General features: G+C 65.3%; 52 protein-coding genes (1 of these 52 only partly in view). 32 read left to right on the top strand and 20 right to left on the bottom strand.

All coding sequences use genetic code 11. From position 1 onward, the window contains the following. Positions 1–48, top strand: the 3' portion of a protein-coding gene (locus tag FG93_RS15190; protein WP_081881567.1) for a GntR family transcriptional regulator. 717 nt of this gene lie to the left of the window's left edge; the window shows 48 of its 765 coding nt (coding positions 718–765); the start codon falls outside the window, past its left edge; it ends in the stop codon at positions 46–48. Positions 49–105: 57 nt separating this feature from the next. After that, the gene (locus FG93_RS15185) at positions 106–882 is read left to right on the top strand and encodes an SDR family oxidoreductase (RefSeq protein WP_043235735.1); all 777 of its coding nucleotides are present in this window, start codon (positions 106–108) and stop codon (positions 880–882) included. Positions 883–979: 97 nt separating this feature from the next. Here the strand turns inward: FG93_RS15185 and FG93_RS15180 are convergent, their stop codons facing one another. From FG93_RS15180 to FG93_RS15155, 6 genes are read right to left on the bottom strand one after another with little or no spacing between them, the layout of a single operon-like run. Next, positions 980–2,185: a mandelate racemase/muconate lactonizing enzyme family protein gene (locus FG93_RS15180; protein ID WP_043235733.1), complete on the bottom strand. Its 1,206-nt coding sequence runs from the start codon at positions 2,183–2,185 to the stop codon at positions 980–982. 8 nt (positions 2,186–2,193) lie between these two features. Then, positions 2,194–3,312: a mandelate racemase/muconate lactonizing enzyme family protein gene (locus FG93_RS15175; RefSeq protein WP_043235731.1), complete on the bottom strand. Its 1,119-nt coding sequence runs from the start codon at positions 3,310–3,312 to the stop codon at positions 2,194–2,196. 44 nt (positions 3,313–3,356) lie between these two features. Then, complete coding sequence (locus tag FG93_RS15170) at positions 3,357–4,370, bottom strand: TRAP transporter substrate-binding protein (protein ID WP_043235730.1); 1,014 nt, start codon at positions 4,368–4,370, stop codon at positions 3,357–3,359. 32 nt (positions 4,371–4,402) lie between these two features. Then, positions 4,403–5,686: a TRAP transporter large permease gene (locus FG93_RS15165; protein WP_043235728.1), complete on the bottom strand. Its 1,284-nt coding sequence runs from the start codon at positions 5,684–5,686 to the stop codon at positions 4,403–4,405. Then, the gene (locus FG93_RS15160; protein WP_043235727.1) at positions 5,683–6,228 is read right to left on the bottom strand and encodes a TRAP transporter small permease; all 546 of its coding nucleotides are present in this window, start codon (positions 6,226–6,228) and stop codon (positions 5,683–5,685) included. Before FG93_RS15160 ends, FG93_RS15165 begins: the two co-directional genes overlap by 4 nt. Continuing rightward, positions 6,188–6,976: a FadR/GntR family transcriptional regulator gene (locus FG93_RS15155; protein ID WP_052513804.1), complete on the bottom strand. Its 789-nt coding sequence runs from the start codon at positions 6,974–6,976 to the stop codon at positions 6,188–6,190. The genes FG93_RS15160 and FG93_RS15155 overlap by 41 nt, the downstream gene beginning before the upstream one ends. Before the next feature lie 203 nt (positions 6,977–7,179). On the opposite strand from FG93_RS15155, the gene FG93_RS15150 reads away from it, so the two are divergent. Next, positions 7,180–7,464 (top strand): acylphosphatase, encoded by a 285-nt coding sequence (locus FG93_RS15150; protein ID WP_043235725.1) that lies wholly within the window; start codon positions 7,180–7,182, stop codon positions 7,462–7,464. 120 nt (positions 7,465–7,584) lie between these two features. Here FG93_RS15150 and FG93_RS15145 read toward each other — a convergent pair whose 3' ends face one another. The 6 genes from FG93_RS15145 to FG93_RS15120 form a co-directional block, all read right to left on the bottom strand. Beyond that, the gene (locus FG93_RS15145; RefSeq protein WP_052513803.1) at positions 7,585–8,568 is read right to left on the bottom strand and encodes a MurR/RpiR family transcriptional regulator; all 984 of its coding nucleotides are present in this window, start codon (positions 8,566–8,568) and stop codon (positions 7,585–7,587) included. Next, positions 8,565–9,533: an ABC transporter ATP-binding protein gene (locus FG93_RS15140; RefSeq protein ID WP_043235722.1), complete on the bottom strand. Its 969-nt coding sequence runs from the start codon at positions 9,531–9,533 to the stop codon at positions 8,565–8,567. The genes FG93_RS15145 and FG93_RS15140 overlap by 4 nt, the downstream gene beginning before the upstream one ends. Beyond that, a complete protein-coding gene (locus tag FG93_RS15135; RefSeq protein ID WP_043235720.1) occupies positions 9,530–10,522 on the bottom strand; it encodes an ABC transporter ATP-binding protein in 993 nt (330 codons plus the stop codon). Before FG93_RS15135 ends, FG93_RS15140 begins: the two co-directional genes overlap by 4 nt. Before the next feature lies 1 nt (position 10,523). Continuing rightward, positions 10,524–11,372: an ABC transporter permease gene (locus tag FG93_RS15130; RefSeq protein ID WP_043235891.1), complete on the bottom strand. Its 849-nt coding sequence runs from the start codon at positions 11,370–11,372 to the stop codon at positions 10,524–10,526. Between the two features lie 8 nt (positions 11,373–11,380). Next, entirely contained in the window at positions 11,381–12,322 is a 942-nt protein-coding gene (locus FG93_RS15125; protein ID WP_043235718.1) for an ABC transporter permease, read from the bottom strand. 79 nt (positions 12,323–12,401) lie between these two features. Further along, a complete protein-coding gene (locus FG93_RS15120; protein ID WP_043235716.1) occupies positions 12,402–13,970 on the bottom strand; it encodes an ABC transporter substrate-binding protein in 1,569 nt (522 codons plus the stop codon). A 180-nt stretch (positions 13,971–14,150) separates the two neighbouring features. On the opposite strand from FG93_RS15120, the gene FG93_RS15115 reads away from it, so the two are divergent. Together FG93_RS15115 and FG93_RS15110 are read left to right on the top strand one after the other, a co-directional pair. Continuing rightward, entirely contained in the window at positions 14,151–15,302 is a 1,152-nt protein-coding gene (locus tag FG93_RS15115) for an amidohydrolase/deacetylase family metallohydrolase (RefSeq protein WP_043235714.1), read from the top strand. Between the two features lie 365 nt (positions 15,303–15,667). Beyond that, positions 15,668–15,976, top strand: a complete 309-nt coding sequence (locus FG93_RS15110; protein ID WP_152579448.1) for a hypothetical protein — start codon at positions 15,668–15,670, stop codon at positions 15,974–15,976. Between the two features lie 7 nt (positions 15,977–15,983). Here the strand turns inward: FG93_RS15110 and FG93_RS15105 are convergent, their stop codons facing one another. Together FG93_RS15105 and FG93_RS15100 are read right to left on the bottom strand one after the other, a co-directional pair. Next, positions 15,984–17,222 carry a glycosyltransferase gene (locus FG93_RS15105; protein WP_052513801.1) on the bottom strand — a complete coding sequence of 413 codons (1,239 nt, stop codon included), beginning with the start codon at positions 17,220–17,222 and terminating at the stop codon, positions 15,984–15,986. Beyond that, complete coding sequence (locus tag FG93_RS15100) at positions 17,171–17,791, bottom strand: MarR family winged helix-turn-helix transcriptional regulator (RefSeq protein ID WP_081881564.1); 621 nt, start codon at positions 17,789–17,791, stop codon at positions 17,171–17,173. The genes FG93_RS15105 and FG93_RS15100 overlap by 52 nt, the downstream gene beginning before the upstream one ends. A 339-nt stretch (positions 17,792–18,130) precedes the next feature. Between FG93_RS15100 and FG93_RS15095 the strand changes: the two genes are divergently transcribed. From FG93_RS15095 to FG93_RS31235, 13 genes are all read left to right on the top strand, one after another. Then, positions 18,131–19,879, top strand: coding sequence for a type I secretion system permease/ATPase (locus tag FG93_RS15095; protein WP_043235712.1), 1,749 nt, complete (start codon positions 18,131–18,133; stop codon positions 19,877–19,879). Continuing rightward, the gene (locus FG93_RS15090; RefSeq protein WP_152579447.1) at positions 19,876–21,231 is read left to right on the top strand and encodes an HlyD family type I secretion periplasmic adaptor subunit; all 1,356 of its coding nucleotides are present in this window, start codon (positions 19,876–19,878) and stop codon (positions 21,229–21,231) included. The genes FG93_RS15095 and FG93_RS15090 overlap by 4 nt, the downstream gene beginning before the upstream one ends. Positions 21,232–21,544: 313 nt before the next feature. Further along, positions 21,545–22,339, top strand: coding sequence for a calcium-binding protein (locus FG93_RS15085; RefSeq protein ID WP_043235711.1), 795 nt, complete (start codon positions 21,545–21,547; stop codon positions 22,337–22,339). Between the two features lie 60 nt (positions 22,340–22,399). Further along, the gene (locus tag FG93_RS15080) at positions 22,400–24,676 is read left to right on the top strand and encodes a glycosyltransferase (RefSeq protein ID WP_052513799.1); all 2,277 of its coding nucleotides are present in this window, start codon (positions 22,400–22,402) and stop codon (positions 24,674–24,676) included. Next, positions 24,673–25,506 (top strand): class I SAM-dependent methyltransferase, encoded by an 834-nt coding sequence (locus FG93_RS15075; protein WP_043235709.1) that lies wholly within the window; start codon positions 24,673–24,675, stop codon positions 25,504–25,506. Before FG93_RS15080 ends, FG93_RS15075 begins: the two co-directional genes overlap by 4 nt. Continuing rightward, on the top strand, positions 25,503–26,756 hold the full coding sequence (locus FG93_RS15070) for a glycosyltransferase family 4 protein (RefSeq protein ID WP_043235708.1): 1,254 nt from the start codon (positions 25,503–25,505) through the stop codon (positions 26,754–26,756). The genes FG93_RS15075 and FG93_RS15070 overlap by 4 nt, the downstream gene beginning before the upstream one ends. Beyond that, positions 26,753–27,502: a hypothetical protein gene (locus tag FG93_RS15065; protein ID WP_052513798.1), complete on the top strand. Its 750-nt coding sequence runs from the start codon at positions 26,753–26,755 to the stop codon at positions 27,500–27,502. Before FG93_RS15070 ends, FG93_RS15065 begins: the two co-directional genes overlap by 4 nt. A 4-nt stretch (positions 27,503–27,506) precedes the next feature. Continuing rightward, positions 27,507–29,690, top strand: a complete 2,184-nt coding sequence (locus tag FG93_RS15060; protein WP_052513797.1) for a glycosyltransferase family 2 protein — start codon at positions 27,507–27,509, stop codon at positions 29,688–29,690. 2 nt (positions 29,691–29,692) lie between these two features. Continuing rightward, positions 29,693–30,997 carry a glycosyltransferase family 4 protein gene (locus FG93_RS15055; RefSeq protein ID WP_244448625.1) on the top strand — a complete coding sequence of 435 codons (1,305 nt, stop codon included), beginning with the start codon at positions 29,693–29,695 and terminating at the stop codon, positions 30,995–30,997. Positions 30,998–31,038: 41 nt separating this feature from the next. Next, positions 31,039–32,244: a polysaccharide pyruvyl transferase family protein gene (locus FG93_RS15050; RefSeq protein ID WP_043235878.1), complete on the top strand. Its 1,206-nt coding sequence runs from the start codon at positions 31,039–31,041 to the stop codon at positions 32,242–32,244. Further along, positions 32,244–33,422 (top strand): hypothetical protein, encoded by a 1,179-nt coding sequence (locus tag FG93_RS15045; RefSeq protein ID WP_052513796.1) that lies wholly within the window; start codon positions 32,244–32,246, stop codon positions 33,420–33,422. Before FG93_RS15050 ends, FG93_RS15045 begins: the two co-directional genes overlap by 1 nt. Then, positions 33,419–34,828, top strand: coding sequence for a polysaccharide pyruvyl transferase family protein (locus FG93_RS15040; RefSeq protein WP_052513795.1), 1,410 nt, complete (start codon positions 33,419–33,421; stop codon positions 34,826–34,828). The genes FG93_RS15045 and FG93_RS15040 overlap by 4 nt, the downstream gene beginning before the upstream one ends. A 146-nt stretch (positions 34,829–34,974) precedes the next feature. After that, complete coding sequence (locus FG93_RS31235) at positions 34,975–36,021, top strand: GSCFA domain-containing protein (protein WP_052513794.1); 1,047 nt, start codon at positions 34,975–34,977, stop codon at positions 36,019–36,021. Between the two features lie 21 nt (positions 36,022–36,042). On the opposite strand, the gene FG93_RS15030 is transcribed toward FG93_RS31235, so the two are convergent. The 3 genes from FG93_RS15030 to FG93_RS15020 all read right to left on the bottom strand — a co-directional run bounded on the left by FG93_RS15030 (position 36,043) and on the right by FG93_RS15020 (position 37,412). Then, positions 36,043–36,672, bottom strand: coding sequence for a nitroreductase (locus FG93_RS15030; RefSeq protein ID WP_052513793.1), 630 nt, complete (start codon positions 36,670–36,672; stop codon positions 36,043–36,045). A 142-nt stretch (positions 36,673–36,814) separates the two neighbouring features. Beyond that, positions 36,815–37,132, bottom strand: coding sequence for a hypothetical protein (locus tag FG93_RS15025; protein WP_052513792.1), 318 nt, complete (start codon positions 37,130–37,132; stop codon positions 36,815–36,817). Further along, the gene (locus FG93_RS15020; protein WP_043235704.1) at positions 37,122–37,412 is read right to left on the bottom strand and encodes a hypothetical protein; all 291 of its coding nucleotides are present in this window, start codon (positions 37,410–37,412) and stop codon (positions 37,122–37,124) included. The genes FG93_RS15025 and FG93_RS15020 overlap by 11 nt, the downstream gene beginning before the upstream one ends. A 254-nt stretch (positions 37,413–37,666) precedes the next feature. On the opposite strand from FG93_RS15020, the gene FG93_RS15015 reads away from it, so the two are divergent. From FG93_RS15015 to FG93_RS15000, 4 genes are all read left to right on the top strand, one after another. Beyond that, positions 37,667–39,466 (top strand): ABC transporter ATP-binding protein/permease, encoded by a 1,800-nt coding sequence (locus FG93_RS15015; RefSeq protein WP_161783826.1) that lies wholly within the window; start codon positions 37,667–37,669, stop codon positions 39,464–39,466. Positions 39,467–39,575: 109 nt separating this feature from the next. Continuing rightward, entirely contained in the window at positions 39,576–40,139 is a 564-nt protein-coding gene (locus FG93_RS15010) for a hypothetical protein (protein WP_200878108.1), read from the top strand. Positions 40,140–40,612: 473 nt separating this feature from the next. Then, the gene (locus FG93_RS15005; protein WP_043235700.1) at positions 40,613–42,136 is read left to right on the top strand and encodes an ABC-F family ATP-binding cassette domain-containing protein; all 1,524 of its coding nucleotides are present in this window, start codon (positions 40,613–40,615) and stop codon (positions 42,134–42,136) included. A gap of 250 nt (positions 42,137–42,386) precedes the next feature. Next, positions 42,387–43,334, top strand: a complete 948-nt coding sequence (locus tag FG93_RS15000) for a lysylphosphatidylglycerol synthase domain-containing protein (protein ID WP_052513791.1) — start codon at positions 42,387–42,389, stop codon at positions 43,332–43,334. A 30-nt stretch (positions 43,335–43,364) separates the two neighbouring features. Here the strand turns inward: FG93_RS15000 and FG93_RS14995 are convergent, their stop codons facing one another. Then, positions 43,365–43,643: a DUF882 domain-containing protein gene (locus tag FG93_RS14995; RefSeq protein WP_043235698.1), complete on the bottom strand. Its 279-nt coding sequence runs from the start codon at positions 43,641–43,643 to the stop codon at positions 43,365–43,367. 614 nt (positions 43,644–44,257) lie between these two features. Between FG93_RS14995 and FG93_RS14990 the strand changes: the two genes are divergently transcribed. The 7 genes from FG93_RS14990 (at position 44,258) to phoB (ending at position 50,772) form a co-directional block, all read left to right on the top strand. Continuing rightward, positions 44,258–45,319, top strand: coding sequence for an ATP-binding protein (locus tag FG93_RS14990; RefSeq protein ID WP_052513790.1), 1,062 nt, complete (start codon positions 44,258–44,260; stop codon positions 45,317–45,319). A 112-nt stretch (positions 45,320–45,431) separates the two neighbouring features. After that, positions 45,432–46,457 carry a phosphate ABC transporter substrate-binding protein PstS gene (pstS, locus tag FG93_RS14985; RefSeq protein WP_043235696.1) on the top strand — a complete coding sequence of 342 codons (1,026 nt, stop codon included), beginning with the start codon at positions 45,432–45,434 and terminating at the stop codon, positions 46,455–46,457. Positions 46,458–46,554: 97 nt separating this feature from the next. After that, the gene (gene pstC, locus FG93_RS14980) at positions 46,555–47,526 is read left to right on the top strand and encodes a phosphate ABC transporter permease subunit PstC (RefSeq protein ID WP_043235695.1); all 972 of its coding nucleotides are present in this window, start codon (positions 46,555–46,557) and stop codon (positions 47,524–47,526) included. A gap of 13 nt (positions 47,527–47,539) precedes the next feature. Continuing rightward, a complete protein-coding gene (pstA, locus tag FG93_RS14975) occupies positions 47,540–48,427 on the top strand; it encodes a phosphate ABC transporter permease PstA (RefSeq protein WP_043235692.1) in 888 nt (295 codons plus the stop codon). A 44-nt stretch (positions 48,428–48,471) separates the two neighbouring features. After that, complete coding sequence (gene pstB, locus FG93_RS14970) at positions 48,472–49,272, top strand: phosphate ABC transporter ATP-binding protein PstB (protein ID WP_043235691.1); 801 nt, start codon at positions 48,472–48,474, stop codon at positions 49,270–49,272. A gap of 48 nt (positions 49,273–49,320) precedes the next feature. Further along, positions 49,321–50,040 (top strand): phosphate signaling complex protein PhoU, encoded by a 720-nt coding sequence (phoU, locus tag FG93_RS14965; RefSeq protein WP_043235689.1) that lies wholly within the window; start codon positions 49,321–49,323, stop codon positions 50,038–50,040. Positions 50,041–50,073: 33 nt separating this feature from the next. Then, positions 50,074–50,772 carry a phosphate regulon transcriptional regulator PhoB gene (phoB, locus tag FG93_RS14960; protein ID WP_043235687.1) on the top strand — a complete coding sequence of 233 codons (699 nt, stop codon included), beginning with the start codon at positions 50,074–50,076 and terminating at the stop codon, positions 50,770–50,772. Positions 50,773–50,875: 103 nt separating this feature from the next. On the opposite strand, the gene FG93_RS14955 is transcribed toward phoB, so the two are convergent. Next, positions 50,876–51,196: a YnfA family protein gene (locus FG93_RS14955; RefSeq protein ID WP_043235685.1), complete on the bottom strand. Its 321-nt coding sequence runs from the start codon at positions 51,194–51,196 to the stop codon at positions 50,876–50,878. A gap of 74 nt (positions 51,197–51,270) precedes the next feature. Here FG93_RS14955 and FG93_RS14950 point away from each other — a divergent pair, with 74 nt between their 5' ends. Then, a complete protein-coding gene (locus tag FG93_RS14950) occupies positions 51,271–52,488 on the top strand; it encodes a TIGR03862 family flavoprotein (RefSeq protein ID WP_043235683.1) in 1,218 nt (405 codons plus the stop codon). Positions 52,489–52,497: 9 nt separating this feature from the next. Here the strand turns inward: FG93_RS14950 and greA are convergent, their stop codons facing one another. Then, a complete protein-coding gene (gene greA / locus FG93_RS14945; RefSeq protein ID WP_043235680.1) occupies positions 52,498–52,965 on the bottom strand; it encodes a transcription elongation factor GreA in 468 nt (155 codons plus the stop codon). Positions 52,966–53,339: 374 nt separating this feature from the next. Between greA and FG93_RS14940 the strand changes: the two genes are divergently transcribed. Continuing rightward, a complete protein-coding gene (locus FG93_RS14940; protein WP_043235678.1) occupies positions 53,340–53,756 on the top strand; it encodes a DUF1801 domain-containing protein in 417 nt (138 codons plus the stop codon). A gap of 186 nt (positions 53,757–53,942) precedes the next feature. After that, a partial coding sequence (uvrB, locus tag FG93_RS14935) for an excinuclease ABC subunit UvrB (protein WP_280114141.1) occupies positions 53,943–56,586 on the top strand: 2,644 nt, incomplete at its 3' end.

Genomic DNA, 56,586 nt, shown 5'->3' with positions numbered 1-56,586 from the left:
ACTGCGGCTGCGGCCCATATCGAAAGCACCGGCGGCCTGGCGCCATAGTCCGGGTTCGCCGCAATCTGAGAGGCGCTACGGCGCGGGCATCGGGGGGAGACGACAATGGATTTACAGATCAAGGGTCTGCGCGTTCTGGTTACGGCTGGCGCCAACGGCATTGGCCGGGCGACGGCGCGCGCCTTCGCGGCAGAAGGCGCCAGGGTCCATATCTGCGACGTCGATCGCGAGGCCCTGGCGGCGATGGCGGCCAGCGATCCGGCGATCACGCAGTCGGTCTGCGACGTCTCGGACCGCGACGCGGTGGAGACCCTGTTCAAGGAGGCGCTGGCGGCGCTCGGCGGGCTCGATTGCCTCATCAACAATGCGGGCATCGCCGGGCCGACCGGCCGGGTCGACGAGATCGATCCCGCGGATTGGGATGCTTGCGTCGCAGTCGATCTGACCGGCCAGTTCAACTGCACCCGGCTCGCCGTGCAGCATCTCAAGCAATCCGCCAATGCCAGCATCGTTAATCTGTCGAGCCAGGCCGGCAAGCACGGTTTTCCGCTGCGCTCGCCCTATGGCGCTGCGAAATGGGGTGTCATCGGCTTCACCAAGGCGATCTCCGCGGAGCTCGGTGAGTTCGGGATCAGGGCCAATGCAATCTGCCCCGGCCTGGTCGACGGCGCCCGCATCCAGAGCGTGATCGCCAACAAGGCGCGCAGCTTCAACATCTCGCATGAAGAGATGACGCAGCGCCTGTTCGCAGGCGTCTCGATCAAGCAGTTCGTCGACCCGAACGATATCGCCAAGCAGATCGTCTTCCTGGCGTCCCCCTTTGCCAAGACGATCTCCGGTCAGGAAATCTCGGTCTGCGGCGACACGCGCATGCTCAGCTGAGCGGGAAGCAGAACAGGGCGGCGAGGCCTTCGCTGCGACCCAGCCTCGCTCGGAGGCTGGGCCGGATCATAGGAAGGCGGGGCGCCGATGCCGAGGTTCAGAGGTCGGAGAGGCGGCTGAAGCGGACGATAGCGTCGGCGCGCTTCTCCAGCCCTGGAAGCAGCTCGAGTCCGAGGCCTGGTGCGTCCGATACGGTGATCATGCCGTTTTCGGCCTTGGGCAGGTCGGTGACCAGCTCGGTGTACCAGCCGGTATAGAAGGCGCGGACCGATTCCTGGATCAGCGTGTTCCGGGCATGCATCGAGAAATGGCACGATGCCGCGTAGACGACCGGGCCGGTGCAGTCATGCGGGGCGACCGGCGTGTGCCAGGCCTCGGCCATGCCCGCGATCTTGCGGGCTTCCGAAAGGCCACCACACCATGACAGGTCGAGCATGACGACCCCGGCCGCACCGGTCTCGAGATAATCCCGGAAGGAATGGGTGTAGGCCAGCGTTTCCGAGGCGCAGACCCAGGCCTTGGAATGGCGGGCGTATTCGCCGAGGTCGTGGACATTGTCGAGCCGGAACGGGTCCTCGTGCCAGTAGGTGTCGAACTCGGCCAGGCGCTCCGCCAGCTTCTTCGCCATGGGCAGGCTCCAGAGCGAGTGGAACTCGACCATGATGTCCATCTTGTCGCCGACCGCTTTTCGGATCTTGCGGAAGGGCTCCAGCGCGGTGTTCAGCTCCTGAGGCGTGATGTCCCAGCCAGACGAGCGTTCGGCCGCGATGTCGAAGGGCCAGATCTTCATGCCGGTGATGCCCTGCTCGAGCAGGGAATGGGCGAGCTCGTCGGCGCGGTAGAGGAAGCCTTCGAGATCCTCATAGGGGCCGCCCTGCTCGCCGACATGCCAGTTGGCGACAGCCTGCGACCGCGCATCGCGAATATATTTGTAGCCGGCACAGGTGTTGTAGGTGCGGATCGTATCGCGCGTCTTGCCGCCGAGCGCGACGCTGACCGGCTGGCCGATCGCCTTGCCGTAGATGTCCCAGAGCGCGATGTCGACGGCCGAGTTGCCGCGCGTCTCGACGCCCGAGCCGCGCCAGCCGAGATAATTGTTCAGGCTGGCATTGCGCGCTTCGATCTGGAGCGGGTCCTTGCCGAGCAGTTTCGGCGCCACGGTCTCGTGCAGATAGGCTTCGACGGCGGCGGCGCCCATGAAGGTCTCGCCGAGGCCGACGGCGCCGGCATCGGTGTGGAGCCGAACCCAGATGATATTGCCGAACTCGGTCAGGCGGATGGTTTCAACAGCAGTGATTTTCATCGGATTTCTCAAGCAAGCGGCTTGGCGTAGCGGGTGAGGGCCTCAGAGGTCGGCGTCGTGCCGGCACCGGGCTGCTGGGGTCTTAGGAAATAGCCATCGGCGACATTGGCGGGCTCGACGAAAGCATCCTTGATCCATGGAATGTATTCGAGGAGCGGCGTCGCCTGATGCCAGTAGGCGAGATGGACATGGACCTGGCTCATCTCGCCAGCATGGGGCGCGACGGGCAGGCGGCTTGCGAGTGCAAGCTCCGCGACCTGAACGTACTCGGTGATGCCGCCGAGGCGGGTCACGTCGGGCTGGACGTAGTGGATGGCGTCGGCCGCGATGAAGGCGCGGAAGGCGTCGAGCGAATAAAGCTGCTCCCCGAGCGCAATCGGTATCGAAGTCGCTTTCGCCAGCGCGGCATGCGAGCCGACATCGTCATACCAGAGCGGTTCCTCGAACCAGAAAATGTCGAGCGCCTCGGCCCGCGCGCAGAAGCGCTTGCAGGTTGGCAGATCCCACTTGCCGTTGCCGTCAATGGCGAGTGCGATATGGTCGCCAATGGCACGGCGCACGGCTTCCAGCCGGGCGAGGTCGATGCCGGGGTCGGCATGGCCGACCTTGACCTTGAGGCGTCGGAAGCCGTCGCGTTCGACCGCCATACGGCAGCCTTCGACAAGCTCGTCCCGCGAAATCGAAAGCCAGCCGATATCGGTGTTGTAGGCTTCGAGCGTCGGCTTGGTCGCGCCGCCGAGCAGGTGCCAGAGCGGTACGCCGGCCGCCTTCGCCTTGAGGTCCCAGAGCGCGACATCGACCGCGGCGAGGGCGAGCTGGGTGATACCGGCGCGGCCGACCCATTGCAGGGCAGGGTGGCGGGCGAGCTTCAGCCAGAGCCGCGTGATCTCGGAAGCATCCTCGCCGATCAGCAACGGGGCGTAGCAGTCGCGGATGCAGGAGGTGATCAGCCGGTCGGAGGCGAGATCGGCATGGGTGCCGGTGAAGCCGAAGCCTTCGAGACCGTCCTCGGTGACAATCTTCGCGCCGACGACGCCCCAATGGCTGATGCGGTGGGTCGAGTCGGCAATCGAGCCGCCCGTCACCGGGATATGCAGGATGAAGGGTTCGATGCGGGTGATGCGCATGGCGATAGCCCCGGAGCCGTTGTGCAGCTCCGGGGCTCTCCTGATCAGTTGGTGCCGCGGATCTTGGCGAGATCGGCCTTGAGACGCTCGATCGTCTCCTTGCCGATCGTGGCCTCGTGGCGCTGGTAAACGGCCGCGGTCGCCTCGCGCATCTTGGTCAGTTCGTCGGCCGAGATGTCGGAAACCTGCATCCCCTGCTTCTTCAGGTTCGCCATCGACGTGTCGTTGAGCACGCGCGAGACGCGACGCTCCTCGTCGCGGCCGACAGTCGAGCACTCGCTCAGGATCGCCTGCTCATCTGAGGAGAGCTGGTCCCAGAGCTTCTTGGAATAGAGCACCAGGAACGGGGTATAGGCATGGCGAGTCATCGTCAGGTATTTCTGCACCTCGTAGAGCTTCGAGGTGTCGATCGTGACGAGCGGGTTCTCCTGGCCGTCGATCGCATGGGTTTCGAGCGCCGCGAAAACCTCGCCGAACGCCATCGGCGTAGCATTGGCGCCCATGCTCTTGAAGCTGTCGAGGAAGATGTTGTTCTGCATCACGCGGACCTTGAGGCCGGTGAGCTCTTCCGCCTTGGTGACGGCGCGCTTCGAGTTGGTCAGGTTGCGGAAGCCGTTCTCCCAGTAGGAGAGGTTGACGACGCCGAAGGCTGGCAGCTTGTCGGAGATGTACTTGCCGAAGGCACCGTCGAGGACTGCGTCGGCTTCCTTCTCATTGGTGAAGAGGAATGGCAGGTCGAAGACGCCGAGCGCGGGCATGATGCCGACCAGCGGCGAGGAGGAGGTGATGACCATCTCCTGCGTGCCGGCACGCAGCGCCTGCGTCGCCTGCAGGTCGCCACCGAGCGCGCCGCCCCAGAAGCCCTGGAGCTTCAGCTTGCCGCCGGACTTTTCAGTCATGCAGGCGCGCATCTTGGCGACGCCATTGCCGACCGGGTGGTCCTCGTTGATGCCGTTGGAAACGCGGATGTTGCGTTCCTTGACCTGCGCCTGGGCGGACCCTGCAAGCGCCGCAAGCGCGACGCCGGCGAGGATGGAAACGAGACGTGAACTCAGCATGGGCTTTCTCCCTGATTGCCTTGGTTCTTGGATCAGCGGCCGCTCAGCCAGGCAAGCGGAACGGTCACGAGTTGCGGGAACAGGATCAGCAGGAACATCGCGATGGTCTGGGCGACCAGGAATGGCCAGACGCCGCGGATCACCAGCGTCATCGGGATGCGGGCCACGCCACAGACCACGTTGAGCACGATGCCGACCGGCGGCGTGATCAGGCCGATGGCATTATTGATGATGAAGAGCACGCCGAAATAGATCGGGTCGATGCCCGCCTGCTTGATCACCGGCATCAAGACCGGCGTCAGGATCAGCACTGTCGGCGTAAAGTCGAGCGCGGTGCCGACCACCATGACCAGCAGCATGATGACGATCATCAGCACTGTCTTGTTGCCCATGAAGGGCTCAAGCACGCTCGACAGCTCGGCCGGGATATTGGCCTGGGTGATGAGCCAGGCCGAGACCACGGCGGCGGCGACCAGCAGCATGACGGCGCTCGTCGTCTTGGCTGCGGTCAGCGCCACCTTGTAGAGGTCGCGCGGCTTGAGCTCGCGATAGACGAACATGCCGACGACGAGCGCGTAGACGGTTGCGACCACGGCTGCCTCGGTCGGCGTGACGATGCCGAAGCGGATGCCGCCGAGGATTGCGAGCGGCATCAGCAGGGCAAGCGAACCGTCCCAGGTCGCTTTCAGGCGTTCGGCGCCGCTGCGCCGCGGCAGGACCGTGATCTTGTCGTGGCGGCAGACGATGAACCAGGCGATTACCAGCGACAGGCCGATGAGCAGCCCCGGAAAGACGCCAGCGAGAAAGAGCTTCGTGATCGAGAGATTGGCGGCGACGCCGAAGACGATGAAGCCGATCGAGGGCGGGATGATCGGGGCGATGATGCCGCCGGATGCGATCAGGCCGGCCGAGCGACCGGTGTCGTAGCCGGCCTGGCGCATCATCGGCAGCAGGATCGAGGCGAGTGCTGCGGTATCGGCCGCAGCCGAGCCTGAAAGCGAGGCCATGATGATGGAGGCGAAGATCGCGACGTAGCCCAGGCCGCCATGGAGATGGCCGACCAGCGAGAGCGCGAAATTGACGATGCGCTTCGACAGGCCGCCAGCATTCATCAGCTCGCCGGCGAGCAGAAAGAACGGGATCGCCAGGAGCTGGAACGAATCCGCGCCGATGATCATGTTCTGGGCGATGATCTGGGTGTCGAAGACGCCGAGCCAGAGCATCAACGCGACCGCGCAGACGATCAGCGCAAAGGCGATCGGCATGCCGAGCGCCATCGCCCCGCAGAGCGAGAGGAGGAAGATGGTGATCGTCATTCGAGATGGCCCTTCAGGTCATGCGAAGGGTTGCCGCTGTAGTCGCCCGCGAACTCGGCCAGTTCGAATTCGCCGAGCTTTCCCGTCACGGCGCGAAGCAGCCGGGCAAGCGTGATGAAACCGATGCCAAGACCGGCGAAATACAGCACACCATAGACATAGCCCATGCTCAGCCCGGTGACCGGCGCGACCGCCGTGGCGTTGATCTCGTGCTGTTTCCAGGTTCCGTCGAGCAGCATCACGCAGCAGGCCAGGATGAAGGCGTCGCTGATCATCATGCAGACCAGCCGGCCCTGGCGGCCGAGGGCACCAACCAGCGTGTCGACGCCGAGATGCCCGTTCTCGCGCATCACGATGACCGCGCCGATATAGGTCAGCCAGACGAAGAAATAGCGCGACAGCTCCTCGGACAGGTCGAGCCCGGAGTTGAAGGCGTAGCGCAGGACGACATTGCCGAAGACCATCACGACCATCCCGGCGAGCAGGATGACCAGGACAGCCTCAAGCCCTCGTAGGGTCCATCTTTCGGCTTTGGCGAGCATGGTGCGTTTCCCGTGAGTTTCTTGTGCTCTCGCCCCTTTCCCCGACGGGAGCCGTCCGTCCGGGGGCGAGGTCGATATCGGCCTGGGCGACTTTCAGAAGCGCGATCATGCTCTCGCGAGCTTGCTCGGGCCTGCGCGCGGTGATCGCTGATGCGACATGGCGGTGGATCGCAACCGACGCCTGGGCCCGCTCGTGGTCGTGCATCGAGAGCTGGAACGAGGCCTTCAGCACGGCGCGCAGGATCGGCTTGAGCTGAAGCAGCAGACTGTTTCCGGACGCCTCCAGAATGGCCTCATGAAAGCGAAAATCCGCCGCCTCGTGCTCCGCTTTGCCGGGAGCGCTCGCCATCCCCTCCAGCGCCGCCGTGACGGCCCCGATCTGAGCGGGGGTGCCGCGCTCGGCGGCGAAGGCTGCTGCCGCAGGTTCGATCATGCTGCGCAGCTCGAGAAGATCGCGTTCGAACCCGCTCGCCATGTCGGCATCGGTGATCCAGTCCATCACCTGGGGGTCGAGCAGCCGCCATGACGAGATCGGCTGGATGCGCGAGCCGACGCGGGGTCCCGTCGTGATCAGCCCGAGAGCCTGAAGGGTCTTCGTCGCTTCGCGGATCACCGTGCGGCTGACCGCGAATTGGGTGGCGAGCTCGTCTTCCCGCGGCAACGAACCGTCGTTGCCGATCTCGCCTCCGACGATCAGGCGGCCAAGGCGATCGACCAGATGCGAATGGAAATTGGAGGGGCGCGCCATCGTATGATCATATCATCATATGATTGACGCGCAAGCCACCGATCGCGAGCTCGCATCGGCATTGCGAGGATGCGCTGTCGAAGGGCGTCCGGTAATGTGAGGATGTCCGCTCGTCCGGCTGCGAGGGCCAGCCTGGGGAAGCGATTGTTGAGCGGCACGGTGTCCGTGCGGCTAGCGCGGGGGCGCAAGGCACAGGAGGGGGCATGAACCTTCACCTGATCATCTCGGGCCGCGTTCAGGGCGTTGGCTATCGACAATGGTTCTGTGAACGCGCCCGCGCTGCCGGGGCGGCCGGCTGGGTGAGAAACCGGGCCGACGGCACGGTGGAGGCCGTGCTCTCGGGGCCGACCGATATCATCGAGATGCTAGCCGTGGATGCCTTCGAAGGGCCGCCCGGAGCTGGCGTCGAAGACATCTATCGGAGCGAGGCTGATGCATCCCTGCTGGGCGCCCCGGGCCGAAGCTTCGTCATCGCGCCCAGTGTCTGAACGGGCGATGGGCAGGCTGCCGGAAGGAGATCAAGGTCGAGCCCGGCGGCGCTCCCGAGTGGGGGCGCTATCGAATTGCGCAGACAGGATCGAGGGCGGAGCCCGCCCCCGACGCCTCGTTCAGTCCTGCGGACCGGCGTTCGGGTCGGAGTCCAGCATCTGGCGCCAGCCGGCATGCAGCACCGAGGGGTCTTCACGGTCGACGCTGTAATGGCGCAGGACGTGCTGCACATCGTTCATGCGGCCGATCAACTGCGGGCCCTGACGCAGGCCGACAAGGATCATCAGCACTTCGATGGCGATGAGCTGGACCACATAGGCGTCCGTCCCCACCAGCATTGCGGTGTCGTGCGGAACATCCAGCGGCAGCGCGACGTCGGCGAGCTGAGCAAGCGGCGTTCCGCCTTGCGCGAGCGCGATGATCGTCGCGCCACGGGCCTTGCCGACCTCGACGGCGCGCAGCAGTGCCGGCATGCGACCGACGAAGGAGATCGCGACCAGCACATCCTCTGAGGTCAGCGTCGCCGCCGCGACAAGCTGGAAATGCGCGTCGGAGAAGGCATTGGCGTTCAACCCGAGGCGGAACAGCCGCGCCTGCAGATCCTGCGCCAGGAAATGCGATGTCGCGCCGGTGCCGAGACAATCGATCCGCCGTGCCTTGCTGATCGCGGCGGCGGCGCGGTCGAGATCGAGCGGGTCGATGCGGCGTTGCCATTCGGCGAGCACGGTCGTGATGCTGCCGGTGACGTTGCGCAGAACGTCGCTCGCGGTCTCTCCCATCCGCACGGAGCGGTGCAGGAACGGTGCGCCGAGCGCCACCGCGCCGGCGAGCTTCAGCTTGAGGTCCCTCAGGCCCTGACAGCCGACCAGCCGGGCAAAGCGCACGATTGTCGGCGCGCTCACCCCGGCGCGCGCCGCGATATCCTCGACATTCGCCTTCACCACCCATTCGACTTCGTCGAGAAACAGGCGCGCCACCCTCTGCTGGCTCTCGGACATCGCGCCGAGCCCCTGCCGGATGGAGCTCATGATGTCGGAGGCGCCAATCGAATCGTCGGGGCCGCTGGGGCGGCCGGCTGCGTCAGCAGGGACGATGTCTGTCATGCGCTCTGACTGTGGCTGATATCGAAATGACAGGCAAACTGATGTTCCGGTCCTGCGCCTCGCAAGACCGGGGCCTCCCTGGCGCAACGCTCCACCGCGTGCAGGCAGCGGGTGCGGAAGACACAGCCCGAGGGTGGTGCGAGCGGAGACGGGATGTCGCCGGTCAGCATGCGCTCGCGCGGCGGCGCGTCCGGGTCGGGCCTTGGCGAGGCGGCGATCAGCGCCCGCGTATAGGGATGACGCGGGCGGCGGGCGACCTGCTCCGTCGAGCCGATCTCCATGATGCGGCCGAGATAGAGCACGGCGATCCGGTCGCACATCAGCTCGACGACATCCAGATCATGCGAGATGAACAGCATCGCCAGCCCGAGCCGGCGCCGCAGGTCCTGCATCAGGTTCAGCACCTGCGCCTGGACCGAGACATCGAGAGCCGAGACCGGCTCGTCGGCGATGATCAGTCTCGGTTCGACGGCGAGCGCCCGTGCGATGCCGATGCGCTGCCGCTGCCCGCCGGAGAACTCGTGGGGATAGCGCTCCATATGCGCGGCGGGAAGGCCGACGAGTTCGAGCAGCTCGGCGATTCGCGCCTTGCGTGCGGTTCCGCGCGCAAGGCCGTGGGCATCGAGCGCCTCGCCGACGATGCTGCTGACGCGCAGTCGCGGATTGAGGCTGGCATAGGGGTCCTGGAACACCATCTGCGCCTGGCGGCGGAACAGTCTCAACCGGCGTTCCGGCGCTGCCGTAATGTCCTGTCCTTCGAAGTGGATCCGGCCTGCCGACGCATCGATCAGGCGCAACGCGAGCCGGCCAATCGTGCTCTTGCCCGATCCGGATTCGCCGACCAGCCCGAGCGCTTCGCCGCACGCCAGCGAGAAGCTGACATCGTTGACGGCGCGCACGAGGTGGGGAGCCTTGCCAAAACTCTTGGAAAGGCCTGCAATAGTGAGGAGCGGTTCCGTGCTCATGCGAGCTCCCTCCAGCGCAGGCAGCGTGTCTGCCGCCCTGCATCACTCTCCAGCATGGGTGCCTCGACGGAGCAGACAGGCTTTGCATCAGTACAGCGCGGCGCGAAGGCGCAACCGCGCTCGACGCGCGAAACCTGGCCCGGGATCGAGCGCACGACGCGCCGACCTGTTGCATCCTGGGTCGCGCGCGACGGCATGCATTCGAGCAGGGCGCGCGTATAGGGGTGGCGCGGGGCGTTGAAGAGGTCCCGCACCGGCGCGCTTTCGACCACCTCGCCCGCATACATCACCGTCACGCGGTCGGCGATCTCTGCGACGACGCCGAGATTATGCGTGATGAAGAGCACGCCCATTCCAAGCTCACGCCGCAAACGGTCGAGCAGCGTCAGCACCTGCGCCTGGATCGTGACGTCGAGCGCCGTGGTCGGCTCGTCGGCGATCAGCAGGGCTGGCCGGCACGAGAGCGCAAGCGCGATCATGACGCGCTGGCGCATGCCGCCCGACATATGGTGCGGATAGTCCGAGGCGCGGCGCGCGGCATCCGGGATCTCGACAAGGCCGAGCATCTCGACGGCGTGAGCCCAGGCCTTGCGCCGGTCATAGCCGAGATGCAGCCGTACCGCCTCGGCGATCTGTTCGCCGACCGTCAGCACGGGGTTCAGGCTGGTCATCGGCTCCTGGAAGATCATCGCGATCTCGGCGCCGCGCAGCGCCTGCATGGTCGCCCGAGGCGCGGTGGCGAGATCGATCGTATCGCCGGAGCGGCGGCGGAACAGGATGCGACCCTGCGAGACCCGCCCCGCCGGGCGCGGCAGCAGCCCCATGGTGGCGAAACTCGTCACGGATTTGCCGGAGCCGGACTCGCCGACCACCGCGACGGTTTCGTTTTCCGAGATCTGCAGCGAAACGCCGCGTACCGGCGTCACCTCGCCCTCCTCGGTGCGGAAGGAAACGGCAAGGTTCTCGATGGCGAGAAGGGGCGCGGTCATCTCACAGCGCCTTTCTGAGCTTGGGGTCGAGCATGTCGCGCAGGCCGTCGCCGACAATCTGCAGAGAGAGCGCGACCAGCACGATCGCGACACCGGGAAATCCGACGACCCAGAACGCGTCCTCGGCATATTGCTGGCCCGACGCGATCATCGTGCCCCAGGTCGGCGTCTCCGGCGGCACGCCGGCACCGAGGAAGGACAGCCCGGCTTCGGCGAGGACCGCATAGGCGAAGATGAAGGTCGCCTGCACCAGGAGGGGCGAGGCGACATTGAGCAGCACATGCACGAAGAGGATGCGCCAGATCGAGACGCCGAGCGCGCGCGCCGCCTCGACGAACGGCAGTTCCCGCACCACCAACGTCGAGGCGCGGATCACGCGAACGACGCGCGGCGTGTAGACGATGGCGAGCGCCAGCACGACATTTCCAGCCGAGGCACCGAGCACCGCGACGAGGAAGATGGCGAGCAGGATGTCGGGCAAGGACATCAGCGCATCGACCAGGCGCATGATCACGGCATCGGCACGCTTGAAATAGCCGGCGACGAGGCCGAGCGCCGCGCCGATCGAGATCGAGATCACGACAACCGCAAGCCCGATTCCCAGTGAGGCGCGGGCTCCCCAGGTCACGCGGGAGAAGACGTCGCGGCCGAGCTCGTCGGTGCCGAACCAGTTCACCTCGCTGGGCGGGCGCAAGCGCCTTGCCATGCGCATCGAGGCAGGATCGAACGGGGAGAGCCAGGGCGCCAGCAAGGCGAGCGCGAAGGCAAACACAAGGATCACGGCGGCAAGCAGCACCAGCTTGCGCCGGAAGAGCCGGCGCAAGAACAGAGGCGCGGGGGCAGAGGTCATGGCGGAGCTCATTGGCGCACCCGCGGGTCGACGAGGGTATAGATCACATCGATCGCCAGGTTGATCAGTGCGTAGATGGCCGCGACCGCCAGAAGGGCGCCCTGGATCACGGGATAATCGCGGCGCAGCACCGCCGACACGACAAGATTGCCGACGCCAGGCAGGCCGAACACGGTCTCGGTCACGATCGCGCCGCCGATCAGCAGGGCGAGCGTCAGGCCGAGCACGGTGATGATCGGGACGAGCGCATTGCCGAAGGCGTGGCGCAGCACCACGCGCAGTTCCGAAATGCCCTTCGCCCGTGCCGTCCGCACGAAATCAGCGTCGAGCACATCGAGCATGCTGGCGCGGGTGAAGCGCGTGATGAGAGCGGAGTTGACGACGCCCAGCACCGCGGATGGCAGAAACAGGTGCTGGAGCCGCTCGAAGAAGGAGGCGTCGGGCGCGCCGTAGCCGGCGACGGGGAACCAGCCGAAACGCACTGCAAAGAGCTGGATGAAGATCAGGCCGAGCCAGAAGCTCGGGATATTGGCGGCAAGCATGGCGAGCCCGCTGACCGCCTGGTCGACGGGGCGGCCGCGCCAGACCGCGGATGCGATGCCGGCCGGGATGCCGATCGCCGCGGCAATGGCGAGCGAGAACATCGCGAGGAAGAAGGTCGGCTCGGTGCGCTGCAGCAACGCCTGCGTCACGGGCTGCTGCAGGAAGATCGACTGGCCGAGATTGCCGGTCGCACATTCCTTCAGCCAGAGCGCGAATTGCAGCAGGAGCGGCTTGTCGAGCCCGTAAGCCTCGCGCAGGCGCGCCACATCCTCCGGCGTCGCCTGGTCGCCGAGCATCAGCGCCGCAGGGTCACCGGGCGCCAGCCGCGTCAGGAAAAAGACCAGCGCGGCAACGAGAAAGAGGACCAGCAGCAGGCCGCCGAGGCGACGTCCGATATGTGCGAGCACCGGATGCGCTCCTTTCGCGGGAAGCGGATAAGACTGTGGCGGAGTGCGCGAACGCACCCCGCCACACCAGCCTTGCGCATTACTTGGCGAGAGCAACGTTCCAGAAGGACGGCCACGGCATTGCCGCATAGCCGGACATCTTCGGCGAGGCGCCCGCCAGTGCGGCGAAGTTGCCGGCGCGGATATAGGGCACCTCGTCATAGACGACCTGCTGAACCTTGCCCCAGAGCGCGCCGCGCTTCGCCGGATCGGGCTCGTTGTTGAATGCGCCGAGCGCGGCCTCCTTGGCCGGGCTCGACCACCAGCCCGGAGCGCCTTCGCCGAGCTGCGGCGGAGACAGCATCGGCTCGGGCAGGAAGGCCGAGTGGGTGATGTAGATATCCCAAAGCGCCGGGTCGCCGCGGCGCTGGACCAGCGTGGCCCAGTCCACGACGTCGATCTGCACCTTGAAGCCGGCAGCCTTGAGCTGCTCGGCCATCACCAGCGCCATGCGGTGATGGAAATCATACTGCTTCGAGTTGAGGATGCGGATCGGCGCCCCGTCATATTTGGCCTCCGCCAGCAGCTTCTTGGCGCCAGCGACGTCCGGCTTGCTGCTGTACTTGCCCTTGCCGGCCTCCGAATAGAACGGCGAGCCTTTCGGGAAATGCTCGGCCGCCAGCGCGAAGAACTTCAGCTCGCCGAAACCGGCCATCATCACCTCTTCGAGGTCGAGCGTCATCTGGAAGGCCTGACGGACCTTCAGATCGGCCATCGGCCCCTGCTTGGTATTGGTCGGGAAATACGGGAAGCCGAAGGGCATGGTCAGCACGGGGCGCGTGCCGCTCGCGGCGCTGACCTTCTTGTAGCTCTCGACCGGCAGCTGGTCGGCGAACTGATACTGACCGGCGATGGCGCCTTCGACGCGGGTATTGGCGCTCGGCACCGGGATGAAGCGCAGCTCGTCGATCTTGGCTTCGCGCTTGCCGGCATAGCCGGAGGCCGGCTCGCTGCGCGAGGCGTAGCCATCATGCTTCACCAGCACGACGAACTGGTCCGGCTTGCGCTCGCGGAACTTGTAGGGGCCGGTGCCGACGAATTCAGTCAGCGGAGTGGCGATCGATTCCTTCGCCATGATCGCGGCAAAGCCGGAGGGCAGCGCCAGATGGGCGAGCAGCGCCGGCTCGACCTTGCTGAGCTGGATCTCGACGGTCGACGGGCCCTTGGCGGTCAGGATCGAGATGCTCTTCGCCAGGCCCTTGCCGCGCGGAGTCATCTCGAGCCAGCGCTTCAGCGAGGCGACGACGTCCTCGGAATCCAGATCGCGGCCGTTATGCAGCTTCACGCCCTTGCGCAGCTCGATCGTGTAGGTCTTGCCGTCCGCGGACACCGCCGGCAGCGCGGCTGCCAGCATCGGCTGGGTCGCCCAGTTCGCATCGAAGGTGAACAGCGGCTCGTAGACATGCTGCATGATCGTGCCAACCAGGTCCGCGGTCGATGCCATCGGATCGAGCGACTGCGGCTCGCCGACCATGGCGAGATTGGCGCTGGATATGCTCTGGGCCATCGCCGCCATCGGCATCACCGCGGCCGAGGCACCAAGGGCCGCTGCCAGGATGCCCAGCCCGCGCCGGGTGACAGAATTCTGATTGTGATCGCGGTTCCGCATTGGCCTCTCCCTGCCGTTCGCGTTGCCTATTGTGAGGGTTGTGAAAATTTATTACACAAATCGCATCTGTCAATCGCCAAATGTCATACTGCGTAGCAACATATGGAGGAATTTGTGCCGAAGTGATTGATATGCCCATGTGGTAGTGTAATTAAATTCCATAAGACCCAGGGGTAACCAATGTCCTCTCTCGATCTGGTTCTGCGCGGCGGGCGGGTTGTCGATCCCGGCCAGGGCATCGATGCACTCCTCGATGTCGGCATTTCGAACGGGCGTATCGCAGCTCTGGCGCCGCACCTTGACGCTCCGCAGATTCACGACGTTTCCGGCAGGATCGTCACGCCCGGCCTGATCGACCTGCACACCCATGTCTATTGGGGCGGCACATCGCTCGGCGTCGACCCGCTGATCCTCGCGCGCCGCGGCTGCACCACGCTCGTCGACACCGGCAGTGCCGGCGCCGGAAATTTCGATGGCTTCCGCCGGTATGTCATCGACACCTGCCCGGTGCGAATCGTTGCCTATCTCAACATCTCGTTCGCCGGCATCTATGCCTTCTCGAAGACCATCATGATCGGCGAGAGCGGTGACCAGCGGCTACTGGCGCCGATCGACACCCTTGCGGTCGCCGAGGCCAATCGCGATGTGCTTGCAGGCCTGAAGGTTCGCGTCGGCCATCACGCGTCGGGCACCGCCGGTCTCGTTCCGCTCGAGATCGCGCGCCAGACGGCGGAGCAGCTGGACATGCGGATGATGGTGCATATCGATCATCCGCCTCCGACGCTCGAGCAGGTGCTCGCCCTGATGCGCCCCGGTGACGTGCTGACCCATTGCTTCCGGCCGTTCCCGAACGCGCCGGTAACGCGCGATGGTGGTGTCCTGCCGGCCGTCAGCGAAGCGCGCGAGCGCGGCATCGTCTTCGATATCGGTCATGGCATGGGCTCGTTTTCCTTCGAGGTAGCCCGCACCATGCTCGCCAAGGGCTTTGCGCCGGACACGATCTCCAGCGACGTCCATGCGTTGTGCATCGAGGGGCCGGCCTTCGATCTGACGACGACGATGTCAAAATTCCTCTGTCTCGGGATGCCGCTGGGCGAGGTCATCAGGCGCACGACGGTCAACGCCGCGCAGGCGATCGACCGTCCGCAGTTGGGCACGCTCGCTCTGGGGACGACCGCCGACATCTCGATCCTGTCGCTGGAGACCGGGGCCTTCGACTATGTCGATTCGACCGGCGCGACCTTGCAGGGCGCTCAGCGCCTGACGGCGGCGGGAATCGTGATCGGCGGCCTCCTCTGGGAGGCTTCCGAGGAGGTGAGGCAGGCGGGCTGAGGCATCCCGCATCGACATGCGTCACGCCCGGTCGCTTCCGGATTGTCCGGCGGCGGCTTGGCCGCTGCTCCGCAGTTTGCAGTAGCCGGTCCGCGCCGGGCCGGCGTCGTCACTGGCTGATGCAGCTGGCATCAGGATTGGACGGACCATCGCCGCACATGCCTTGGAGCGGGCCGGTCGCGGGGAATGCCGGGCCTCGGCCGCGGCAGGCTTCGGGCCCGCGGAGCGGCGCTTGGCACTTTCTTTCCTCAATGAAACGGTAGTATAGTTCTGCATTCTGCATCCGATGGCGGCCGAATGCAGGATTTTCTACTTGCGGTAGCAAAATGTCCGGCCATGCCGGGCAGACGGAAGGACCGTCAGCCATGATGAGAGGAACCGAACCGCTCGAAGTCTGGGAGATCATTTCCTCTCCGGCCGGTTATGCGGCGCTGCAATACGCGGCCGAACAGGGGGATCCTCCTCTCGAGCCTTTGGTCACACTCATCGAGGAAACCTGCGGGCCCTGGTTGTCATCCGACCCTGATACCCATCTCAAGCGCATCCACAGGATGGTGGCGCGACTGATGATGGCCGATGGCTGGCAGGAGGCCGGCGTGAAGCCGATGCGGCGCGGGCGCCTGATCACCGAGGCCATGACCTTCCAGCGCGGCCCGGACCAGATGGTTCAATAGTCCGGTTTCAGCTGGCCTCGACCCAGGACATCTCCGACACCACGGGGTCGCCCTGCGCCGCCAATCTCTCGATCAGGCTCATCTGTCGGTCGAGGCAGCTTTCCAGTTCGAATTTCGCCTGCACCGTGGCTCGTGCCGCATGGCGCAGGCTCTCGAATTCGCCTTGCCGTTCCAGCACCTGCCCGATCGTAGCTGCCAGGGCCCGCACGTCGTGAAACGGTGCGAGCAGACCGTTGCGACGATTGCTGATCACCTCCTGGACCGGTGGCGTATGCGAGCCGATGACCAGACAGCCGCAGGCCATCGCCTCCAGCAGGGACCAGGAGAGCACAAAGGGCACAGTCAGATAGACGTGAGCGGCGGAGACCTGGAACAGCCGGCGCAGATCCTCATGTGCCAGCCAGGAGATATGAACGAGGCGCTCGCCAAGGCGGGTTTCCTGCAGCATTGCATCTCGCCAGAGCCGCCCGTCCGGGCGCGGGCGGCCATAGCCCGCGCCGTCCCCCCCGACGACAATGAAGCGGGCATCGGGCCTTGCCTGCGCGACCAGCGCAGCGGCACGCATGAATTGCGGATAGCCCCGATAGGGATCGAGGTCGCGGGCAACGAAAGTGACGATCTCGTCGCCGGCGCGAATCACTTCGCCATCGGGCAGTGCGAAAGTGGCCTCCGCATTCGGCCGGCACAGCTGCGTATCGATGCCATCATGGCAGATCGCGATCCGGTCGCGGATGCTTGCCGGGTATTGCCGATGCTGCCAGCGCGTCGGGGTGTAGGCAGCGTCGATGGCCTGCAGGGTCAGGAGTTGCGCGGCATTGCGCATTCGCAGCCGCATGCGCTCCGCGTCCGTGGCCTCGCCCGCAGGGTCGAAATCGAAATCCGAGTTCCGGTCGTTGTAGTAGTACTCGCAATAGCCAAGCACCGGCGTGGCTGGCAGCGCGTCCTTCGCGAAGAGCAGCCCGCCCCAGCCGGTATGGCCGATGATGACATCTGGTCGTTCATTGCGCGGCAGTCGCCGCAGGACGGAAGCCACGGCTTCGCCTGTCCTGACGTGATACTCCGTTGCGGCGAGGCTGGGGCTCGCCGTTACGGGGCCGCTGACTGTGTAGAGCATCTGGCGCAGCCCGGGTCGGGCGGCTTCCGCATGTTCCGTGACCAGCGTCACCTCGGCGCCTTCGCCGAGGAGGCGCTCGATCAGGTGAGCGAATTGACCAGATCCCGAACGATGAACGAATAGGACGCGCATGACGCCAGCAGAACCCCTCCATAGCGTAGGGCGTCGCTCCAGAGCTGCTCGAGGCGCCGCAAGGTGTCGTAGGTCGTCCGCATATCCGGTTCGACATCGAGGTCCTGGCTCGGTCCGAACTGATTGCTCTCGTCGAGCTGCTTGAGTCGTTCGACGAGAAGCTGGCCCTTGGCGGACAGCGAGATTCGGGCAAGGCGCCGGTCGCGTGGCGAGGCGCCGCGTTCGAGATAGCCGCTCTCGACCAATTGCTTGAGGTTATAGGACGCGTTCGAGCCGAGATAATAGCCACGGTCGAGCAGGTCGCGCACCGCGATCTCGCCGGTGCCGATCGTCAGCAGCACCATCACCTGCGAGGGCGAAACATCATCGACGCCCAGCCGGGTCAGCTCCAGGCGCAGATAGTCGAGAAAGCGCCGGTGGACCCTGTCGATCAGGCGGGCGAGGTCGAGCTGGGTAACGGTGTTCCGCGCAATTCCATTGTCCGAATCAGTTTTCCGCTCTGGTCGGCCGGGCTGGCCGTTGACTGCGGCGCCCGGGGACTGGGCGCCGTATTGCGGTTTCGAATGCATTCTCTACTCCGCCTGGTTTGAAAATGGGCACCCCGCCCGAAGAAAACCCCTTCTGGAGTGGAATAGCCTATACGCAAAGCACATGCCATCGAGGATATGTGGAAACTAAGATTGTAGCAATTTTTTGATAGGTATAAACTGTTTCAAAATTCAAAGTATTGCGTTTTTTGGCCATATTTCTATTTGATAATCGCAGATATTCGATTCTTAGTCTGTCATCACAACGACACGGCTAGCGCAACATGCTAGTAATCGACCGTGTCCCTGCTGGCGATATTTTGTGCTTGACGGTTGGCCGTCGCCCTGGCCGATCCGGACCCCTCTGCAACGGAGAGATGAATGAAGGTCGCAACCTCGGCGCCCGATGGTTTGATCCGTGAACTTCAGCGCTCCTTTGCCGGTGGCCTTGCCTATGCGGCCTTCCTGAGTTTCTGCGTCAACATCCTGCTGCTGACCGTGCCGATGTTCATGGTGCAGGTGCAGGACCGCGTCATCGTCAGCCGCAGCTTCGACACGCTCACCATGCTGCTGGTGATCGCGGTCGGCGGCCTTGTGCTCTACGGTGTCATTGAGTTCATTCGCTCCCTGACCTTCCAGACCATGGCGAGCGGCTTTGCCCGGCGCCTCAATCTGCCGGCGCTGGAAGCGGCGGTCAGTGCCTCGCTCGAACAGGGCTCGGCTCAGGCCACTCAGGCGATTCGCGACCTGAACGACATCCGCTATTTCATCGCGAGCTCGGCCATCGCGACCCCGCTCGAAGCGGCCTGGTCGCCGATCTTTCTTGCCGTACTCTTCGCCTTCCACCCGGTTTACGGGCTCGTCGGCGCGATCTCGCTGGTCATCTTGCTGATGCTCGGCGTGATCTCCGACGTGCTGACGCGCCGTGTGCTGAAGGAGGCCAACGAGGAAGGCGTCGCCAGCATCAACGATGTCGGCGCCAGCCTGCGCCACGCCGAGACGATCGAGGCGATGGGCATGCTGCCGGCTCTGGCCAGGCGCTGGCGCGGCAAGCAGGTGGCGATGATCGAATTGCTCGATCTCGGTACGCGCCGCGGCAAACTGATTGCAGCGGTGACCCGCGCCTCACGCATGACGATGCAGCTCGCGATCTATGCGACCGGTGCCACGCTGATCATCAGGAACGAAGTCTCCGTCGGCACGCTGATGGCAGCGAGCATCCTGCTTGGTCGCCTGCTGGCGCCATTCGATTCGATGATCTCCGACTGGCGGCAATGGGTGCTCGCGGCGGCTGCGTGGAAGCGCGTGCGCGATCTGCTGCTGCTCGGCTCGTCGCGGCGCCAGACCACCGCCAATCCACCGACGCAGGGCGATCTGGTGATCGACCGCGTCGTCTACGCTCCGGCTGGGGCCGAGCAGACGGTCATCAAGAGTATCTCGTTCTCATTGTCGCCGGGCGAGGTACTCGGCATCGTCGGCCCATCCGGAGCCGGCAAATCGACACTGGCGCGGCTGCTCGTCGGGGTGCTGAAGCCGAATGTCGGCGGCGTCTATCTCGACGGTCACAATGTCTATCTCTGGGAGCGTGCCTCCTTTGGCGCCATGGTGGGCTACTTGCCGCAGTCGGTCTCGCTGCTGAACGGAAGCATCGCCGATAATATCGCGCGGATGCGTGTTCCGGAGCCGCAGGCCATTCTCGAGGCAGCCCGGATTGCCGGCGTGCATGAACTGATCGGGCGCATGCCGCTCGGCTACGACACGAACGTCAATGACGGCGACTTCAAGCTCTCGGGCGGCCAGCGCCAGCGCATCGGCCTTGCCCGGGCGCTGTACGGCTCACCGCGCCTGTTGGTGCTCGACGAGCCCAACGCCAATCTTGATGCGGAAGGCGAACAGAGCCTGATCCGCGCCATCAATGCTGCGCGCGAGAGCGGTGCGATGGTCATTCTGATCGCGCATCGCCCCTCGGTGATGCAGATCGTCGACAAGATCCTGGTGCTGCGCGAGGGCCGGATCGCCCAGTTCGGTCCGCGCTCCGCGGTTGCCGGCATGATCACGCCCGGAGGCCTCGTCGAGATCGAGCCCAAACGGCAGGATGCCGCCAACAAGCCCCGGGAGGTGACGGCGTGAGCAAGCTCCCAACCCCTATGAGCACGAGTCGCGCGCTCGTTCCGGTCACCCCCACCGAGGAGCCGGAGGAGCGAATGCCCTCGCTGCGCAATCTCGTGCTGGCCGGCGTCAGCGCGATCGCGATCGGCTTCGGCGGCTTCGGGGCCTGGGCGGTGACGGCAAGGCTCGACAATGCCGCCGTCGCGGTCGGCACCGTCGTCGTCGACAGCAAGCGCAAGACCGTCAGCCATCTCGAGGGCGGCGTCCTGAAGATGCTGCTCAAGCTCGAAGGCGACCGCGTCGCCAAGGACGAGCCGCTGCTGCGACTGGAGGATGCGCGCGCCCGCGCCGAGCTGCAGCAACTCCATGGCAAACGCGTCGGCTTCGAAGCCAAGCTGGCGCGACTGCGCGCCGAGCAGAACAACGCGACGGAGATCGACTTTCCCGATGATCTCGAAATGGCCGGCACGCCGATCGCGCAAGAAGTGATCAGAGCGGAACGCAAGCTCTTCCAGGCGCGCACGCAGGTCTATGAGGGGCGCGTCAGCATCCAGAAGCGAGTCATCGAGCAGCATCAGGCCGAGACCGACGCGCTCCAGGCCCAGATCGAGGCGACACGCTTTCAGCGCAGCCTGATCGATGAGGAGGTGCGCATGATCGCTGACCTCTACGAGAAGCGCTATGCCAAGCGTAGCCAGCTCGTCGAGCTTCAGACCAAGCAGAGCGAGCTTGCCGGACGCGGTGGTGAAACCGCGGCCCGCAAGGCCAAGGCGGAGCAGGCGGTCGCGGGCGCGCAACTCGAAATCACCTCGCTCGGCCTCGAACGGCAAGGCGAGATCGCCAAGGATCTGCAGGATAGCCAGCTCGCCTTGTCCGAGGTGGTCGAACGCATCGTCCAGGCCGAGGATGTGCTGCGCCGCCTCGTGGTCATCTCCCCGCAGGAGGGCATCGTCGCCAATATCCGGACGCGGACCGCCGGAAGTGCGATTGCTGCCGGGGAGGCCATTCTCGACATCGTGCCCGAGCGCGAACCCCTGATCGTCGAGGCCAAGGTCGATCCGCGCGACATCGATTCGGTCAAGCTCGGCGCCGAGACACGCGTGCGGCTTACGGCCTTCAATGCGCGGCTGATGCCGCCGCTGATCTCGAAAGTGACCTATGTCGCTGCCGACCAGCTTGTCGATGAGAAGACCGGTATCGCCTATTTCATCGTCCGGGCCGAGATCGCGCCCGAGAGCCTCGCCCAGAACAAGGTCACCCTCCATGCCGGCATGGCCGCAGAGGTCCTGATCGTGAACGGCTCGCGCCGCGCCGTCGACTATCTGCTGGCCCCCTTCGCCGAGAGCTTCAACCGTGCCTTCCGGGAGGACTAAGCGGGTGCGAGCAGTGGGAATTTTAGAAGTTGATTCAATGAAATAAGGATTAGTTTTGATATATGTTTCGAATTTTGAAATTCATTCCATGTATAACGATGAGCAATTAGAGAATTAATGCCGATGAATCTCTTCTTGCCACAATATTGTCATAACAAAACTCTTGCTGCATCGCACATATTCGCTAGGCTTAACTCCGTCGATCAATGACAAGCTTGGCGCTTGTCATTGGAGTGGCGCCGTTTTGCGAGGGTGTTTGGCGAATGCGCGCCGCGACCCTCGGGGCGCCTCATTTCATTTCCAGGAGGTGACTATGGCCACGATAGAAGGCAGTGCGTTCGACGACTTCTTGATCGGGACACGATTCAGCGATGTGGTTCATGCCGGTGCCGGCGACGACGCCGTCAAGGGCGGCCAGGGAGCAGATGTCCTGTTCGGCGAAGACGGCGACGATGTCCTCTTCGGCGACCAAGGCGACGACGCCATCTTCGGTGGCGAGGGGCGCGACACCCTTTTCGGCGGTGAGGGCGACGATGTCCTTTCCGGCGACGAGGGCGATGATCTGCTCTTCGGCGGCCAGGGCGATGACGTGCTCCTGGGTGGCGAGGGGAACGACCTGATTCAGGGCGGCTCCGGCAACGACGTTCTCGTCGGTGACGAAGGGAACGATATCCTTCAGGGCGGCTCGGGCAATGACGTGCTCGATGGTGGTCTCGGTAACGACCTGCTCCAGGGCGGTTCCGGCAACGATGTCCTGATCGGTGGCGAGGGTAGCGATACCCTCCAGGGCGGTTCGGGCGACGACATGCTCTTCGGCGGCGAGGGCAATGACAGCCTGTCCGGTGGTGCCGGCAACGACGTCTTCGTCTTCGAGGGCGGCGGCGGCAACGATCTCGTGCTCGATTTCGATGCCGGCCACGACATGTTGCAGATCGCCTCCGACATCAACGGCACCGGCGTTGCTTCGGCGGACGACGTCGCCGCGCGGACGACGACGGTCAACGGCAATGCCGTGGTCGATCTCGGCAATGGCGACACGCTGACCCTTGTCGGCGTCAGCGCCGAGGATGTTCAGAGCGATCCGAACTCCTACTTCACCGTCGCGTAACGACCTCGCGACGCCGGTCATTTCGGCCGGCGTCGCACCCTGACACGTCGGAAGCTCGCCATGTTGACGATTACCTCGACCCAGTTGGTCGGAGACCAAAACGCCAATCCCGAGTTGCTGCGGCTCTGCGGTTCGGTGTTCCTGCTGAGCTGGAGCCTCGACGGCCCGCTCGCCGATCGGCAGGTGGTCTCGCTGGCGAGCCGGGAACGGCGCGTCTCCTCGGCCTCGCTGACGCTGGGCCTCGGCGACGGGCGAACCCGGATCGTCTCGGTCTTCCGGCATGCCGGCCATGACGAGATCGTCGCGACCTTGTCCGGCGGCAACCTCGGTCCGGATCAGGCTGTCTCCTTCGACCCCGAATTCGTGCATGCGATGGCGGAGGCACCCGAGATCCTGCGCGAGCTGACGCCCTCGGCCCGGGTTGCGCTTGCAAGTGCCCTGATTGCGACCTGGCCGACCCTGTTCAATCTGCGGGAGACGAACGCCTATCTCGCCTTCTTGCGCCAGTTCCTGCTCGCCCTCTCCCGCAAGCCGACGCCTGTATTGCCGGTCGCTGCGCTGCCTGACGGCAAGATCCTTCTTGAATCCTCGGTGCCCGGGCGTCTCGACGCGATCAAGGTGGCCTACTGGCTCGGCCCCGCAGGCCTGACGCGCATCGCCGCGCATCCGAGGCTCGGCAAGCCTGACCGGAGCGCCCGCCGCTCGCTGCACCTCGTCCTCGACGAAGCCCAGCCGCGCGGCCCCGGCTTGCTCGTCCTGCAAAGCGATATCGGGTTGATCGTCCGTGCCCTTCCCGAGCGCGCCGCGGCGCCGGCACTCGGCCGCTGGTGGGCCGGGAAGACGAGCGAGCGCGACGATCTGCGCAACTGGCTCGTCGAGCAACTGGCCGGGCAGTCCGAACGGGGCCGCCTGCTCGCCATCGAGATGCAGAGGCGGCTGCCCCTGCCGGTCCAGAGTGTCCGCCGCCGCGACGACCTGCCCTCGGCGGAGCTCGATCTTGCGGTCTGTACCCCAGCCGGCCTGCTGTTGGGTGGCTGGTATCGCGATGCCGACGGGATGCTCGATCAGATCCTCGTTCACCGCAGCACGGGCGCGCCGAGCCCGATCGGCGATCGGACCGCGCGGTTCCCGGCCCTGATTGCCGAGCCCGGCGGAGACAACCGAGCCGTGACCGGCTTCCTCGGTCTCGTGCCCGGCTATGCCGGCGGAGCCCCCGTCCTGCAGCCGCGCTGCGAACTGAAGCTCAGATCGGGGACCTCGCTCTTCCTGCGCCCGGCGCCGCAGCCCGCCGACATCGCGACCATTCGCGCCCGTGCCCTGGCCTCGATCCCACCACAGCACCTCACGGCCGAAATCCTCGAGCAGAGCCTCGCACCTGTGCTTGCCGCCTGCCAGTCCGCGCTGCGCGACAGCCTGCCGGAGCCGCGCCTGCGGACGATCGGCACTTTGCCGGACCGGCCAAGCGTCTCCGTCGTGATCCCGCTCTACCGGGTCTATGATTTCCTTCGTATCCAGGTGTCGGCCTTTGCGGCCGATCCCTGGTTCGCCGAAAAGGCCGAGCTGATCTATGTGCTCGATTCCCCCGAGCATGAGGCTGAAGTTGCACATCTGCTCGGAGGCCTGCACCTCGCCTATGGCTTGCCGATCCAGCTTGTGGTGATGGGCCGCAATGGCGGTTTCTCGGCCGCCTGCAATGCTGGAGCCGAGGCGGCCCGCGGCGATGTGCTCGCCATGGTCAATTCGGATGTGATCCCGAGCGAGGCCGGCTGGCTGCCCGCGCTGGCACGCAAGCTCGACCGGCGCGGGCGCGTCGGCGCCGTCGGGCCGAAACTGCTCTATGACGACGGCTCGCTGCAGCATGCCGGGCTCCTCTTCAAGCGGGACCGTCACGGCGTCTGGCTCAATCACCATTATTTCAAGGGCATGCCGGGCAGCTACAAGCCCGCCAATGTCGAGCGGTTCGTGCCGGGCGTCACCGGCGCCTGCATCGTGCTGCCACGTGCCCTCTTCAAGGAGGTCGGTGGCTTCGATGACAGTTATGTCATTGGCGACTACGAGGACAGCGACCTCTGCCTGAAGATCCGGCAGGCCGGCTTCGGCATCAAATATGTGCCGACCGTCGCGCTGTACCATCTCGAACGCCAGTCGATCTCGAAGAGCCTGGACTACACCCGTGGTGTCGCCTCGCAGCACAATGCGTGGCTGCAGACGGGCCGCTGGGATGCTCAGATCGAAGCGTTGATGGCCGATGAATCGGCGCTGCCGCGCAAGGCCGCGCCCGCGCGCGATCCCGAAATTCTTCCCCGCACCGTACTCAGGAGGGCAAGCGCTGCATGACGGCGACCGTAGCTCTGCGTCCCATCGAGCCCAGCCCGGGCACGATCCTCGCCACCCCCGGCAAGGAATTCGACTGGCTGCTCGACCATATCCGCACCAACCGCTTCCTGCCGCATCCACCGGCCGAGAACATCTTTGTCGGTGACGGCGACTACCGCGAGATCGGCGCGGAATTCCTGGGCCATTACGTCCGGATCGGCCGCCTGCAGCCGACGGAGCGGGTCTTCGACATCGGCTGTGGCATCGGCCGCATGGCGGTGCCGCTGACGCAGTATCTCGATTCGTCCAAGGGGAGCTATGACGGGGTCGACCCCGTGATGGACGGCATCCTCTGGTGCGCACAGACGATCACGCCGGTCTACCCGCGCTTCCGCTTTCAGCGACTCGACATCGCTCATCCGCTCTACAATCCGCAGGGCTCGCTGCCCGGGACCGAAGTCGCTTTCGGTTTCGCGAACCAGAGCTTCGATTTCATCACGATGGTCTCGGTGGCGACGCATCTGCCGCCGGAGGAACTGACCGTCTACCTCAAGGAAGCCTGCCGCCTGCTTGCGCCGGGAGGGCGCCTGTTCCTCACCGCCTTCGCCATTGACGGGCAGCCGACCGGACAGGAGCGCCTGAAGTTCAAGCGCTGGCGCGATGGGCCTGGTTGGTATGCCATCGAGGAGGCCCCGCTCGCTGCCGCCGGCATCGAGGAGGATTTCCTGATCGCACAGACACAAGACGCCGGGCTGCTCGTCGAGAGCCTCGGCCGCGGCCATTGGCGTGGCATCAACGCAGCCCACTACCAGGACGTGCTGATCGCGACCAAGCCGGAGCGCAGCCGATGAGCCGCCGCATCCTCGTCGTTGCGCATAACCACCCCGACCTGCATCCCGGTGGCACCGAGATTCTGGCTCATGACCTCGCCGGTGGTTATCGCGAGCAGGGCTGCGACGTGCTCTTCCTTGGCGCGACCAACGCGATCCACCGCGAGGCACATCCCGGCACGGCATTGCAGGCAACCGGATCCGATGGCGATGTCCTGCTCTGGAGCGGTCATTTCGACCGCTTCTATCTCAGCCAGATCGATCATTACGGCACTCTGCAGGACCTTGCCGGCCTGCTTCAGGAATTCCGGCCGGATGTGATCCACATCCATCATCTCGTGCTGATCGGCGCCGAGTTCCTGACGCTGGCGCGGCGCCTCCTGCCGAAGGTGAAGATCGTGATGACGCTGCACGACTATTATCCGATCTGCCACAATGATGGACTGATGGTGCGGCCAACCGACAGGGAGCGCTGCACCGCAGCCTCCCCGACGCGCTGCCGGGGCTGCTTTCCCGGAATCGGTTCCGACCGCTTCCTGCTGCGCGAGCGCTTCCTGAAGACCCATCTCGCAGCGGTCGATCAGTTCGTCGCGCCGAGCCGCTTCCTGCGCCAGCGCTATGTCGACTGGGGGCTGGCGGGCGACCGCATCGACGTCATCGAAAACGCCCGGCCGGCCCGCGAGCCGGCGGTGCACCGGGTCAAGCGCGGGCCTCGTGCCAGCTTCGGCTATTTCGGCAACGTCAACCCCTGGAAGGGGGTGTTGGAGCTGGTCAAGGCGGCTGCGCTGCTCAGTGCCTCGGGCCTGCGCGGCTTCGAATTGCGCATCCATGGCGGCGCCCCGTTCCAAAGCGAGTCTTTCGTTGCGGAGTTCGAGGCGGCGCTTGCCGCGTCGGACGGCACGGTGACCCATTGCGGCCCCTATCATCGCGAAGAGATGCCGGAGTTGATGGCCGAGATCGACTGGGTGGTGATGCCCTCGATCTGGTGGGAGAACGCCCCGCTCGTCATCCAGGAGGCATACCAGCACCGCCGCCCCGTCATCGCCAGCGGCATTGGCGGCATGGCCGAGATGGTACGGGACGGTATCGACGGGCTGCATGTGCGCCCGGGCGATCCGGCCCAGCTTGCCCGCACCTTGCGGCGCGCGGTCGAGGAGAAGGGCCTGTGGGATCGCCTCGTCGAAGGCATCCGGCCTCAACCCACCATCGCTGATTGCACCACGGCGCATCTCGCGCTGTTCGACAGGCTCACACTCGCGGAGGCGGCATGACGGTACTGCGCAATCCCGACGGAACCGAGCGGCTGCCCAATGTCGTGCCGGCGCGCCTCAACGGCCGCGTCGATGCCTTGGACGGCAACCGCCTGCATGGCTGGATCTGGGATGAAACCCGTCCCGAGGAGCGACTCACGGTCCGGCTCAAGCTCGATGGGCGGGTTGCGATGGAGGCCGAGGCCGACCAGAGCCGCATCGACCTTCGGCGCAACGGCATTGGCGATGGGCGTCACGCCTTCGCGATGGAACTCGATGATGCGCTGGTCGCAGCCCGTGACCGGCTGAGCATCGTTGGCGTCTCTCCGAGTACGGGCGTCGAACTCGAGCTCAGATTGCCGCCACCGGCCGAGCTCGCGGCCGAGGCTGCGATCGCCGTGCCGCTTGCGCGCTTCTTCGATCGTGTCGAGGCGCTGATCGCTCTGAACCGGCGCGGCCAGCTGGCCCAGAAGGAACTCGTCGAGAAACTCGACGAGATGACCACACGCATGGCGGGCAGCGGCGTGCAGCGCGACGAGGCCGCGGAGGTTGCGCGTGCCGACCATATTTCCCAGCGCCTGGCCGAGCTCGATGTCTTCCAGCTGCGCTTCGATGCGACGCTGCGCAGTTTCGATGAGCGCCTGGTCACGATCCGCAAGGAGGCGCAGCGCCCGATGCGGCAAGCCACCATCCTGCTCGGTTCGCTCTCTGGACTCGCCGCGCTGATGTCCTTCGTGACCCTGACCCTGATCCTGCTGGCCCGGTGACGCGATGAGTGAAGTGATCGTCCCCGATCAGACCCGGATCAGCCCGGCACCGACCGTCGCCTGGACGCCGCTCGGCGAGAACGCCATCCTGATCATGAGCGTCTGCGACGCGATGCCGGGCAAGGTGCCTGTCGCCGTCGACGGCAATCCGCGCAACAAGGCCGAGACCATGGCGCTGACCTGGCGCCGGCCGCAGGCGGAGGCCCCGGCGGCCATCGGCTTCCTCTGCCTGGCACCTGCGCCAGCGACCGACCGCTCCGGCTCCGGCGCGCTGCTGCTCGGCCGCCCGGGCCGGCCGCTGCGCCTTGTGCTGGCGTCGAAGCCGCTGCCGCTGCAATCCTTCCTTGCCGGCCTTGCCGAGGATTCGGGGCAGGCATTTCCCATGGTCGTCGACGGGCTCCTAGAGATCCTGCTCGCCGGCAAGCCCAATCCGCGCCGCCTGCGTGCGGCATCGCTGCTGCTGCAGTCCATCGCCAAGCCGGGCGGGTTCGTCGAGGTCATGGGGCCGATCGACGATGGCGTCTTCATCCAGGGCTGGACCTCCGATTTTTCCGCAGGCCGGACCAAGCTGCTGATCGCTCATGGCGGGCTCTCCTTCGGCGTGCTGGAGGCGGGAACCTTCGAGCGCGACGATCTTGCCGACGGTGCGCGAGGCTTCTTCGGCCTGTTGGAAGAATGCCAGATCCGCCATCCCAGCGAGATCGAGAGGCTGTTCTTCCGCGCCACTGACGGCTGGCGCGCGCTGGATGTCTATGAGCGCCATGTCCTGCTCGAACCGATCACTGTTCCCGGCCATTTGCGGGACGGGCTGCAGCGGGGCAGCGCGCCGCAAGCGACGTCGGACAAGCTCCGGCGTGCCTCGCAACGCTTCGATGGCCGCGATACGGTCGCATTGCTGGAGGCGCCGGTGCGGGCCGGCATCGACGACGCGACCATCGTGGAAGGCACCGGCACGCTGATCATCGGCTGGCTGTTCGATCCTGACCGCCATGTCAGCGCGGTGACGCTGCGCTCCGGCAGCCAGTCCTGTGTGCTCGACCGCGTCTGGACGCGCGTGTCGCGCCCGGACGTTGCCGATGCGTTTGCCGGCGATCCGCGCTTTGCCCATATGCTCGGCGGCCGGCGCAACAGCCACGGCTTCATCGTCTTCGCGCCGAAGCTCACGCCCGAGCCCGGCCAGCCGCTTTATCTCGAGTTCGAGATCGAGGGTTCCGGCCCTGCCTTCCTGCCCCTGGAGGCCGGGCGCGGCCAGCCGCGACGCACGCTCGAGCGCGTCTTCGGCCTGCTCGATCCGAAATCCTCGACCGCAGCCTCGGTGGTCGAACGCCAGATCGCTCCTGCTCTGCAAGCCGCCGAGATCGCTCCTCCGCGCGTGGTCGAGACCTTTGACATCGGCGCTTTCAAGGCCGATGCGAGTCTGGGCCTGGTGATCGGCCTCGATCATCGCCAGCGCGAACTCTCCTCGCTCTTCGCGCTGCTTGCGATCGACCCCGAGATACGCCCGGTGCCGATCGTGCTCGCGATACCCGGCGAGAGCTTCGACCGGATCGGCGCCGAGGCGCGCCGGCTCGCTCGCTTCTATGGGCTCGCGGTGCGGCTTGCGCTCGTCGATGGGGTCGAGGATGCCTGCGACGCGATGGAGGCCGGCGCGCGCGCCTGTCGCTTCCAGACCATCGCGCTTCTGTCGGGGGCCGCGCAGATCCGTATGCCCGGCTGGCTTGGCCGGCTCGAACGTGCCTTCAAGGCGCGCGGCGGACAATGCGTCGCAAGTCCGACACTGCTCTTCGAAGACAACTCGATCCGTTGGGCAGGTGCCTGGATGGAAGGGGAGGGGGCGAGCCGGCGCGTCTTCAATCGCTTTGTCGGCTATCCGCTGGACGCGATCGGCAATCTCGGACCGATGGAAGTCGCGGCCGGCGCCACCGAATGCTGCGTGATGTCGCGCGCGGCCTTCATCGAAGCCGGGGGCTTCGCCCGCAACTACTTCACGACGGCCGAAAAGGGCCTCGATCTCTGCCTGAAGCTCAGAATGAACGGCTTTCCCTCGGTCTGGGTGCCGGAGGTCGAGATTTACGTCGTCGACGATGGCGAGATGGCGCGGCCGCACCTGGTCTCGCTTGCCCAACTCGCCGACCGCTCCAGCTTCGACCGCCGCTGGGCGCTGGCCGTTTCGAACATGCGAGGATGATGATGCGCGTACTCGTCGTGTCCCATGGACACCCGACCCTGTCTCTCGGCGGTGCCGAAATCGCCTCCTACAACCTGCACAAGGGCTTGCAGGCAAGCGAAGGCCTGGACGCGCATTACCTCGCCCGCGTCGGCTCGCCGACGCCGCGCCATGCCGGCACGGCGCTGATGAGTCTGCGCCAGCGCGGCGGTGAGCTGCTCTACTATGCCGAGGAATACGATCACTTTCTGCTCTCGAACCGGAACACCGAGGAGATCGAGCGCGATTTCGTCCGCGTGCTGCGCGACCTGAAGCCGGATGTGGTGCATTTCCACCATTTCATCGGGCTCGGGCTGGAATGCCTGTTCGCGGTGCGGGACACGCTGCCCGACGCCTTGATCGTGGTGACCTTCCACGAATACCTCAGCATCTGCCACCATCACGGTCAGATGGTGAAGACGGGTGCATTCAAGCTCTGCTACCGGGCCTCGCCGACCGACTGCAATGCCTGCTTCCCGGATATCGCGCCCGGCCACTTCCTGGCGCGCGAGACCTTCATCCGGGGCATGCTCAACCTCGCCGACCATTTCGTCTCGCCGAGCCGTTTCCTGGCGGAACGCTACCAGGATTGGGGCCTATCGGCTGATCGCTTCTCGGTGATCGAGAACGGCATCGACGTCGCCGAGGTCGCGCCACCCCGGCCCTTGCCGGACAAGACGGCACGGCGCTCGCGCTTCGCCTATTTCGGCCAGCTCACGCCCTACAAGGGCGCCGACGTGCTGATCGACGCGGTCACCCGCATCCCGGAATCCGTCTGGGGCGAGGATTCCATATTGCTGGTCTATGGCGGCAACCTTGAGCGCCAGCCCGAGGCCTATAAGAAGAAGTTCGCCGAGCTTGTCGAGAATGCCGGCAGGCGGGTGCGTTTCTGCGGCGCTTTCCAGAACCACGAGATGCCTAACCTGATGCGCTCGGTCGACTGGGTGGTGATGCCCTCGGTCTGGTGGGAGAACTCGCCGATCGTGATTCAGGAGGCCTTTTTCCACGGCCGCCCGATCCTTTCGAGCAATATCGGTGGCATGGCCGAGAAGATCGTCGACGAGGTCAACGGCCTGCATTTCCGCTCGGGCAGCCCGGAGGATCTGGTCGACTGCATGACCCGCGCCCTGAGCGAGCCCGATCTCTGGTCGCGCCTGCGCGCCGGGATCACCCGGCCGCTCACCCATATCGACTGCGCCGCCCAGCATATCGCGCTCTACCAGCGCCTGATCGAGCAGCGCGGCATGCCCGTACCGGCCAGCCGCGCGGCCACGCCGATGATCGCCTGATGCCAGAAGAAGCCAACGCGAAAACCAGGGGAGAGAAAACCATGGCCCGCATCCTCGTCATGATCCCATCGGGAGAGGTTTACGACCATGACAATGTGCGCTGGTACGGACACGCGGATCTCGCGAGCCATATCAACCACTACCACAATATCGGCGACGCCTTCGTCTTCGACTCATCGTTGAAGCTGCTTAACTTCGAGAAGCTCGACGTCCTGCCGATCGACAATCCGGACATGGCGCTGATCGACCGGATGAACGCGGAATACGACTACGTCTTCCTGCGCGGTTCGAATTACGTCCATGCCGACATGCAATGGAGCCAAACGGCCGATGTGCTGCGCCGGCTGAAGATTCCGGTCATCGCCTTCGGCATTGGCGCGCAAGCGCCGGTCAGCGGCAAGCTGGAGCTTAGCGAGGACACCAAGACCGTGCTCAGGCTGATGGCGGATTCGACCGCCTCGCTCGGCGTGCGCGGCACCTACTCGGCCGAAATCCTCAACGAGATCGGCATCAAGAATGTCCGGATCATCGGCTGCCCCACGGCTTTCCGCGCCAACAGGCCGGATCTCGCGATCAAACTGCCGGCGCTCGACAGCGTGAAGAAGGTCGGCATCACGCTGCGGCGCGAGGTCTCGCCGACCTATGCGCAGGACATCAAACGCTACCTCACCTTCCACCGCGACCTGGTGAAGTCGCTGGCGGGCCGGTTCGAGGCGACGCTGATGGCGCAGGGCGAGATCGAGGAGAAGAAACTCGCCCTCGGAACGCCGGAGCAGAAGGAAGAGGCGATCGCGGCGCTGCGCGGGAACGCGTGGGCAACCTCGTGGTACCTCGATGAGGCGATGGAGGCGCTCTATCGCAGCCGGATGTTCTATTCGGACGTGGTTGCCGATTACGAGAATCTCGTGCGCAGCCTCGACCTCGTGCTTGGCTACCGGTTGCACGGCAACCTGATGGCGCTCGCCAACGGCACGCCCTCGATCTACTTCACCTATGACAGCCGCACCGTCGAGTTCGCCGAGACCTTCCAGATCCCGAGCTTCGACGTTTTCTCCGGCCGGGATTTCAGGCTGGAGGAGCACTGGGATCAGGCGCGCTTCGACCGCTTCAACACGACCTATGCCCAAGTCTACGCCGCGATGCGCGACTTCCTGGTCGAGAACAAGGTCGACACCAAGATGGCCCCGGTGGTCAGGGCAGCGGCGGTGCCTCCGGCCGTTCCCGAGGCCGAACGAAAGGTGGCCTGATGGTGGAACGCACCATCCTTGCGGCCACGCTGGCGGCGTTGCCGCTGCTCACCGTTTCGAGCCTGTCGTTTGCGCAGGCGCCCGGCTATCGCGTCGAGATCGTTCCCGGCGCCACGGAGGAGACCGTCTACGCCTGGTCGCGCCAGCGCTGCGAGGAATGGCATATTCCAGACGCGCCGCTGCGGGCCTTCCGCAATCAGAACGGCGCGGTCGTCGCCTTCGCCAGCAATTACCGCAACCGCGCCATGGCCGGCCCCAGCCTCGACCGGATCGGGATTTCCTGTTCGGTCTCCTACGAGGCCAAGAGCAGTCCCGACCCGAGCGAGTTCAGCGACAAGAACTGGCTCACGGCGACATGGACCAGCAACGGCCGCGACGTCTTCGGGCTGGTGCATGCGGAATACCATGCCGACCGCTACGGCAATGCCTGCCGTTTCAGGGACAGGATGAGCTGCTGGTATAATGTCGTGACGGCCGCACACTCGACCGACGGCGGGCGCCATTTCAGCGCAGAGCCGCGCCAGCTCGTCGCCGCGCCCACCTTCCGCCAGGATGTCGACCAGGGGCGCCATCGCGGTTTCTTCAACCCGTCCAACATCATCGAGCGGGACGGCGCCTGGTACACGCTGATCGCGACCACGGGCGGCGAGGGCCAGAAAGGCGGCGTCTGCCTGTTCCGCAGCACCGATATCAACGATTCCGCCTCGTGGCGGGCCTATGATGGCACGGACTACACGGTGCGAGCGGTCGATCCCTATCGCGAGGACCTGTCGCAAGCGAAGCCCTGCCAGCCGCTCAAGGGACTGCCAACCACGGTCGGTTCCGTCACGAAACACGAGCCGAGCGGGCTCTATCTGGCGGTGCTCCATCTCGGTCCCGACCCCAGCCAGGGGATCGCGGGCGGCCGCGTCGCCTATAGCTGGTCCGCGGACCTCCTGCGCTGGTCGCCGCTGCAGACGCTCGTCGTGCATCCGACGATGTGGAGCAAGAACTGCGCGGACACGACCCGTTACGCCTATGGCGCGGTTGCCGACCCCGGCTCCACCTCGCGCAATTTCGAAACGACCGGGGACGAGGCGTTCCTGTTCATGACCCGGATGCGGGTGAAGGACTGCAAGCTCGGTCCCGAGCGCGACCTCATCCGCGTCAAGATCCACATCGTGAAGGACCAGCCTTGAAAATTCTGCGTGCCACAACGAACGAGATCGTCGTCTCCGTCGCGCGGCGTCCCGATGGCGGCTGGCCGGCGCTGCGCCTGCGGCTCGACGGTCAGGATTATGCAACGATCCAGCCGGGCGCGATGATCGCCGGCGACGCCGCCGGCGCCGAGCTGACCATCCCGCTGCCCAGGCTCGCGGACGGTCGGCCGCGCGAGATTTCGGTGCTCGACGCCGAGAGCGGCAAGGTCGCGCCCGGCTCGGGACTCGCCCCGATCGCAACCGAGAAAAAGCTGCGCGCATTGGTGATCTACCCGGCCGGAGAGGTCTACGAGCACGACAAGGTGCGCTGGTACCGAGCGCCGATGGAGAAGCTGCTCTCCGACTATTTCAACATCGGCGACATGATCGTCTTCGACTCGACGCTCAAACTGCTGCGCTACGCGCATCTCGAGCCGATGAAGATCATGAATCCGACCGATGCCGATATCGAGCGCTATGCCAGCGAGTTCGACTACGTCTTTGTCCGCGGCTCGAACTTCATCCATGAAAAGATGGAGTGGTTCCGTGCCATCGAGGTGCTGGAGAAGGTCAAGCTCCCGGTCTACGCCATCGGCGTGGGCGCGCAGGCGAGCCAGAATCGCGCCATTGAACTGCCGGACGCCTCGAAGAGGTTCTGGCAGATCGTTGCCGACCGCTGCGCCGCCATTGGCGTGCGCGGCGCCTTCAGCGCCGAGACTTTGCGCCATAACGGCATTCGCAATGTCGAGGTGGTCGGCTGCCCCTCGATCTTCCGGACGCGCAAGCGCGATCTCGCCATCCGGATTCCGGACCAGCGCGAAATCCGCAAGGTCGCCTTCAGCCTCAGGCGCGAGGCGGACAAGAGCTACACCGCCGACCCGGAAGCCTATCTGCGCAACCAGAAGGCCGCGCTTCTCAAGGTCGATCGCCAGAGCGAGATGGTGATGTCCTCGCATGGCGAGCAGGAGGAGAAGGCCTTCTTCCTGCGCGACGAGAAGGCGATGGAGAAGGCCGTAGCCGAGTTCGTTCATACCGGCTGGTGGAGCGGCGCCGATGATGCGGCCATGCGCCGGATCTACGAGAAGCAGCTCTTCACTTTCTTCGATGTCGAGCGCTACGACGCATTCGCACAGGGGCTCGATCTCGCGGTCGGTTACCGCGTCCACGGCGTGCTACCGGCGGTGGCGCAGGGCGTGCCGGGCGTTCTCGTCGCCTATGATACGCGCAGCCAGGAACTGGCCGAGACCTTGAAGATCCCCGTCGTGCCGGAGTCCGCCCTCGCCGAAGGCGGCTGGCGAGCCGTCTATCAGGAAGCCCAGCTCAACACGCTCGCGAAGAGCTATGCCGGTTCCTACGACCGCATGCGCGACTTCCTCGACAGGAACGGCGTCCCCCACCGGATGTGAGGCGGCCGCCGTTGTCCTCAACCCTGACTGTCGAGGCGCGAGCGAGGGCCTCTCCGCAGCACGCACGCTGCGGAAGCGCTTGAACCGAACAACCCGAAGAAGGCCGGCGGCACGGTGTCGACGGCCAGGAGCGGCAGGAGAAGACCATGAAGATCGAATACGACGCGGGCACCGCGCTCACGATCATGCGCGGCAATCCGGTGCGCGGCTGGATCTCGGGCAAGCCCGAGCGCATGGCCAAGGAGCGGCTGACCACCGGCAACTATCTCTCGGTCGAGCACAAGCCGAAATTCCAGATCGATCCGGCCTGGCCGATCTTTACGATGGGATCCTGCTTCGCGCGCGAGGTCGAGAACGTCCTGATGATGCGTGGGCTGTCGCTCCTGCTCGAAGGCCATGGCGTTCCGGCCGAGCATTTCGAGAGCTGGAACGAGGCGACGGGGCGCGGCGGTGGCGCGGCGCGCGGAAGTCTCAGCCGCGGGGCGCTCAACAAGTACTCGGTACGGTCCATGACGCATGAGCTCAAGCGCGTCCTGCTCGACGAACCCTATCCGAATGAAGGACTGATCGAGCTCGCGCCCGACCAGTGGTTCGACCCGCATGCCAGCGGCCTGAGATTGCTCGACCAGCAGACCGCGCTTGCCAACCGCAAGCGCCTGACGGCAGCAACCGCGCGGATCAGGGAGGCGCGGATCTGCTTCTTCACGCTCGGGCTCACCGAAACCTGGCTCGACTCCGAAACCGGGCTTGCCATGAACATCCATCCCGGCCCGACCTGGCTATCGCGCATGCCCGAGCGCTTCCGCTTCGTCGATTACGGCTATGAGGCGACCCTGAACGACATGCTCGGTGTGATCGCGCTGATCCGCGAGCACTGCCATCCGGAGATGCGCTTCATCGTCACCGTTTCGCCGGTGCCGCTTGGCGCGACGTTCAAGGATGCTGATGTCATCGTCGCCAACAGTGCCTCGAAATCGGTGCTGCGCGCCGTCGCCGAGGAGCTCTACCGGCGCTTCGATTTCGTCGATTATTTCCCGAGCTACGAGATCGTCCTGAACTCGCCGCGCGCCATCGCCTTCGAGGAGGACCAGCTCCATGTCGCCCGCAAGATGGTGGCGACAGTCATGGAGACCTTTGAACGCAGCTATCTCGACCAGACAATCGGCGCGGCTGGCACACCAGCCCTGGTCTGATCCTGGCTCCCCGGCGCTCGGTCAGTCTGTCCCTGTCCACACGGTGGTGATCGCATCGATATCGGGGCGCCGGCGCTCAGCCGGCGCTTCCTTTGCCGTGCCGATATGGACGAGGCCTGCGAGCTTCTCGGCGCTCGAAAGCCCGAACAGCGCATGCACGCCGGGGCTATAGGCCGCCCAGCCGGTGAGCCAGTTCGCACCGAAGCCCAGCGCATGGGCTGCGGTGAGCAGGTTCATGCAGGCTGCTCCTGCTGAGAGGTCCTGCTCCCAGACCGGGACGCGCGCCTCCGGGTCGCTCTTGCTGACGACGAGCACGATCAGCGGAGCATAGGTCAGCGAGCGGCCAATGATTCCGGTGAATTTCTCGCGCTTCTCGGCGTCCATCGCCGCGTTCTCGGCGGCATAGAGCTGGGAGACACGCTCGCTCGCCCGTTTGCGCGCCTCGCCGGCGAGCAGGATAAAGCGCCAGGGTTCGAGCACGCCATGATCGGGTACGCGAGCGGCGATCGTCAGCATGCGGGCCAGTGTTGAGGCATCGGGTCCCGGTTCGCCAAGCATCGTCATGCCGACCGAACGGCGTGTTTCGAGCAGGCGCAGCAGCACCTCGCCATCCTGGGGCGCCGCAGCGAAGGCCGCCTGGCTCTGGGTCATGTCTCGTCCTCGATACTTGGCGCTTGCGCGCGTGTTTGCGCCTGAAGCATCGGCCCGAAAAGTGGATTGCGGTTTTCGGGAAAGCCGATGCAAACCCTAAAGCATAGATCATCGGGCCGGATACGATATCCGGTCCGATGATCTATGCCCGGCCGGCAACCTCGATCAGCCTCAGATCGGCGATCGGTGCCGGCCTTGCCAGGCGCGCCAGGGCCGCCTGCAGAGCGTCGATATCCTGCTCCGGGCTCGGCCGCCAGCCACAGGGACACGCGTCCTCATGGCGATGGGCATCGGAGACCTCGCGATAGATCGAGCCGATCGCCTCGGCGGCGAGCTGCATCACGGTCATCGGGGCGAGCTGTGAATCGTGCAGTGCATTGCAGAACGCTGTCATCACCACCTGCCGCAGCGCGGCGCGGGCGGCCTCGGTGTTCTCGTCGTGGATCAGTTCAAGCGGCACGATCTGCGCCCTCCCGTCGGCTGCTGGTCTTACCCTGACGCGCTGGCTCCACGCCCCCCGCCGAACCCTCCAGTGCGACTGTCAGCAGATCGACGAGGCGCTGCATCCGCGCCGGCAGCGCCTGATAGGCAACCGGGCTCGCATTGGCGGGACCTTTCGCGAAGGCCAGCGCCCGGCGCAGTTCGAGCGGCGTCGCTTTGGTCCGCAGCGTTTCCTGGATGATGAGTTCGTCGCTCTGGCCGATTGCCGCAACCACGTCCCCTGCAGAAATCTCGCTCATCTCGATGCCTCGTCGTGACCGAATCTTACATGACGCAACTCAGTAGGCGCGAGGTGGTTATTGTGCAACTTATTGTTTTCATTGAATAAATAGAACAGTTCGAAACTGCGGGGCGCCGCTGATGCCGCAAGGGGAGAATCATTCAGCCTGGGTTCATCGTGCGCAGGATACGCGTCATGCTGGCAGGCGTGCGCAGCAACCGGGAAAACCCGGGCGCGGATGGGTGTTGTTCCGATCCGGGGGGATCATCGTTCTTGTTGAAGCCTGTTGAAGCGCCTGGTGTTGCCGAAAGCCTGCCCTCCGACCGGCAGGTCGCCTGGCGCTTTGCCGGCCTGACCGGCGGTTTCTGGCGCGGAGCGACGAGCGGCAAGGCCTGGTTCTGGACGCTGTCGCTGGCGGCGTCGATCATCTTCAGCGTTTTCGTCAACGTCACCGTCAATCGCTGGAACGGCTGGTTCTTCGATGCGCTGGAGAAGAAGGACAAGGAAAGCGCGCTGACCGCCATGGCGGTCTTTCCGGTGCTCGCGCTCGTCGTCGCCGGCATCGGCGTCGTCATCCTGGTCACGCGCGAGACACTCCAGGTGCACTGGCGGCAATGGGTGACCGCAAAGCTTGCTGACGGCTGGGTCGGAGAGCGGCGCTTCTTCCGTCTGAGCCTGTCGAATGACGAGCCGGCCAATCCCGAGTACCGCATCGCCGACGATGTGCGCTGGGCGACCGAGCCGCTCGTCGATTTTGCCATCGGCCTGCTTTCGGCCTTCATCACCATCGTGATGTTCATCGAGATCCTCTGGGAGATCGGGGGCGCACTGACGATCCCGGCTGGCGCAGGGGCGTTCACCATCCCGGCCTATCTCGTACTGGCGGCGGTCCTCTATGCAGTGCTGGTTTCGCTGCTGATCACTGTCGTCGGCCGCCGGCTGCCGCGCCTCGTTGCCGCACGAAATGAGGGCGAAGCCAAATTGCGCTTCGCCCTGATGCGCATTCGCGATCACGGCGAACCGATCGCGCTCGCCCGGGCCGAGGCCGGCGAGCGCCGCGCCGTCGCGCGCACCTATGACAGCCTGGCGCAACGCTGGCTCGCCATGATCCGCCAGCGCGGCCGGCTGACCTGGATCACCAACGGCAGCGGTGCGCTCGTCCCGGTCGTGCCGCTGCTGCTGGCGGCGCCGAAATATCTCTCCGGCGAGATGTCGCTTGGCGGGGTCGTTCAAGTCGCTGCCGCCTTTGTGGCCGTGCAGAACGCCTTCAACTGGGTGCTCGACAATTTCATGCGCATCGCCGAGTGGCTGGCCGCCGCGCGGCGCGTCAACGAGCTTGCCGACGCGCTCGACCGCGTCGAGCAAAGCCGGCCGGACGATCATCTGACCGTGAAGCAGAGCCCCGACGGGCTGCTGTGTCTGGCGGATGTCACCTTGACCGATCGCGATGGCCGCAACCTGGCGGCCGATCTCAGCTTCTCCCTGCCAGCCGGCGCGACCCTGCATGTTTCGGGCGAACTCGGGCTCGGCAAATCGGCGCTGATCCAGGCGCTCGCCGGTCTCTGGCCGTGGGGGCGCGGCGAGATTTCCCTGCCGGAGGGAGCGCGGGTGACCGTCGTGCCGCACAGCCTGCATCTGAGCGAAGGCAGCCTGCGCACGATTCTCGATACTGCGTTGACACGTCCGGGCGATGTGCTTGCCGATGCCTTGCGCCGTTACGGGCTCTCTGCGCTCGCCGCTAGCCTCGACGAGTACCGCGACTGGGACAAGCTTCTGGCGACGGGCGACAGGCAGCGCCTGGCGCTCGCCCGTGCCGAACTCGAAGCACCCGACGTGCTCCTGCTCGACGAGTCGACCAGCGCCCTGGAGACCGACATTGCGCTCGAACTCATCGCCGAGCTGCGTGCCGCGCGGCCGGGCGCCATCGTCCTGCTGATGGGTCAGAGCCCCGGCTTTGCCGAGGCCGCCAGCCACCATCTCGTGATGAAGCGGGCCGGCGGCGTGGCGCGGATGGCCAGTTCGGACGGCACGCCCGCCCTGCGGGCCGGTGCGGTGGAGCGGAGCCTGACATGACGATCTCTTCGTTCCACCTTGCCGCGAAACCCTTTGCCCCGGGCTGGACCAAGCCCGCCTTGCCTCATGCCGCAGGCCTGCCGGACCTGCCTGTAACGGAGCTGATCGTATGCTGAATATCTGGGACGTCTATTGGGGCCTGCGGGTCGAGCAGTGCCCCTGCGACGTGCATTTCGTCGAATGGCTCGAGGAGCAGGGCCTCACTGGCAAGCGCATCTATCATTTCGGGACGGGCGGGCATCACTATATCGGCATCCGCTGCGCCGAGCCCGAGCTCGACTGCACGGTGCTCGGCATCACCGCCTCGCCCAAGGAATATGAGGCCTTCGTCAAGCTGGCGACCGAGAACCCCTCGATCACCAAGACCTATTCGGCCTATTTCGGCGACATCTACACCAGCAACGCAAAGCTGCTGCCGCGCTTCGACATCGTTACCCTGTTCCATTCCTGCGAGTTCCGCAGCGAGAAGAACGATGCCTATGGCGCGCTCACCGATCTCGAGGTGATGCAGCTCTTCACCGACCAGACTGATGTCGGCGGTCATATCCTGTTCTATACCGGCTCCTTCGCCTATGCCTCTGCCGAACCGATCATTGCGGACTGGGTAAAATCGCGGTCGGTCGAGGAGATCGGCCAGTTCAAGACGCTCCGCGTTTTCCGCAAGACCGCCTGAGGCAAGACCGCCTGAGGCAAGCCGCTGTTGCGGACGATCGGGAACGGCGCTAGAGCATGCTGCGAAAAAGTGGCAACGGTTTTTCGCATAAAGCATGCTCTAAACTATGAGAGTCGATCACGCTGCGTTTGGACGATGTCGTCCAAACGCAGCGTGATCTAGGGCTGTTTTCGTCACTCATTCGAGAAAGGGGGCTGCGTGATTACGTTCTTTCGTCACCATCGTCAGCGTGGCCCCGTTCAGGCCCTGCAAGCGGTCTTGCAGGGCTGACCCAAAGACGATCCCTCATCGGTTCTCTTTCCGGTCTGCCCTTCGTGGCGGCGTAGCATCGAGCCTTATGGCTGCGGTGAACTGCGCCTCTTCCAACCCAACGAGCTGACGCCGCACAGGCATCCGGCATCCCCATCCTCAAGGCGGTGAAATCCGCCTTTCCGGGATGCTGGACAACGGCTCGGGCAGTCCAGAGAACGATTATGGCCTTGATCAACGCTCGCAAACTCGGCGTCACGCTCGGTGCGCCGCTCTTTTCCAATCTCAATCTTGCCATCGGGCCGGGCGACCGCCTCGGCCTCGTCGCCGCCAATGGTCGGGGTAAATCCACGTTGCTGCGCTGCCTCGCTGGCTCCCAAGAGCCCACGGCAGGCGAGATCACGCGTTCGCGCGGGCTTCGCGTCGGCCATGTCGAGCAGGAGATTCCGGCCGCGCTGCTTGCATTGCCCTTCTATGACCTCGTCCGTCGCGCCCTGCCGCCGGAGCAGGCCGAGACGGAATCGTGGCGCGTCGACGTCGCGCTGGAATCGCTCGAAATTCCCGAGGCGCTTCGCCGGCGCCCCTTGTCGCAGCTGAGCGGCGGCTGGCAGCGCTTCGCCATGCTGGCCAGCGTCTGGGTGACCGATCCCGACATGCTGCTGCTCGACGAGCCGACCAACCATCTCGACCTCGCCCGGATCAGCCAGCTCGAGGAATGGCTGAATGGCTTGCCGCGGGACGTGCCCGTCGTGATTTCCAGCCATGATCGCGCCTTCCTCGATGCGGTGACCAACCGCACGCTGTTCCTCAGGCTGGAAAGCTCGCCGGTCTTCGCGCTGCCCTATACGCGGGCGCGCGCCGCGCTCGATGAGGTCGATGCCTCGGAGGAGCGCCGCTACCAGCGCGAGATGAAGGCGGCGCAGCAGTTGCGCCGGCAGGCGGCGAAGCTGAACAATATCGGGATCAATTCCGGCAGCGACCTGCTCGTGGTCAAAACCAAGCAGCTCAGGCAAAGAGCCGAGCGAATGGAGGAGGCGGCACGGCCTGGCTATCAGGAGCGCTCATCGGGAGCGATCCGGCTGGCCAATCGCGGCACCCATGCCAAGGTCCTGGTGGCGTTCGACGATCTTTCCGTCGAGACGCCGGCTGGGACGCCGCTGTTCAAAACCGGCAAGCGCTCGATCGCCCAGGGTGACCGGATCGTACTGCTTGGCCGCAATGGGACCGGGAAGTCGCGCCTTGTCGGTCTGATCAGGGCCGCGATCGCGGATGCCGAAGCTGCGAGCATCAAGGTCACGCCGTCGCTTGCACTCGGCTACAGCAGTCAGAGCCTCTCGGAACTCGCCGACAGCGACACGCCGCATGGCGTGATCACCCGGGGGTTCGATGTCGGCGACCAGCCGGCGCGCAGCCTGCTGGCGGGGGCGGGAGTGTCGATCGACATGCAGAACAGCCGGATCGGTGCGCTTTCGGGCGGGCAAAAGTCGCGGCTCGCCATGCTGGCGCTGCGTCTGGCCAATCCGAATTTCTATCTGCTCGACGAACCGACGAACCATCTCGATATTGAAGGGCAGGAGGCTTTGGAGGCCGAACTCATGGCGCATGAGGCGAGCTGCCTGCTGGTCTCGCATGACCGCAGCTTCGTCAGGGCGGTCGGCAATCGCTTCTGGCTGATCGAGCATCGCAAGTTGGTCGAGATCGAGGGGCCGGAGGCATTCTTCGCCGCGGCTCAAGCTGGAGAAACCTGATATTGGCCAAAGGGTTGGGCTGAAGCAGGCAGCTGTCGTCGGGCCGTCGCAATGCCGGCCCGACGCGATCTGCATCAGCCTCATGGCGCGCATTCGCCGCGTCCTTCCGTCTTGTGGATCGCGGCCGAGGCGCTATCTGTCGGGGCCAGGGTGCTGCGGTGCCCTCCCGTCCGCAATCGGCGCGAGCCACCCTCCGACCTCGCGCAATTGATCACGAGAGAGCATGTCGTACGGCCCGAACGAGCCCGGAATGCCGTTGCGCAAACGCAGCCGCTGGCGCTGGCTCGGCCCGCTTGCCAGCACTGTCATCTTCGTCGCCTCGCTCGCCGTCCTCTGGCTGATCATCAGCGAGATGGAGCCGGGCCAGGTCGCCAGTGCCTTCGCCGATGCCAGCCGCCGCCAGATCGGGTTGGCGCTCGGATTCACCGCGTTGAGCTATCTGTTGCTGACCGGCTATGATGCGCTGGCGCTGAGGAGGCTGGGGATGTCGATCCCCTACCGCACGACCGCGCTCGCTTCCTTCTCCAGCTATTCCGTGTCCTTCACGCTTGGCTTCCCGATCGTGACGGGCGGCACCGTTCGCTACTGGATCTACTCGGCCAAGGGTGTGCGCGCCTCGGAGGTCGCTCGCCTGACAGTTATCGCCGGCCTGACCTTCTGGCTCGGCCTCGGCGCGATCCTCAGCGCCTGCCTGTTCTATGCCACCGATTCTGTCGCGCAGCTGGCGCGCACCTCGCCCTGGGTCGTGCAGACCGTTGGTGCCGCGACGGCGCTCGCCATCCTCGGCTATCTCGTCTGGGTCGCGACCGGCGATCGCACGTTCCGGATCCGCGGCTGGAATCTGCCGTTACCGGGGGTGGGCATCACGCTAGGCCAGATGACGCTCGGCGCCTGCGAGGTCTGCGCCGCCGCCGCCGTGCTCTTCGTGCTGCTGCCCGGCGGCTATGGGCTGGAATATCCGGCATTCCTGGCGGCCTATGTCTTCGCCTGCCTGATCGGCATTGCCGCCCATACGCCCGGCGGGCTCGGCGTCTTTGAAGCGACGATGCTCGTCGCGCTCAACCGGCTGCCTTATGGCCATGTGCTTGGAGCGCTGCTGCTCTTCCGCATCATCTACTACCTGCTGCCCTTCATCCTGGCGCTGGTGATGCTGGCGCTGCACGAAATGATCCGCCGCATCAAGCGCCACGACATCTAAGGCACGCCCGTCGATGGGAACGCAGTATCGCTAACGGTTGTCGGCGACCTGGCGGTTGCTGCGCTTGTGCCCATACCAGGAGGCCTCGCGCGCACCGACATCGACATGCACGAGGCCGTTCGGGTAGGAGCCGACGCCGCCCGTGCTCGCAAGGGCCTTGGCGGCAGCGACCGCGCTGCGCGTGGAAGCGGCGAGCGGCCTGAAATCGATCGCCCTACCACTATAATGCTGGGAGTTGCGGGCGTGGCGACCACTACAGGTCGAGGTGATCTTGATCGGGCCGATCTTGGCGACCAGTTCGCTGATCATCGCCAGGGTTTCGGGTTTGAGGCACCCCAACCCTTTCACTTGCGGTTGGAACGAGACCTTGTCGACGGGGACATTGGCTTGGGCGGACGCAGGGAGGCAAGCTGCAACGCATGCAGCCAAGATAAAACGACGCATAAAATACTCAACAAGACTAGGGATGATGGAAGGCCAAAGCCACCATATTCTTGGCCTGGCCGAGTAGTTCCGTGTCCGAATAGTGTGGGTAGAAGGCCAAAAGATGGCTGGTCGGTTCGATGGATATCAGTCCGCGGTTTGAGGTTCATTTCCCCTAGCCTTTTCACGGCAGGGAATGACGCAACCACCACACAATAATTCGGTGAAAATACATTCCTGATCTGAGCGGCCACGGTGGGGCTCGATCCTGACCGTGAGTGCGACAGCGACCGCCTCCACGGCGTTCAGCGTGATGCCGATATCGACCGCCCGAGCGCGTTCTCGTTCGTGCCGAGATCGTGGATGGCGTGGGTTTCGCCTTCGCTCTCGCCGCACCTTGCGCGGGCCCCGCGAGAACGGGTCATTTATCCTGGAGCGATTGGCAGAGTGCGTGCCACCCCCTATGAGGGCGCCAGCTTCCTTCTGATGGGCATGTTCACATGGTCGATGTCGTCGATCCCTACGCGCCGGCCACGGCAGCGCTGATCGAGGCGCTGGGTGCCGCCGCGGTGCTGCTCGATGCGCAGGGTGTGGCACAGGCGCTGAGCCCGGCGATGCGTGCGCTCATTCCGGCTCTCGAACGAGGCCAGTCGCTGACGCTCGTCCTGCGCGACCCTGACCTGATCGACGCGATCGAGCAGGTTTCGCGCCGCGGGGGGCGCCGGGTCATCGAGTTGGTCGAGCGTGTACCGGTCGAACGCACCTTCCGTATCCACATCGCGGCCCTGACCGGCGGCGTCTGGCGCAATCCTGTGGTGCTCACCTTTGAGGATCTGAGCGAGCTACGCGTCACTGAACGTATGCGCGTCGATTTCGTGGCGAATGCCAGCCACGAACTGCGCACCCCGCTCGCCTCCCTGCTCGGCTTCGTCGAGACCCTGCAGGGACCGGCGCGCAACGATACCGGCGCGCGCGACCGCTTCCTCACCATCATGCGCGAGCAGGGCCTGCGCATGGCGCGGCTGGTGGACGATCTGCTTTCGCTCTCGCGCATCGAACTGCGCGCCCATCTCGCGCCGGACACGCCTGTCGATCTTTCCGCGATTTCCCGCGAGATCGTCGACTCGCTCACCCTGATGGCGCGCGAGCGCAAGGTGACGCTGAGGCTCGAGACGCCGTCCCAGCCGGTCCAGGTCGCGGGCGACCGCGACGAACTGTTGCGGCTGATGGAGAATCTCGTCGAGAACGCCATCAAATACGGCCGCGAGGGCGGCGCGGTTGCAATCGATGTGGTCGAGGGCGCGAGCGAGGCTAGCGTCAGCGTGCGCGACGACGGGCCGGGCATCCCGCCCGAGCATCTGCCGCGGCTCACCGAGCGCTTCTATCGCGTCGACACCGCCGCGAGCCGCGAGGCTGGCGGCACGGGTCTCGGCCTTGCCATCGTCAAGCACATCGTGCTGCGCCATCGTGGCCGCCTGACCATCGAGAGCGAGTACGGTAAGGGCGCCGTCTTCAAGGCGATCCTGCCGCGCCTTGGCGCCATGGTCCGAAATCCATCATGACCCATGTGACGGCGAATGTGACGGCGAACGTGACGGTCTGTCATCTGTCTGTCATATGGAAGGTGTTCTAGCGGGGCTGCTAAAGACTGCGACCCAGACGAGGACTCCTCTAATGCGCAAAATTCTCATTCTCGCGGCTGCGACGATCGGCTTGGCCGGCGTTGCCCAGGCCGCCGACATCACCGGCGCGGGCGCGACCTTCCCTTTCCCGATCTACTCGAAATGGGCTGAGGCCTATAAGAAGGAGACCAATATCGGTCTCAACTATCAGTCGATCGGCTCGGGCGGCGGTATCCGCCAGATCAAGGCCAAGACGGTCGCCTTCGGCGCGACCGATGCTCCGCTCAAGGGCGAGGACCTGACCAAGGACGGCCTGATCCAGTTCCCGACCGTCATGGGCGGCGTCGTTCCGGCGATCAACATTGCGGGCGTCGAGCCGGGCAAGCTGAAGCTCACCGGCGCGATCATCGCCGACATCTATCAGGGCACCATCAAGAAGTGGAACGATCCCAAGATCGTCGCCATCAATGCCGGCCTGGCCCTGCCTGATGCCAACATCAACCCGGTCTATCGCTCGGACGGCTCGGGAACGACCTTCGTCTTCACCGACTATCTCTCGCGCGTTTCGCCGGACTGGAAGTCGAAGATCGGCACCAACACGGCGGTGCAATGGCCGGTCGGCATCGGCGGCAAGGGCAATGAGGGCGTCTCGGCCTCCGTCAAGCAGGTCGCGAACTCGATCGGCTATGTCGAGTACGCCTATGCCAAGCAGAACAAGCTGGCCCATGCGCTGGTCGAGAACGCCGAAGGCAAGTACCCGGCTCCGGACGACAAGTCCTTCCAGGCCGCTGCCGCCAATGCGAACTGGAACGAGGCTCCCGGCTTCGGCATCTCGCTGAACAACCAGAAGGGCGCCGAGGCCTGGCCGATCACCTCTGCCACCTTCCTGCTCGTGCATGCCAAGCCCGAGAAGCCGGAAGAGGTGCAGTCCGCGCTGAAATTCGTCGACTGGGCCTATAAGAACGGCGACAAGCTCGCGCTCGACCTCGACTACGTGCCGCTCCCGGCCAACGTCAAGGATCAGGTCCGCGCCGCCTGGAAGGGCGTGACCGACCCGGCCGGCAAGCCGATCTTCTGAGCCATGCCATGACGCGAGGCGGGTCTGTTCCCGCCTCGCGTTCATCGACTGTAAGACCCGTTTCCTCGTGCTTCTTATGCGACCGGAGTAACCACGGATGGCTGCCGTGACAGACCAGATGGCCGCGCCCGGCGCGCCCGCCATTCGCCGCACTCCAAAGGGCACCTTCGACATTGTCTTCCGCAATGCCAGCCGGGCCGCCGCGCTCTTCGTGCTGGTGCTGCTCGCAGGCATCCTCGCCTCGATGATCATCGGCGGCTGGCCTGCCTTCCGCGAATTCGGCTTCGGCTTCATCACGTCCAGCGTCTGGGACACCCAGAACGAACAGTATGGCGCCTGGCCCGCGATCGTCGGCACCTTGTCGACCGCGCTGATCGCGCTGGTCCTTGGCGTGCCGCTCTCGCTCGGCATCGCCGTCTACCTCACCCAGCTTGCACCGCCCTGGTTCAAGCGCCCGGTCTCGACGACGATCGAGCTGCTCGCCGCCGTGCCCTCGATCATCTACGGCATGTGGGGGCTCTTCGTCTTCGTGCCGCTCTTCGCGGCCTATGTGCAGATCCCGGTCTCGAACATCGTCGAAGGCATTCCGCTGCTCGGCACCGTGCTGTATTCGCGCTCGCCCTCGGGCCTCGGCATCCTGACGGCCGGCATCATCCTCGCCTTCATGATCATCCCCTTCATCGCCTCGATCACCCGCGACATGCTGGAGCAGATCCCGTCCGTGCTGCGTGAAAGCGCCTACGGCATCGGCGCCACGACCTGGGAGGTCGTGCGCCATGTGCTGGTGCCGCAGGCCGGCGTCTCGATCATCGGCGCCATCATGCTCGGGCTTGGCCGCGCGCTTGGCGAGACCATGGCGGTGACCTTCGTCGTCGGCAATGCCAACCGGCTTTCGGCCTCGATCATGGATCCCGGCTCGACCATTGCGTCGCGCATCGCCAACGAATTCAACGAGGCGATGGGCCTGCAGCTCAACGCGCTGATCGCGCTTGGCTGCATTCTCTTCTTCGTCACCTTCGTCGTCCTCGTGATCGCGCGCATCCTTGTCGCGCGCGTCAAGTCCTTCTGAGCGGAGCCTGGCCATGAACAGCGCCGTCACCCCGCCCGCAGCGACGCCTCATCAGGTCTGGGGCCGCGTCCGTCCCGCGCGCCGCACCGCCGATCGGGCGATGAGGATCATTGCCACCAGCTTCACCCTCCTCGCCATCTTCGTGCTGTTCTGGATTCTCGGCATGCTGCTCGTGAAGGGGATCGGCGGGCTCTCCGTCGCGACCTTCACCCAGGTCACGCCCGGTCCCGGCAGCGAGGGGGGCGGCCTTGCCAACGCCATTGTCGGCTCGATCGTGCTGACCTTCCTCGGCATCGCCGTCGCGACGCCGGTGGGCGTGCTCGCCGGCACCTATCTTGCCGAATATGGCAAGGGCTCGAAGCTCGCCGACCTGATCCGTTTCATCAACGACATTCTGCTCTCGGCCCCGTCGATCCTGATCGGCCTCTTCGTCTACGTCATCCTGGTCGAGCCCTTCCGTGGCTATTCCGGCTGGGCCGGCGGCGTGGCGCTGGGCATCATCGCGATCCCGGTCATCGTGCGCACCACCGAGGACATGCTGCGCCTCGTGCCGAGTTCGCTGCGCGAAGCCGGCGCTGCGCTCGGCGCCCCGCCTTCGGTCGTCATCACCAGCGTGACCTGGCGGGCCGCGAAGTCCGGCATGGTCACCGGCATCCTGTTGGCCCTGGCGCGCATCGCCGGCGAGACGGCACCGCTGATCTTCACCGCGCTCAATAACAATTTCTGGTTCTCGCCCAGCCTCGTCGGCGGCGTCTCCAACCTGCCGGTGACGATCTATCAGTTCGCCTCCGCCCCCTATGAGAACTGGCAGCAGCTCGCCTGGGCCGGTTCGCTGATCATCACCGTCTCGATCCTGTGCCTCTCGCTTCTCGCCCGCCGTATCGTGCGGGGTGGCAAATGAACGGCCTTAAACCCTCGTCGCGTTCGATCTAAAGGAACAAGTCGATGCTTTCGACGCTGGAACTGAGCCCGCAAGCGCTCGATGCCGAGGCCCCCGTCCGGATCGCGGTCAAGAACCTCGATTTCTACTACGGCGAGCACAAGGCGCTGAAGAACATCAATCTCGACTTCCGGGACCGCCACGTCACGGCCCTGATCGGCCCGTCGGGCTGCGGCAAGTCGACCCTGCTGCGCATCTTCAACCGCATCTATTCGCTCTATCCGGAGCAGCGCGCCACCGGCGAGATCCTGCTCGATGGCCGCAACATCATCAGCAACGATATCGATGTGAACGAGCTGCGCTCGCGGATCGGGATGGTGTTCCAGAAGCCGACGCCCTTCCCGATGTCGATCTACGACAATGTCGCATTCGGCATCCGTCTCTACGAGAAGCCGCCCAAGTCCGAGCTCGATGACCGCGTCGAAGGCGCGCTGCGCCGCTCCGCGCTCTGGGACGAGGTCAAGGACAAGCTCAGGACCTCCGGCATGGGCTTGTCCGGCGGCCAGCAGCAGCGCCTCTGCATTGCGCGCACCATTGCCCAGAAGCCGGAAGTGATCCTGTTCGACGAGCCGACCTCGGCGCTCGATCCGATCTCGACCGGCAAGATCGAGGACCTGCTCGAGCAGCTCAAGACCGACTTCACCATCGTCATCGTCACCCACAACATGCAGCAGGCGGCGCGCATCTCGCAGTACACCGCCTTCATGTATCTCGGTGAGGTGATCGAATTCGACGCCACCAACACCATCTTCATGAACCCGCACAAGAAGCAGACGCAGGACTACGTCACCGGCCGCTTCGGCTGATCCGGCGCCCAGCCTTCCAACTGCTTTGCCGACAAAGGACATGCCGCGATGACTGATCACATCGTCCGCTCATATGACGCCGATCTCGAGGGGATCCGCCGCAGCCTTGCCGAGATGGGGGGCATGTCGGAGCGCATGCTCGGCGATTCGACGGTTGCCCTGGTGCGCCGCGATACCGGGTTGGCACAGAAGGTCATCAGCGCCGACCAGCGCCTCGACAACCTGCAGCGCGAGGTCGAGGAGAAGGCGGTGCTCACCATCGCCCGGCGCCAGCCGCTCGCCAACGACCTGCGCGAGCTGATCTCCGCCATCCGCATCGCCGCCGATATCGAGCGCGTCGGCGATCTGGCCAAGAATATCGCCAAACGCGCGGTCGCCATCTCCAGCCAGTTCCAGCCGCCGTCGCGCGCGGTCGTCGGCCTCGAGCATATGAGCCGCCTGGTCCAGGCCCAGCTCAAGGACGTGCTCGACGCCTACGCCGTCAGCAACGAGCAGAAGGCCATGGAGGTCTGGCGCCGCGATGACGAGATCGACGCGCTCTATACCTCGCTCTTCCGCGAGCTGCTCACCTACATGATGGAAGATCCGCGCAATATCACTTTCTGTACGCATCTCCTGTTCTGCGCCAAGAACGTCGAGCGCATCGGCGACCACACCACCAACATCGCCGAGACGATTCACTATCTCGTCACGGGCGAAGCCTTGGACGCAGCCCGTCCCAAGCTCGACACCACCAACATCCTTCTGGACGCCGCCACCGGTGAGTGACCGGCGCCCGACACCTTTGGGACCGAGTGAGACATGCCCGCACGTATCCTGATCGTTGAGGACGAAGAGCCGCTGACCCTGCTGCTGCGCTACAATCTCGAGGCCGAGGGCTTCGAGGTCGACAGCGTCGCGCGCGGTGACGACGCCGAACTGCATCTGCGCGATCATACGCCGGATCTCGTGCTGCTCGACTGGATGCTGCCGGGCCTCTCCGGCATCGAGCTCTGCCGGCGGTTGCGGACTCGTCGCGATACCGAGCGGGTACCGATCATCATGCTCACCGCCCGCGGCGAGGAGACCGAGCGCGTGCGCGGCCTCGCCACCGGTGCCGATGATTATGTCGTAAAGCCGTTCTCGCTGCCCGAGCTGATCGCGCGCATCCAGGCGCTGCTGCGCCGCGCCAAGCCGGGGCATGTCGCCGGCCTGCTGGCGGCAGGCGATCTCGAGCTCGACCGCACCACCCGCCGCGTCCGCCGCTCAGGGAGCGAGCTGCATCTCGGCCCGACCGAGTTCCGCCTGCTCGAGTTCCTGATGCAGGCGCCGGGTCGGGTCTATTCCCGCGCCCAACTGCTCGACGCTGTCTGGGGCCGCGACGTCTATATCGACGAGCGCACCGTCGACGTCCATGTCGGCCGGCTGCGCAAGGCGATCACGCCCGACAACGCCAAGGATCCGCTGCGGACCGTTCGTGGCGCCGGCTACGCCTTCGACGAGACCTTTGCGCGGAGCTGAGGCTTAGATCATCGGGCCGGATATCGAATCCGGCCCGATGATCTACCCTTCTATGTTCGCATCGGCTTTCCCGAAAACCGCAATCCACTTTTCGGGCCGATGTTTAGCGCGGTCCTGCGATGATGAGCGCCGCGCCGGCGAGGCAGATCAGCCCGCCGGCAACGTCCCAGCGGTCGGGGCGAAAGCCTTCGACGGTCCAGAGCCAGACCAGCGAACTGGCGATATAGACGCCGCCATAGGCGGCATAGGCGCGTCCGGCGGCCGCGCTCTCCGCCAGCGTCAGCAGCCAGGCGAACAGGGCGAGCGAAATCAGTCCGGGTGCGAGCCACCAGACCGGCTTGCCGAGCCGGAGCCAGCCCCAGAACGCGAAACAGCCGGCGATTTCGAGAATGGCTGCGCCGAGATAGGCGGCGATCGTCGGCATGGTTCGTCCCTGTCGCTGGCCCTTGGGCGCGGATCACCCTTGACCGCAGGGCGCGCGGACGGCAAGCCGGAGCGATGCCGGCACATCACATCGCCATCATTGGAGCGGGGCCCTCCGGACTGATCGCCGCCGAGCGCCTTGCCGCAGCCGGGGAAGCCGTCACGATCTACGAGCGCATGCCTTCGCCGGCGCGCAAATTCCTGCTGGCCGGGCGCGGCGGGTTGAACCTCACCCATTCCGAGCCGCTCGACAGCTTCCTGCTTCGCTATCGCGATGCGCAGGCCTGGCTCGAGCCGGCCGTCCGCGCCTTCCCGCCGCAAGCCCTGCGCGACTGGGCCGATGCGCTCGGGCAGGACACATTCGTCGGCAGCAGCGGACGCGTCTTCCCTCGCGCCATGAAGGCCTCGCCCTTGCTGCGCGCCTGGCTGCGCCGGCTCGAAGGTCTCGGCGTCGCCTTCGCACCCGGCCATCGCTGGACCGGCTGGAGCGAGGAGGGCGCCTTGATGTTCCGGAACCGCGATGGTGCCGATACCGAGGCCAGGCCCGATGCGACGCTGCTCGCGCTCGGTGGCGCGAGCTGGCCGCGGCTGGGGTCCGACGGTGGCTGGGCGCCCTTGCTGGCCGCGCGCGGCGTAGCGATTGCACCCTTGCGCCCGGCCAATGGCGGCTTCACGGTCGATTGGTCGCAGACCATGCGCGAGCGCTTTGCCGGCGCACCGCTGAAACGCATCGTCCTGAGCTTCGGCGGCCAATCCGTGCCCGGCGAGGCGCTGATCGATGCGACGGGCCTTGAGGGCGGCGCGGTCTACGCACTCTCTGCCCCGATCCGCGAGACGATCCTGCGCGAGGGCAGGGCGGGCATCAGCATCGATCTGCGGCCAGATCACGAGGCGGCGGCGCTGGCCCAGCGCCTCGCGCATCGCCGCAAGGGCGAGACGCTGAGCAACCATCTGCGCAAGGCCGCAGGTCTTGCTCCCCCGGCGATCGCGCTGCTGCGCGAAGCCGCGAAGGGGCCGCTCCCCGAAGACCCGGAAAGGCTTGCCGCACTGATCAAGGCCGCGCCCCTGGTGCTGACCGGTCTCAGGCCGATCGAGCGGGCGATCTCCACCGCCGGTGGCGTCGCCGCTGCCGAGATCGACGAGGATTTCATGCTGAAACGCCTGCCCGGCACCTTTGTCGCCGGCGAGATGCTGGATTGGGAGGCGCCGACCGGCGGCTATCTGCTGCAGGCCTGCTTCGCGACCGGGGTTGCGGCTGCGGCAGGAATCCAGGCCTGGCTTGCGGAGAGCTGAGCGATCGCCTCAGGCGATCGCGATGATCTCGACCGCCTCAGTGCCGACGCTGACGCTCTCGCCGATGCCCTTGCCCATCAGCGCGTTCGCCAACGGCGCGACATAAGGCAGCGTCCCGTGCGCCGGATCGGCCTCGTCCTCACCGACCAGCCGCCAGCTCTGCTCGCGTCCGTCGGCCCGGCGGATCGTCACCGTCGAGCCGAAGCGGATGATGTCGTGCCTTTCCTGCGCAGGGGCAAGCTTGGCGCTGGCGCGCCGCGCGGTCCAGTAGCGGAACTCGCGCCGTGTCTGGGCGATTTCGGTGCGGTCTCCGCCGGCCAGCGCGGCTGCGTGTTCGTCATGCCAGCGCGCCAGCTGAGACTCGATCTGCGCGAGACCCTCAGGCGTCACGAGGTTCGGGTGAGGCGAGACTGGCCGGTCCGGCAGCTCGTCCAGGGTACCTCTCTCCTCGGCTTCCTTGACGAAGGCGCGAGTCATTCTGGCGTCCTCCCATTGATCTCTGCGAATCCGGCGAATCGGACCGCATCTTTCAGCGTTACGTCCTCACGACTGCGTGCGATGCAGCGCCAAGCCGGTGCTGGAACCTGGAACAGCGATATCCTGGAGATGGGGATCAGGCACCGCCGAAGACAAGACCTTTATAGTCTACACCCACGCGCCCGGCCGCACCATCGAGGGCCGCATCATCAAGGGCCGCACCTTCGGAGCCGCCGCTGGGCCTGCGCCCGTCCCGCGGGAGGGGTTTTCACAAGCAGTCTTCCGTGTTCGGCTTGGCCCAGCACATACTTGGCCCAGCACATAAAAGGCATCCTTGGCCCAGCACATAAAAGGCATCGAGGGAAAGGAATATCATGAGCCAGAGCGAGCCTCAGAACGAAAACGCCCCATCCCAAATGATCGACGAGCGGATCAGGGAACTCGGCGACTGGCGGGGCAAGATGCTCTCCCAACTCCGCGCATGGATCAAGCAAGCCGATCCCGAGGTGGTCGAGGAGTGGAAGTGGCGAGGGGTTCCGGTGTGGTCGCACGACGGAATGATCTGCACCGGCGAGACCTACAAGAGCGTCGTCAAGCTGACCTTTGCCAAGGGGGCTTCGCTTGACGACCCGTCCGGCCTCTTCAATTCCAGCCTCGACGGCAACACGAGGCGTGCCATCGACGTTCATGAGGGCGAGGCGATCGACGAGGAGGCATTGAAGGCTCTCATCCAGGCAGCGGTGGCCCTGAATACGTTCCGCGCCCGCGGCGGGACCAAGTCCCGCGGATAAGCCTCGCTTCTGCTTCGACAAGCGCAGGCGCGCGATGAGGGCCTGGACCTGCATCGCGCCCGCTCCGAGACCGCTTCAATTCGAGCGCGCACGGCACCGCGTGCTCCTGTCACCTGCTGTCAGCTATCCGCCTGCTGCGATCGCTTACCCCTCGCGCCTGGACCGGTTTCGCCCCATATTGCCGCCATGCCGAAAAGCTCCGACACGACCGCCAAGGCGAAGCCTGCAAAAAAGCCCGCGTCCGCGCGCACGCCGAACTCCAAGGCCACCAAGCCGGAGTTGAAGCCGCTCGAGGGCTATCTCGCCGATCTGCTCAATCCCGCGATCAACCGCGGCAGGGCGGTCCCGGGCGGCGCCTCCGGCTTCAGCGACCAGCCGCAGGCCGGCTATGGCGAGCCGCGCCCCGGTGATGCCAAGCTGAAGAAGAAGCCGAAGAAGAACGACGCGGCTTCCGCCTTCGGCGAGGCCGAGGGCGAGACCGCGGCTTCCGTCACCGCGCATTCTCTGCAGCACCTGCTCGAGTCCGGCAGCCCCTTCATCGATCCCGGCAAGCCCTGGACGCCGCATCGCCCGGCCCGACCGGACAAGTCCGAGGGTGGCATCGCCTTCCGCATGCAGTCGGATTTCGAGCCCGCAGGTGACCAGCCGACCGCGATCGCCGATCTCGTCGACGGCGTCGCACGGCAGGAGCGCGACCAGGTCCTGCTCGGCGTCACCGGCTCCGGCAAGACCTTCACGATGGCAAAGGTGATCGAGGAGACGCAACGTCCTGCCTTGATCCTTGCCCCGAACAAGACACTCGCGGCGCAGCTCTACGGCGAGTTCAAGAGCTTCTTCCCAGACAATGCGGTCGAGTACTTCGTATCCTATTACGATTACTACCAGCCGGAGGCCTACGTCCCGCGCTCGGACACGTTTATCGAGAAGGAATCCTCGATCAACGAGCAGATCGACCGCATGCGCCACTCGGCCACGCGTTCGCTGCTGGAGCGCGACGACGTCATCATCGTCGCCAGCGTCTCCTGCATCTACGGCATCGGCTCGGTCGAGACCTATACGGCGATGACCTTCGCCATCAAGCTCGGCGAGCGCATCGAGCAGCGCCAGCTCATCGCCGATCTCGTCGCCCTGCAGTACAAGCGCACGCTTGGCGATTTTGCGCGCGGCACCTTTCGCGTCCGAGGCGATGTCATCGAACTGTTCCCGGCCCACTATGAGGACCGCGCCTGGCGCATCGGGCTATTCGGCGACGAGGTCGAGAGCATCTCGGAATTCGATCCGCTCACCGGCCAGAAGACGGCCGACCTCGAATTCGTGAAAGTCTACGGCAATTCGCACTACACCACGCCGCGCCCGACGCTGACCCAGGCCGTCAAGTCGATCAAGGAGGAGCTCAAGGCCCGCCTTGAGGAGCTCAACCGCATGGGTCGCTATCTCGAGGCGCAGCGGCTCGACCAGCGCTGCACCTTCGACATCGAAATGATCGAGTCGACGGGCTCCTGCAACGGCATCGAGAACTATTCGCGCTATCTCACCGGCCGCAAGCCGGGCGAACCGCCGCCGACTCTGTTCGAATACCTGCCGGACAACGCTCTGGTCTTCACCGATGAGAGCCACGTCACCGTGCCGCAGATCGGCGGCATGTACCGGGGCGACTTCCGCCGCAAGGCGACGCTGGCCGAATATGGCTTCCGCCTGCCCTCCTGCATGGACAACCGGCCACTGCGCTTCGAGGAATGGGACGCGATGCGCCCGCAATCGGTGCATGTCTCCGCCACGCCCGGCGGCTGGGAAATGGACCGCACGGGCGGCGTTTTCACCGAGCAGGTCATTCGCCCGACCGGGCTGATCGACCCACCGGTCGAGGTCCGCCCCGCCAAACACCAGGTCGCCGACCTGCTCGACGAGATCAAGGAGGTCACCGAGAAGGGCTACCGCAGCCTCGTCACCGTGCTGACCAAGCGCATGGCCGAGGATCTGACCGAGTATCTGCACGAGAACGGCGTCCGTGTGCGCTACATGCACTCCGACATCGACACGATCGAGCGCATCGAGATCCTGCGCGATCTTCGCCTCGGCGCCTTCGACGTCCTGGTCGGCATCAACCTGCTGCGCGAGGGCCTCGACATTCCGGAATGCGGCTTTGTCGCCATTCTCGACGCCGACAAGGAAGGCTTTTTGCGCTCTGAGACCTCGTTGATCCAGACCATCGGCCGCGCCGCCCGCAATGTCGACGGCAAGGTCATCCTTTATGCCGACCACATCACCGGCTCGATGGAGCGGGCGATGGCCGAGACAAATCGCCGCCGCGAGAAGCAGGAGGCCTACAACCTCGCCAACGGCATCACGCCGCAGACCATCAAGCGCGCGATCGGCGACATCCTCGGCTCGGTCTACGAGCGCGACCATGTCACGGTCGACAAGGGGCTGGTCGATGCGCCGTTCGCCGGCCACAATCTCAAGGCTGCGCTCGCCGATCTCGAGAAGCGCATGCGCGAGGCCGCTGCCGATCTCGAATTCGAGACCGCCGCCCGCCTCCGCGACGAGATCAAGCGCCTGCAGGCGACCGAACTCGCCATCTCCGATGACCCGCTCGCCCGCCAGAGCGATGTCGAGGCCTCGGCTGGAAAGTACCGGGGGGAGCGCAGCTATGGGGCGTCAGCGAACCTGCCGACGCGGGCGCGCAAACCCACCGATGAGGACATGGGCCCGCATAACTGGGGCGGCGGCGAAGCCAAACCGGTCTCCCGCCCGCGCAAGCCGACCTTGGACGAGATGGGCCCGGTGCCGGAATCTCGGCCTAAGGGTGCGGGGGAGGAGCGGGGAAGAC

The organism is Allobosea sp. LC85, from assembly GCF_000735605.1.
GTDB lineage: Bacteria > Pseudomonadota > Alphaproteobacteria > Rhizobiales > Beijerinckiaceae > Allobosea.
This window is presented reverse-complemented; position numbering and strand designations above follow the sequence as displayed.

Excerpts from the sequence above, each read along its gene's own strand:
- greA (WP_043235680.1), bottom strand. The coding sequence starts at position 52,965 with ATGACTCGCGCCTTCGTCAAGGAAGCCGAGGAGAGAGGTACCCTGGAC.
- FG93_RS15155 (WP_052513804.1), bottom strand. The coding sequence starts at position 6,976 with ATGGCGCGCCCCTCCAATTTCCATTCGCATCTGGTCGATCGCCTTGGC.
- FG93_RS14950 (WP_043235683.1), top strand. The coding sequence starts at position 51,271 with ATGCCGGCACATCACATCGCCATCATTGGAGCGGGGCCCTCCGGACTG.
- FG93_RS15095 (WP_043235712.1), top strand. The coding sequence starts at position 18,131 with ATGAAGGTCGCAACCTCGGCGCCCGATGGTTTGATCCGTGAACTTCAG.
- FG93_RS15110 (WP_152579448.1), top strand. The coding sequence starts at position 15,668 with ATGATGAGAGGAACCGAACCGCTCGAAGTCTGGGAGATCATTTCCTCT.
- FG93_RS15170 (WP_043235730.1), bottom strand. The coding sequence starts at position 4,370 with ATGCTGAGTTCACGTCTCGTTTCCATCCTCGCCGGCGTCGCGCTTGCG.
- pstC (WP_043235695.1), top strand. The coding sequence starts at position 46,555 with ATGGCTGCCGTGACAGACCAGATGGCCGCGCCCGGCGCGCCCGCCATT.
- FG93_RS15080 (WP_052513799.1), top strand. The coding sequence starts at position 22,400 with ATGTTGACGATTACCTCGACCCAGTTGGTCGGAGACCAAAACGCCAAT.
- FG93_RS15085 (WP_043235711.1), top strand. The coding sequence starts at position 21,545 with ATGGCCACGATAGAAGGCAGTGCGTTCGACGACTTCTTGATCGGGACA.
- FG93_RS15045 (WP_052513796.1), top strand. The coding sequence starts at position 32,244 with ATGGTGGAACGCACCATCCTTGCGGCCACGCTGGCGGCGTTGCCGCTG.
- FG93_RS15185 (WP_043235735.1), top strand. The coding sequence starts at position 106 with ATGGATTTACAGATCAAGGGTCTGCGCGTTCTGGTTACGGCTGGCGCC.
- FG93_RS15150 (WP_043235725.1), top strand. The coding sequence starts at position 7,180 with ATGAACCTTCACCTGATCATCTCGGGCCGCGTTCAGGGCGTTGGCTAT.
- FG93_RS15145 (WP_052513803.1), bottom strand. The coding sequence starts at position 8,568 with ATGACAGACATCGTCCCTGCTGACGCAGCCGGCCGCCCCAGCGGCCCC.
- FG93_RS15070 (WP_043235708.1), top strand. The coding sequence starts at position 25,503 with ATGAGCCGCCGCATCCTCGTCGTTGCGCATAACCACCCCGACCTGCAT.
- pstB (WP_043235691.1), top strand. The coding sequence starts at position 48,472 with ATGCTTTCGACGCTGGAACTGAGCCCGCAAGCGCTCGATGCCGAGGCC.
- phoB (WP_043235687.1), top strand. The coding sequence starts at position 50,074 with ATGCCCGCACGTATCCTGATCGTTGAGGACGAAGAGCCGCTGACCCTG.
- FG93_RS15165 (WP_043235728.1), bottom strand. The coding sequence starts at position 5,686 with ATGACGATCACCATCTTCCTCCTCTCGCTCTGCGGGGCGATGGCGCTC.
- FG93_RS15075 (WP_043235709.1), top strand. The coding sequence starts at position 24,673 with ATGACGGCGACCGTAGCTCTGCGTCCCATCGAGCCCAGCCCGGGCACG.
- FG93_RS15160 (WP_043235727.1), bottom strand. The coding sequence starts at position 6,228 with ATGCTCGCCAAAGCCGAAAGATGGACCCTACGAGGGCTTGAGGCTGTC.
- FG93_RS15030 (WP_052513793.1), bottom strand. The coding sequence starts at position 36,672 with ATGACCCAGAGCCAGGCGGCCTTCGCTGCGGCGCCCCAGGATGGCGAG.
- phoU (WP_043235689.1), top strand. The coding sequence starts at position 49,321 with ATGACTGATCACATCGTCCGCTCATATGACGCCGATCTCGAGGGGATC.
- FG93_RS15130 (WP_043235891.1), bottom strand. The coding sequence starts at position 11,372 with ATGACCTCTGCCCCCGCGCCTCTGTTCTTGCGCCGGCTCTTCCGGCGC.
- FG93_RS14990 (WP_052513790.1), top strand. The coding sequence starts at position 44,258 with ATGGTCGATGTCGTCGATCCCTACGCGCCGGCCACGGCAGCGCTGATC.
- pstA (WP_043235692.1), top strand. The coding sequence starts at position 47,540 with ATGAACAGCGCCGTCACCCCGCCCGCAGCGACGCCTCATCAGGTCTGG.
- FG93_RS15020 (WP_043235704.1), bottom strand. The coding sequence starts at position 37,412 with ATGAGCGAGATTTCTGCAGGGGACGTGGTTGCGGCAATCGGCCAGAGC.
- FG93_RS15120 (WP_043235716.1), bottom strand. The coding sequence starts at position 13,970 with ATGCGGAACCGCGATCACAATCAGAATTCTGTCACCCGGCGCGGGCTG.
- FG93_RS14940 (WP_043235678.1), top strand. The coding sequence starts at position 53,340 with ATGAGCCAGAGCGAGCCTCAGAACGAAAACGCCCCATCCCAAATGATC.
- FG93_RS15100 (WP_081881564.1), bottom strand. The coding sequence starts at position 17,791 with ATGCATTCGAAACCGCAATACGGCGCCCAGTCCCCGGGCGCCGCAGTC.
- FG93_RS15175 (WP_043235731.1), bottom strand. The coding sequence starts at position 3,312 with ATGCGCATCACCCGCATCGAACCCTTCATCCTGCATATCCCGGTGACG.
- FG93_RS15105 (WP_052513801.1), bottom strand. The coding sequence starts at position 17,222 with ATGCGCGTCCTATTCGTTCATCGTTCGGGATCTGGTCAATTCGCTCAC.
- FG93_RS31235 (WP_052513794.1), top strand. The coding sequence starts at position 34,975 with ATGAAGATCGAATACGACGCGGGCACCGCGCTCACGATCATGCGCGGC.
- FG93_RS15010 (WP_200878108.1), top strand. The coding sequence starts at position 39,576 with ATGCTGAATATCTGGGACGTCTATTGGGGCCTGCGGGTCGAGCAGTGC.
- FG93_RS15135 (WP_043235720.1), bottom strand. The coding sequence starts at position 10,522 with ATGACCGCGCCCCTTCTCGCCATCGAGAACCTTGCCGTTTCCTTCCGC.
- FG93_RS15005 (WP_043235700.1), top strand. The coding sequence starts at position 40,613 with ATGGCCTTGATCAACGCTCGCAAACTCGGCGTCACGCTCGGTGCGCCG.
- FG93_RS15055 (WP_244448625.1), top strand. The coding sequence starts at position 29,693 with ATGCGCGTACTCGTCGTGTCCCATGGACACCCGACCCTGTCTCTCGGC.
- FG93_RS14995 (WP_043235698.1), bottom strand. The coding sequence starts at position 43,643 with ATGATCAGCGAACTGGTCGCCAAGATCGGCCCGATCAAGATCACCTCG.
- FG93_RS15050 (WP_043235878.1), top strand. The coding sequence starts at position 31,039 with ATGGCCCGCATCCTCGTCATGATCCCATCGGGAGAGGTTTACGACCAT.
- FG93_RS15180 (WP_043235733.1), bottom strand. The coding sequence starts at position 2,185 with ATGAAAATCACTGCTGTTGAAACCATCCGCCTGACCGAGTTCGGCAAT.
- FG93_RS15140 (WP_043235722.1), bottom strand. The coding sequence starts at position 9,533 with ATGAGCACGGAACCGCTCCTCACTATTGCAGGCCTTTCCAAGAGTTTT.
- FG93_RS15060 (WP_052513797.1), top strand. The coding sequence starts at position 27,507 with ATGAGTGAAGTGATCGTCCCCGATCAGACCCGGATCAGCCCGGCACCG.
- FG93_RS14955 (WP_043235685.1), bottom strand. The coding sequence starts at position 51,196 with ATGCCGACGATCGCCGCCTATCTCGGCGCAGCCATTCTCGAAATCGCC.
- pstS (WP_043235696.1), top strand. The coding sequence starts at position 45,432 with ATGCGCAAAATTCTCATTCTCGCGGCTGCGACGATCGGCTTGGCCGGC.
- FG93_RS15065 (WP_052513798.1), top strand. The coding sequence starts at position 26,753 with ATGACGGTACTGCGCAATCCCGACGGAACCGAGCGGCTGCCCAATGTC.
- FG93_RS15115 (WP_043235714.1), top strand. The coding sequence starts at position 14,151 with ATGTCCTCTCTCGATCTGGTTCTGCGCGGCGGGCGGGTTGTCGATCCC.
- FG93_RS15000 (WP_052513791.1), top strand. The coding sequence starts at position 42,387 with ATGCCGTTGCGCAAACGCAGCCGCTGGCGCTGGCTCGGCCCGCTTGCC.